This is a genomic window from Methylophilus sp. 5, from assembly GCF_000515275.1.
Classification (GTDB): domain Bacteria; phylum Pseudomonadota; class Gammaproteobacteria; order Burkholderiales; family Methylophilaceae; genus Methylophilus.
Genome location: NZ_KI911560.1, coordinates 1320128 through 1377798, shown reverse-complemented (window position 1 = coordinate 1377798; position 57671 = coordinate 1320128). Strand labels below are relative to the sequence as shown.

At 51.8% G+C, this 57671-nt stretch carries 56 protein-coding genes (2 of these 56 running past the window's edge); 26 read left to right on the top strand and 30 right to left on the bottom strand.

Annotation, left to right across the window (positions count from 1 at the left end):
* A protein-coding gene (locus METH5_RS0106490) for a PAS domain S-box protein (protein ID WP_029147743.1) crosses the window boundary here: on the top strand, positions 1-477 show its end. The gene continues 3222 nt to the left of window position 1, outside the view; the window shows 477 of its 3699 coding nt (coding positions 3223-3699); the start codon falls outside the window, past its left edge; it ends in the stop codon at positions 475-477.
* Positions 474-1472 carry an HD domain-containing phosphohydrolase gene (locus METH5_RS0106485; RefSeq protein WP_029147742.1) on the top strand — a complete coding sequence of 333 codons (999 nt, stop codon included), beginning with the start codon at positions 474-476 and terminating at the stop codon, positions 1470-1472. The genes METH5_RS0106490 and METH5_RS0106485 overlap by 4 nt, the downstream gene beginning before the upstream one ends.
* 45 nt (positions 1473-1517) lie before the next feature.
* Here the strand turns inward: METH5_RS0106485 and gatB are convergent, their stop codons facing one another.
* From gatB to gatC, 3 genes are read right to left on the bottom strand one after another with little or no spacing between them, the layout of a single operon-like run.
* A complete protein-coding gene (gene gatB, locus METH5_RS0106480; protein WP_029147741.1) occupies positions 1518-2963 on the bottom strand; it encodes an Asp-tRNA(Asn)/Glu-tRNA(Gln) amidotransferase subunit GatB in 1446 nt (481 codons plus the stop codon).
* The gene (gene gatA / locus METH5_RS0106475; RefSeq protein WP_029147740.1) at positions 2963-4447 is read right to left on the bottom strand and encodes an Asp-tRNA(Asn)/Glu-tRNA(Gln) amidotransferase subunit GatA; all 1485 of its coding nucleotides are present in this window, start codon (positions 4445-4447) and stop codon (positions 2963-2965) included. The genes gatB and gatA overlap by 1 nt, the downstream gene beginning before the upstream one ends.
* Before the next feature lie 51 nt (positions 4448-4498).
* On the bottom strand, positions 4499-4786 hold the full coding sequence (gatC, locus tag METH5_RS0106470) for an Asp-tRNA(Asn)/Glu-tRNA(Gln) amidotransferase subunit GatC (protein WP_029147739.1): 288 nt from the start codon (positions 4784-4786) through the stop codon (positions 4499-4501).
* 128 nt (positions 4787-4914) lie between these two features.
* Between gatC and METH5_RS0106465 the strand changes: the two genes are divergently transcribed.
* The 13 genes from METH5_RS0106465 to METH5_RS0106405 all read left to right on the top strand — a co-directional run bounded on the left by METH5_RS0106465 (position 4915) and on the right by METH5_RS0106405 (position 18498).
* Positions 4915-5958, top strand: a complete 1044-nt coding sequence (locus METH5_RS0106465) for a rod shape-determining protein (protein WP_029147738.1) — start codon at positions 4915-4917, stop codon at positions 5956-5958.
* Positions 5959-5987: 29 nt separating this feature from the next.
* A complete protein-coding gene (mreC, locus tag METH5_RS0106460) occupies positions 5988-7115 on the top strand; it encodes a rod shape-determining protein MreC (RefSeq protein ID WP_029147737.1) in 1128 nt (375 codons plus the stop codon).
* Positions 7112-7588, top strand: coding sequence for a rod shape-determining protein MreD (gene mreD / locus METH5_RS0106455; protein ID WP_029147736.1), 477 nt, complete (start codon positions 7112-7114; stop codon positions 7586-7588). Before mreC ends, mreD begins: the two co-directional genes overlap by 4 nt.
* Before the next feature lie 3 nt (positions 7589-7591).
* Positions 7592-9529 carry a penicillin-binding protein 2 gene (mrdA, locus tag METH5_RS0106450; RefSeq protein ID WP_029147735.1) on the top strand — a complete coding sequence of 646 codons (1938 nt, stop codon included), beginning with the start codon at positions 7592-7594 and terminating at the stop codon, positions 9527-9529.
* Positions 9522-10619 (top strand): rod shape-determining protein RodA, encoded by a 1098-nt coding sequence (gene rodA, locus METH5_RS0106445; RefSeq protein ID WP_029147734.1) that lies wholly within the window; start codon positions 9522-9524, stop codon positions 10617-10619. The genes mrdA and rodA overlap by 8 nt, the downstream gene beginning before the upstream one ends.
* A gap of 25 nt (positions 10620-10644) precedes the next feature.
* A complete protein-coding gene (locus METH5_RS0106440; RefSeq protein WP_029147733.1) occupies positions 10645-11649 on the top strand; it encodes a septal ring lytic transglycosylase RlpA family protein in 1005 nt (334 codons plus the stop codon).
* Between the two features lie 46 nt (positions 11650-11695).
* The gene (locus tag METH5_RS0106435) at positions 11696-12844 is read left to right on the top strand and encodes a D-alanyl-D-alanine carboxypeptidase family protein (protein WP_369758899.1); all 1149 of its coding nucleotides are present in this window, start codon (positions 11696-11698) and stop codon (positions 12842-12844) included.
* A 45-nt stretch (positions 12845-12889) separates the two neighbouring features.
* Positions 12890-13177, top strand: coding sequence for a YbeD family protein (locus tag METH5_RS0106430; RefSeq protein WP_029147731.1), 288 nt, complete (start codon positions 12890-12892; stop codon positions 13175-13177).
* Positions 13178-13192: 15 nt separating this feature from the next.
* Positions 13193-13807, top strand: a complete 615-nt coding sequence (lipB, locus tag METH5_RS0106425) for a lipoyl(octanoyl) transferase LipB (protein WP_029147730.1) — start codon at positions 13193-13195, stop codon at positions 13805-13807.
* The gene (lipA, locus tag METH5_RS0106420) at positions 13797-14789 is read left to right on the top strand and encodes a lipoyl synthase (RefSeq protein ID WP_029147729.1); all 993 of its coding nucleotides are present in this window, start codon (positions 13797-13799) and stop codon (positions 14787-14789) included. The genes lipB and lipA overlap by 11 nt, the downstream gene beginning before the upstream one ends.
* Positions 14790-14833: 44 nt before the next feature.
* Positions 14834-16144, top strand: a complete 1311-nt coding sequence (gshA, locus tag METH5_RS0106415; RefSeq protein ID WP_029147728.1) for a glutamate--cysteine ligase — start codon at positions 14834-14836, stop codon at positions 16142-16144.
* A gap of 17 nt (positions 16145-16161) precedes the next feature.
* Positions 16162-17112 carry a glutathione synthase gene (gene gshB, locus METH5_RS0106410; protein WP_029147727.1) on the top strand — a complete coding sequence of 317 codons (951 nt, stop codon included), beginning with the start codon at positions 16162-16164 and terminating at the stop codon, positions 17110-17112.
* Positions 17113-17223: 111 nt separating this feature from the next.
* Positions 17224-18498, top strand: coding sequence for a D-amino acid dehydrogenase (locus tag METH5_RS0106405; protein WP_029147726.1), 1275 nt, complete (start codon positions 17224-17226; stop codon positions 18496-18498).
* A gap of 93 nt (positions 18499-18591) precedes the next feature.
* Here METH5_RS0106405 and METH5_RS0106400 read toward each other — a convergent pair whose 3' ends face one another.
* On the bottom strand, positions 18592-19515 hold the full coding sequence (locus METH5_RS0106400; RefSeq protein ID WP_029147725.1) for a bestrophin family protein: 924 nt from the start codon (positions 19513-19515) through the stop codon (positions 18592-18594).
* Between the two features lie 163 nt (positions 19516-19678).
* Here METH5_RS0106400 and msrB point away from each other — a divergent pair, with 163 nt between their 5' ends.
* Positions 19679-20125: a peptide-methionine (R)-S-oxide reductase MsrB gene (gene msrB, locus METH5_RS0106395; protein WP_029147724.1), complete on the top strand. Its 447-nt coding sequence runs from the start codon at positions 19679-19681 to the stop codon at positions 20123-20125.
* Between the two features lie 59 nt (positions 20126-20184).
* Here the strand turns inward: msrB and METH5_RS0106390 are convergent, their stop codons facing one another.
* The 5 genes from METH5_RS0106390 to METH5_RS0106370 form a co-directional block, all read right to left on the bottom strand.
* Positions 20185-21174, bottom strand: a complete 990-nt coding sequence (locus tag METH5_RS0106390) for a catalase family peroxidase (RefSeq protein ID WP_029147723.1) — start codon at positions 21172-21174, stop codon at positions 20185-20187.
* Positions 21175-21291: 117 nt separating this feature from the next.
* Positions 21292-21744 (bottom strand): MarR family winged helix-turn-helix transcriptional regulator, encoded by a 453-nt coding sequence (locus METH5_RS0106385; RefSeq protein ID WP_029147722.1) that lies wholly within the window; start codon positions 21742-21744, stop codon positions 21292-21294.
* A gap of 266 nt (positions 21745-22010) precedes the next feature.
* Entirely contained in the window at positions 22011-24470 is a 2460-nt protein-coding gene (locus METH5_RS0106380) for an EAL domain-containing protein (protein ID WP_029147721.1), read from the bottom strand.
* Between the two features lie 11 nt (positions 24471-24481).
* The gene (locus tag METH5_RS0106375) at positions 24482-25054 is read right to left on the bottom strand and encodes a methylamine utilization protein (protein ID WP_029147720.1); all 573 of its coding nucleotides are present in this window, start codon (positions 25052-25054) and stop codon (positions 24482-24484) included.
* Between the two features lie 8 nt (positions 25055-25062).
* Positions 25063-25488 carry a group 1 truncated hemoglobin gene (locus METH5_RS0106370; RefSeq protein ID WP_029147719.1) on the bottom strand — a complete coding sequence of 142 codons (426 nt, stop codon included), beginning with the start codon at positions 25486-25488 and terminating at the stop codon, positions 25063-25065.
* A 190-nt stretch (positions 25489-25678) separates the two neighbouring features.
* On the opposite strand from METH5_RS0106370, the gene METH5_RS0106365 reads away from it, so the two are divergent.
* A complete protein-coding gene (locus METH5_RS0106365) occupies positions 25679-26521 on the top strand; it encodes a DUF3034 family protein (RefSeq protein WP_029147718.1) in 843 nt (280 codons plus the stop codon).
* Positions 26522-26593: 72 nt separating this feature from the next.
* Here the strand turns inward: METH5_RS0106365 and pqqA are convergent, their stop codons facing one another.
* From pqqA to METH5_RS0106325, 10 genes are all read right to left on the bottom strand, one after another.
* Entirely contained in the window at positions 26594-26665 is a 72-nt protein-coding gene (pqqA, locus tag METH5_RS15450) for a pyrroloquinoline quinone precursor peptide PqqA (protein WP_081624291.1), read from the bottom strand.
* Between the two features lie 140 nt (positions 26666-26805).
* Positions 26806-29022 (bottom strand): lipopolysaccharide kinase InaA family protein, encoded by a 2217-nt coding sequence (locus METH5_RS0106360; RefSeq protein ID WP_029147717.1) that lies wholly within the window; start codon positions 29020-29022, stop codon positions 26806-26808.
* A gap of 29 nt (positions 29023-29051) precedes the next feature.
* The gene (locus tag METH5_RS0106355) at positions 29052-31040 is read right to left on the bottom strand and encodes an LTA synthase family protein (protein WP_029147716.1); all 1989 of its coding nucleotides are present in this window, start codon (positions 31038-31040) and stop codon (positions 29052-29054) included.
* Between the two features lie 72 nt (positions 31041-31112).
* Positions 31113-31490 carry a hypothetical protein gene (locus METH5_RS0106350; RefSeq protein ID WP_029147715.1) on the bottom strand — a complete coding sequence of 126 codons (378 nt, stop codon included), beginning with the start codon at positions 31488-31490 and terminating at the stop codon, positions 31113-31115.
* 145 nt (positions 31491-31635) lie between these two features.
* Positions 31636-32010, bottom strand: coding sequence for a hypothetical protein (locus METH5_RS0106345; RefSeq protein ID WP_029147714.1), 375 nt, complete (start codon positions 32008-32010; stop codon positions 31636-31638).
* A 91-nt stretch (positions 32011-32101) separates the two neighbouring features.
* Entirely contained in the window at positions 32102-32668 is a 567-nt protein-coding gene (locus tag METH5_RS15885; protein WP_232410962.1) for a hypothetical protein, read from the bottom strand.
* A gap of 5 nt (positions 32669-32673) precedes the next feature.
* Positions 32674-33705: a hypothetical protein gene (locus METH5_RS15880; protein ID WP_232410961.1), complete on the bottom strand. Its 1032-nt coding sequence runs from the start codon at positions 33703-33705 to the stop codon at positions 32674-32676.
* A 2-nt stretch (positions 33706-33707) separates the two neighbouring features.
* Positions 33708-35030 carry an MFS transporter gene (locus tag METH5_RS0106335; RefSeq protein ID WP_029147713.1) on the bottom strand — a complete coding sequence of 441 codons (1323 nt, stop codon included), beginning with the start codon at positions 35028-35030 and terminating at the stop codon, positions 33708-33710.
* Positions 35027-37162, bottom strand: coding sequence for a bifunctional acyl-ACP--phospholipid O-acyltransferase/long-chain-fatty-acid--ACP ligase (aas, locus tag METH5_RS0106330; protein ID WP_029147712.1), 2136 nt, complete (start codon positions 37160-37162; stop codon positions 35027-35029). The genes METH5_RS0106335 and aas overlap by 4 nt, the downstream gene beginning before the upstream one ends.
* A 25-nt stretch (positions 37163-37187) precedes the next feature.
* Positions 37188-37493: a helix-turn-helix transcriptional regulator gene (locus METH5_RS0106325; RefSeq protein ID WP_029147711.1), complete on the bottom strand. Its 306-nt coding sequence runs from the start codon at positions 37491-37493 to the stop codon at positions 37188-37190.
* Between the two features lie 151 nt (positions 37494-37644).
* On the opposite strand from METH5_RS0106325, the gene METH5_RS14810 reads away from it, so the two are divergent.
* Complete coding sequence (locus tag METH5_RS14810) at positions 37645-38316, top strand: PEP-CTERM sorting domain-containing protein (protein WP_232410960.1); 672 nt, start codon at positions 37645-37647, stop codon at positions 38314-38316.
* Here METH5_RS14810 and METH5_RS0106315 read toward each other — a convergent pair.
* Both METH5_RS0106315 and hemC read right to left on the bottom strand, forming a co-directional pair.
* Positions 38299-39066 carry a uroporphyrinogen-III synthase gene (locus METH5_RS0106315; protein ID WP_029147710.1) on the bottom strand — a complete coding sequence of 256 codons (768 nt, stop codon included), beginning with the start codon at positions 39064-39066 and terminating at the stop codon, positions 38299-38301. The genes METH5_RS14810 and METH5_RS0106315 overlap by 18 nt on opposite strands.
* A complete protein-coding gene (hemC, locus tag METH5_RS0106310; protein WP_088177799.1) occupies positions 39063-40013 on the bottom strand; it encodes a hydroxymethylbilane synthase in 951 nt (316 codons plus the stop codon). The genes METH5_RS0106315 and hemC overlap by 4 nt, the downstream gene beginning before the upstream one ends.
* A 187-nt stretch (positions 40014-40200) precedes the next feature.
* Between hemC and METH5_RS0106305 the strand changes: the two genes are divergently transcribed.
* On the top strand, positions 40201-40869 hold the full coding sequence (locus METH5_RS0106305) for a hypothetical protein (RefSeq protein WP_029147708.1): 669 nt from the start codon (positions 40201-40203) through the stop codon (positions 40867-40869).
* Between the two features lie 18 nt (positions 40870-40887).
* Here the strand turns inward: METH5_RS0106305 and METH5_RS0106300 are convergent, their stop codons facing one another.
* Together METH5_RS0106300 and METH5_RS0106295 are read right to left on the bottom strand one after the other, a co-directional pair.
* Complete coding sequence (locus METH5_RS0106300) at positions 40888-41634, bottom strand: LytTR family DNA-binding domain-containing protein (protein WP_029147707.1); 747 nt, start codon at positions 41632-41634, stop codon at positions 40888-40890.
* A complete protein-coding gene (locus METH5_RS0106295; RefSeq protein ID WP_029147706.1) occupies positions 41627-42646 on the bottom strand; it encodes a sensor histidine kinase in 1020 nt (339 codons plus the stop codon). Before METH5_RS0106295 ends, METH5_RS0106300 begins: the two co-directional genes overlap by 8 nt.
* Before the next feature lie 104 nt (positions 42647-42750).
* Here METH5_RS0106295 and argH point away from each other — a divergent pair, with 104 nt between their 5' ends.
* The gene (argH, locus tag METH5_RS0106290; RefSeq protein WP_036307674.1) at positions 42751-44169 is read left to right on the top strand and encodes an argininosuccinate lyase; all 1419 of its coding nucleotides are present in this window, start codon (positions 42751-42753) and stop codon (positions 44167-44169) included.
* Complete coding sequence (locus METH5_RS0106285) at positions 44169-44879, top strand: hypothetical protein (protein ID WP_232410959.1); 711 nt, start codon at positions 44169-44171, stop codon at positions 44877-44879. Before argH ends, METH5_RS0106285 begins: the two co-directional genes overlap by 1 nt.
* Before the next feature lie 802 nt (positions 44880-45681).
* Here the strand turns inward: METH5_RS0106285 and hemW are convergent.
* Entirely contained in the window at positions 45682-46893 is a 1212-nt protein-coding gene (gene hemW, locus METH5_RS0106280) for a radical SAM family heme chaperone HemW (protein WP_029147703.1), read from the bottom strand.
* A 198-nt stretch (positions 46894-47091) separates the two neighbouring features.
* Here hemW and METH5_RS0106275 point away from each other — a divergent pair, with 198 nt between their 5' ends.
* Complete coding sequence (locus METH5_RS0106275; protein WP_029147702.1) at positions 47092-47718, top strand: PEP-CTERM sorting domain-containing protein; 627 nt, start codon at positions 47092-47094, stop codon at positions 47716-47718.
* A 77-nt stretch (positions 47719-47795) separates the two neighbouring features.
* Here METH5_RS0106275 and recQ read toward each other — a convergent pair whose 3' ends face one another.
* From recQ to METH5_RS0106245, 6 genes are read right to left on the bottom strand one after another with little or no spacing between them, the layout of a single operon-like run.
* Positions 47796-49616, bottom strand: a complete 1821-nt coding sequence (recQ, locus tag METH5_RS0106270) for a DNA helicase RecQ (protein WP_029147701.1) — start codon at positions 49614-49616, stop codon at positions 47796-47798.
* A gap of 20 nt (positions 49617-49636) precedes the next feature.
* Positions 49637-49852 carry a hypothetical protein gene (locus tag METH5_RS0106265; RefSeq protein ID WP_029147700.1) on the bottom strand — a complete coding sequence of 72 codons (216 nt, stop codon included), beginning with the start codon at positions 49850-49852 and terminating at the stop codon, positions 49637-49639.
* The gene (rdgB, locus tag METH5_RS0106260; RefSeq protein WP_029147699.1) at positions 49853-50473 is read right to left on the bottom strand and encodes an RdgB/HAM1 family non-canonical purine NTP pyrophosphatase; all 621 of its coding nucleotides are present in this window, start codon (positions 50471-50473) and stop codon (positions 49853-49855) included.
* Between the two features lie 2 nt (positions 50474-50475).
* A complete protein-coding gene (gene rph / locus METH5_RS0106255; RefSeq protein WP_036307670.1) occupies positions 50476-51198 on the bottom strand; it encodes a ribonuclease PH in 723 nt (240 codons plus the stop codon).
* Between the two features lie 16 nt (positions 51199-51214).
* Positions 51215-52132 carry a PP2C family serine/threonine-protein phosphatase gene (locus METH5_RS0106250; RefSeq protein WP_029147697.1) on the bottom strand — a complete coding sequence of 306 codons (918 nt, stop codon included), beginning with the start codon at positions 52130-52132 and terminating at the stop codon, positions 51215-51217.
* Positions 52129-53064: a serine/threonine-protein kinase gene (locus METH5_RS0106245; protein ID WP_029147696.1), complete on the bottom strand. Its 936-nt coding sequence runs from the start codon at positions 53062-53064 to the stop codon at positions 52129-52131. Before METH5_RS0106245 ends, METH5_RS0106250 begins: the two co-directional genes overlap by 4 nt.
* A gap of 193 nt (positions 53065-53257) precedes the next feature.
* Between METH5_RS0106245 and METH5_RS0106240 the strand changes: the two genes are divergently transcribed.
* The 4 genes from METH5_RS0106240 to METH5_RS0106220 form a co-directional block, all read left to right on the top strand.
* Positions 53258-54148 carry a YicC/YloC family endoribonuclease gene (locus METH5_RS0106240; RefSeq protein ID WP_036307666.1) on the top strand — a complete coding sequence of 297 codons (891 nt, stop codon included), beginning with the start codon at positions 53258-53260 and terminating at the stop codon, positions 54146-54148.
* Positions 54149-54321: 173 nt separating this feature from the next.
* Complete coding sequence (locus METH5_RS0106230; protein ID WP_029147694.1) at positions 54322-55815, top strand: circularly permuted type 2 ATP-grasp protein; 1494 nt, start codon at positions 54322-54324, stop codon at positions 55813-55815.
* Positions 55809-56753 (top strand): alpha-E domain-containing protein, encoded by a 945-nt coding sequence (locus METH5_RS0106225; protein WP_029147693.1) that lies wholly within the window; start codon positions 55809-55811, stop codon positions 56751-56753. Before METH5_RS0106230 ends, METH5_RS0106225 begins: the two co-directional genes overlap by 7 nt.
* An 87-nt stretch (positions 56754-56840) precedes the next feature.
* Positions 56841-57671: the 5' portion of a transglutaminase family protein gene (locus METH5_RS0106220; protein WP_029147692.1), read on the top strand. Its footprint extends 9 nt past the window's final position; the window shows 831 of its 840 coding nt (coding positions 1-831); it begins with the start codon at positions 56841-56843; its stop codon lies off the right edge, out of view.

Sequence of the window (57671 nt, the reverse complement as noted above, 5' to 3'; positions counted from 1 at the left end):
ACGCAAGCGATCGCCGCCAAAGACCTCGCTGCAGTCAAACAAATGGCCCATGCCAATAAAGGCGTGAGCGCCAACCTCGCACTGCCGCATCTGCAAGAGAGTTACCACGCGCTGGAGCAACTCACTGCAGATGCTTGGCCACACTGCACCGCACTGGTGGCAGAGTTGCACACACACCTACAATCACTGCATACCGCTATCGCGCCGCTGCTAGCACCCCACACTGTAGCCACAGCTAATAGCGAAGCATCGCTGCCTGCAGGGCAACTGCTGGAGTGGCTGAATGCACTGCGTACACGGGTAGCCATGAACGAACTGGATGATGCATTGGCCAGCCAGATTGTGCAGCATGCCCCCGCTGAGTGGCGCCAGGCAATGCACAACATTGCCCAGTTGCTAAATGACTTTGACTTTGAACAAGCAACGGTACATATTGATCGGCTACTGGCAATCCAGACCAAGGAGGCCTTTTCATGACGGACCACACACTGAAACAAGCAAAAATTTTGATTGTGGATGATGAACCGCTCAACCTAAAAGTGCTAAAACAGGTGCTACAGGACGACTACCGGCTAAGCTTTGCCAAAAACGGCATGGACGCGTTAGAGTTAGTCAAAAAAGAAAAACCGGGCCTGATTTTGCTGGACGTGATGATGCCAGGCATGACCGGATTTGAAGTCTGCCGCCAGTTAAAAACTGACCGGGAAACACACACTATTCCGGTGATTTTTGTCACGGCCCTGGCAGAAGAGGCTGACGAGTCAGAAGGCTTTGCAGCGGGCGGCGTGGATTACATCAACAAACCGATTTCACCCGCGCTGGTACGCGCGCGGGTTAAAACACACTTATCGCTGGTGCATATCGATGAGCTTAAACGTACACACCTGGAACTGATCCAGCGCCTGGGCCGTGCAGCAGAATTTAAAGACAATGAAACCGGCATGCATGTCATGCGTATGAGCCACGTCTCTGGCAGACTGGCATTGCAAATGGGCATGGACCCGCATTTTTCTGAGCAATTGATTCATGCCGCCCCCATGCACGACATAGGCAAAATTGGTATTCCAGACTATGTGTTGCTTAAACCGGGCAAGCTCAATGACGAAGAGCTGACATTGATGCGAAAACACCCCGAAATGGGGGCCAAAATACTGGATAACTCGACTTCTCCGCTGATCAAGCTGGCTCACTCGGTAGCGCTCTACCACCATGAAAAATGGGATGGTAGCGGTTATCCATTTGGCTTAACAGGCGAAGACATTCCGCTAGAAGCGCGCATTGTGGCAGTCGCCGACGTATTTGATGCCCTGCTGAACAAGCGTCCCTACAAAGAGGCGTGGCCAGTAGAAGATGCCGTGGCAGAAATTGAGGCCAATCGTGGCAAGCACTTTGACCCGGCAGTGGTCGACGCCATGCTGCAATGCCTGCCAGATTTGATCGCCATTAATAACAACTGGCTTGAAGAAGAGTAAAGGCCAGTGAATATCATCCTGCCACATAGCAGCAGGATGACACACTTAATCCAGTTTGGCTTTGAGCAGCTCGTTCACTTGTGCCGGGTTGGCTTTGCCCTTAGAGGCTTTCATACATTGGCCCACCAATGCATTAAAAGCTTTCTCTTTACCGGCTTTGTATTCATCGACCATGGCCTGATTAGCAGCCAACACGTCGTTAATAATCGCTTCAATCGCGCCAGTGTCAGACACCTGCTTGAGGCCTTTAGCCTCAATAATGGCATCGACTTCACCTTCGCCTGCCCACAGCCCCTCAAATACTTGCTTGGCTGCATTGTTAGAGATGGTGTTATCAGCAATTCGCTTCAATAAAGCCGCCAACTGCACCGCAGACAGCGGACTATCGGCAACGGTTTTTTCTTCGGCATTGAGCTTGGCGGATAATGCGCCCATGATCCAGTTCGCTGCCTGCTTAGGCTCTGCGCCTGACTCAACAGCGGCCACAAAATAATTAGCTAAACTGCGTGATGCCGTCAGCGCGTTTGCATCGTAACTAGAGAGTTGATACTCACTGATAAAGCGGGCCTGCAAGGTTTGCGGCAACTCCGGCATCAGCGCTTTTACCCGCGCTTTGTCAGCCTCGGTCACTTCCAATGGCAACAAGTCGGGGTCAGGGAAGTAGCGATAATCGTTAGCCTCTTCCTTGCTACGCATGGCGCGTGTTTCGCCCGTATCCGGGTTAAACAGCACGGTGGCTTGCTGAATAGTGCCACCGTCTTCCAGCGTTTCAATCTGCCACTGTGTTTCGTACTCAATCGCCTGCTGCATGAACTTAAACGAGTTGAGGTTTTTGATTTCACGGCGCGTGCCCAACTTTTCAGTGCCTTTGGGGCGCACAGACACGTTCACATCACAGCGAAAACTGCCTTCTTGCATGTTGCCGTCACAGATTCCAATCCACTGCACTAGCTCATGCAGTTTTTTGGCATACGCCACCGCTTCAGCGGCGCTACGCATGTCAGGCTCAGTCACGATTTCCAGCAATGGCGTCCCGGCGCGGTTCAGGTCAATCCCCGACATGCCTTCAACAGCGCCGTGTACAGATTTACCTGCATCTTCTTCTAGATGCGCACGCGTGATATTGATCACTTTTTCGTAAGCTTCGGTATTTTTAGTCGCAGGCACCTGAATGGTGATTTTGCCTTTACCAACCACCGGCAACTCAAACTGGCTGATCTGGTAGCCTTTGGGCAAATCAGGATAAAAGTAATTCTTGCGCGAAAACACGCTGCGCGGGGCCATTTCAGCATCAATCGCCAAACCAAACTTGATGGCACATTCGACGGCTTCTTTATTGAGCACAGGCAAGACACCCGGCAAAGCGATGCTCACTTCACAGGCCTGCGTATTGGGCTCAGCACCATAGGTAGTCGAAGCGCCGCTAAACTGTTTGGACTTAGTTTGTAACTGAGTATGAGTTTCCAACCCGATGACGACTTCCCACTGCATTATGCGATTCCTTCAGGCATTTGCGTATGCCAATCCGTGACTTGTTGATAAGCGTGGCCGATCTCCAGCATGCGCGCCTCATCAAAATAATTACCGATAATCTGTAAACCTACTGGTAATGGCTTGCCTTCTGCACTGGCTGCAAAACCGGCTGGAATACTCATGCCTGGCAACCCCGCCAAATTGACCGCAATGGTGTACAGATCTTCGAGGTACATAGCAACCGGGTCGCTGGTCTTCTCCCCGGATTTAAAGGCTGTCGAAGGCGCAGCAGGCCCCATGATCACATCACAGTGCTTGAATGCCTCAACAAAATCCTGCGCAATCAGGCGGCGGATTTGCTGTGCTTTGAGGTAATAAGCGTCGTAATAACCAGCGCTCAATACATAAGTACCAATCAAAATACGGCGTTTGACCTCGGCACCAAAGCCTTCAGCACGCGACTTCATGTACATTTCCAGCAGGTCGTTGTATTCGGCCGCGCGGTGGCCATAACGCACGCCGTCAAAGCGTGACAGGTTGCTTGAGGCCTCAGCAGGGGCCAGCACGTAATACACGGGAATAGACAAGTTATTGTTAGGCAAACTGACGTCTACAATCTCTGCACCCAGTTTTTTGTATTCAGCAATCGCCGTTTCAATCACCTTGGCCACGTCTGCACTCAGGCCTTCTGCAAAGTATTCTTTAGGCAAGCCGATACGCAGGCCTTTAAGTGGCTGGTCACCAGTCACATTCGCCAGGCCACGCGTGTAATCTTCTTTTTCGCGATTGACACTGGTGGAATCACGCGCGTCAAAGCCGGCCATGACGTTGAGCATCAAGGCACAGTCTTCTGCTGACTTAGCCATCGGGCCCGCCTGATCGAGTGAGGAAGCAAATGCAATCATGCCGTAACGTGACACCAGGCCATAGGTAGGTTTAAGGCCGGTAAAGCCACAGAGCGACGCTGGCTGGCGAATAGAACCGCCGGTATCGGTGCCCGTCGCTGCCGCGCACAAGCGGGCCGCAACCGCTGCGGCAGAACCACCTGAACTACCGCCTGGCACACGGTCGAAATCCCACGGGTTTTTCACGCCACCAAAATAGCTGGTTTCGTTAGATGAACCCATGGCGAATTCGTCCATATTGGTTTTACCCAAATTGACTGCACCGGCGGCATCAAACTGGCTGATGACATGCGCGTCATACGGAGAAATAAACGTCTCCAGCATTTTGGAGCTACAGGTCGTGCGCCAGCCTTTGGCACAAAAAATATCTTTTTGCGCGAGCGGAATACCCGTTAATGGCCCGAAGTCACCGGCGGCAATGCGAGCATCAGCCGCCTTGGCCTGCGCCAGGGTTTTTTCTTCATCCATGGTGACATAGGCATTGATGGCCGGATTGAACTGCGCCATGCGCTGCAAATAGGTTTGCGTCAACTCGACACTGGAAACTTGTTTGCTGACCAATTGCTGGCCCAGCTGTTTAAGACTGCTGTTAATCATAGCGGCTGTATCTAATAGTTAAAAACGCGTAAGGTTGCGTAGAAAATGTACTTATTCAATCACTTTAGGCACCAGGTACAGGCCATCCTGCGTGGCCGGGGCAATCGATTGAAACAGTTCGCGCTGGTTGGTTTGGGTGACCACGTCTTCACGCAGACGTTGCGTCACATCTTGCGAGTGCGACATAGGAACGATCCCCGTGGTGTCGACCGCCTGCATTTGCTCGATCAAACCGAGGATGCCGGAAAGTTTGTTCAGGGTTTCTTGCGCTTCACTGTCACTGACCTCAATACGGGCTAAGTGAGCGATACGCTTGATATCATCTAGATTCAGTGCCATGTCGGGTTAATTGTCTGTAAGATTTTGAAAGCACATCTTAATTTCATGTGCGTTTTGCGCTATTATACCTTGATTTTATGCCGCACTCAGCGCGCAGCTCTAAAGTCGGAAACTTCACAGGATAAAACATGTTCGGTTCAATCAACAGCTACTTCTCCAATGACCTTGCCATTGACCTTGGCACCGCCAACACCCTGATCTACGTGCGTGGTAAGGGCGTAGTACTGGATGAACCATCGGTGGTGGCGATTCGTACCGAAGGTGGCCCCAACGGTAAAAAGGTACTTCTGGCAGTGGGTTCAGATGCAAAAAGCATGCTGGGTCGCGCACCGGCCAACATTCAGGCGATTCGCCCGATGAAAGACGGCGTGATTGCCGACTTCACCATCACCGAGCAAATGCTCAAGTTTTTTATCCGTAAAGTACACGAATCACGCTGGTTTTCACCTAGCCCACGCATCATCATCTGTGTGCCGGTTGGCTCAACGCAAGTTGAACGCCGCGCCATTAAAGAGTCTGCCGAGCGTGCAGGCGCCAAGCAGGTATTTTTGATTGAAGAACCGATGGCAGCAGCCATTGGTGCGGACATGCCAGTGGCCGAAGCAACCGGCTCTATGGTGGTAGATATTGGCGGCGGCACCACTGAAGTCGGCGTGATTTCACTTGGCGGCATTGTGTATGCCAAATCTGAACGCGTGGGCGGTGACAAGTTTGACCAGGCGATTATTGACTACATCCGCCGTAACTACGGCATGCAGATTTCAGAGCCAACCGCTGAAGCGATCAAAAAAAGAATCGGCTCTGCCTTCCCGGGCTCTGAAGTGCTCGAAATGGAAGTCACTGGCCGCAACCTGGCAGAAGGCTTGCCACGTAAATTCACCATTTCCAGCAACGAAATCCTCGAAGCCCTGACTGAGCCACTGAACTCTATCGTCGGCGCAGTGAAATCCGCCCTGGAGCAAACACCACCAGAACTGGGGGCCGACATTGCTGAAAAAGGTATGGTACTGACTGGCGGCGGCGCCTTGCTACGTGATCTGGATCGCCTGCTGGTGGAAGAAACCGGCCTGCCGGTCATTGTGGCTGAAGACCCGCTGACCTGCGTCGCACGCGGTTGCGGTCGCGCACTGGAAGAAATGGACAAACTGGGCAACGTTTTTGCTAGCGAATAATTCGGGGCAACGATGGCGCGCACCCGATTATGCTAAAAGGCATACACCAACAGCTTGACCCGCAGGAGTCCCCGGCTTTTTTTATCCAGGGACCAAAGCCCTTTTCACGCCTGATGTTTTTTTGCACGCTGTCATTGGTGATGATGGCGGTAGATGCGCGCTTTGACTATTTGAGCCAGGTCAGACAATGGTTCAGCACTGCTTTGCATCCGCTAGAGGTGCTGGCCAGCGCGCCCAATGAGTGGGGGCGCAATATCAACACCTACTTCACCTCGCACAACCAGCTTATTCAAGATAACTTTACGCTCAAGCAGCAGTCGCTGATAGACAATGCGGCGCTGCAACGCCTAGCCACTGTCGACGCCGAAAATGCACATTTGCGCACGCTGCTGGCTGGCGATGCGCCCATCATTCCACAAGCCACACTGGGCGAGGTGCTGCACATGGGGCGTGACCCGTTCAGCAACATCATCACCCTTAACCGCGGTAGCCGCCACCACATTACACCTGGCCAAGCCGTGGTTGATGAACAAGGCGTGGTTGGCCAAATTACACGTGTGTATACGTTTACCAGCGAAGTGACGCTGATTACCGACAAAAAACTGTCGATTCCGATTCAGATTGAACGCAACCAGTTGCGCGCGATTGCATTTGGCGAAGGCAAACGCAACACACTGGATATTCCCTACTTGCCAACCAGTGTCGATATTAAAGTCGGCGACAAGCTGGTCACCTCGGGTATTGATGGCGTTTATCCGGCGGGCCTGGCGGTAGCCGTGGTCACACAAATCAAACAAAGCCAGGACTCGCCGTTTGCAAAAATCATCAGCCGCCCGATTGCAGGCGTCAATAATCATAAGCACGTGCTGATTCTTAAAGTGCCTGAGTCGCCAGCCATTAATCAATCCAGCGAAAACAGGCAGGTGCTACCGCGCAATAACGCGCAGCACCTGGATCAGTCTGTGGTTGAGGTGTTGCAAAAAAACAATGCAGCGGTTGACCCACACCCGGCCACCGAAACGCCAGTGCTGGACGCACCAAGCTCTGAGCCGGGAGCAGCGACGCCCGCCGTCACCCCAGGCCCAGAAACCGGCACCCCCACTGGCAATACGACCCAGGGCAACACACTCGCGCCTGCAGCACCGGAGCACCCATGAAACCGGTTAAATTCGGCACTTTTCTGTTCACCATGCTCATCGGGCTAATCTTTCAGCTCTATCCATGGTCTAACGCCGGTATCATTATTCGCCCTGACTTTTTACTGGTCATCATGATTTACTGGGTGCTGCAAGCGCCCTATCACTGCAACATCGGCTGGGTCTGGTTTGCCGGGCTATTGGTCGACTTATCCACTGGCAGCCTGCTGGGCCAACACGCCCTGACCTTTGCCATCACCGCCTTTCTCGGCCTGATTTACCAGCGGCGCCTGGTGCTATTTAACCGCTGGCAACTCTACTTGTACGTGATCTTTCTGTTTGGCGTACAACGCGGGCTGATTTTACTGCTTAAGCTGTTTGCTGGTGGCGAGCTGCCAGACTGGACCTATGGCCTGCCCGTGTTGTCCGACCTGATTCTGTGGCAGTGCATGATTATCTGGTTTGGCGAACTGACCCGCCCGAAAAAGTTATAAGCAATGGGGTATAGCACCGAACTCAAAAACCATCAAAACGAACAGCACAAGTTCCGGGTTCGTCTGGTTTTTCTGATATTACTGGTTCTCAGCGCCTTTTCTGCGCTGCTTGGTCGTTTCTATTTTTTGCAGGTTTTCCGCTACGATTATTATCAAACGCTGGCGGAAAACAACCGCATTTCAATTGTGCCGATCACGCCTAACCGCGGCCTGATTTCAGACCGCAACGGCATTATTCTGGCGCATAACTTTTTTGTCTACACGCTAGAAATCACCCCGTCTAAAACCGACGGCCTGCAAGACACCATTACCGAACTGGGCTCCCTCGTCGAGATTTCTGCCACCGATTTAAAACGCTTTAAAAAGTTGCGCGCGCAAAGCCATACTTTTGAAAGTATCCCGATTCGCACCCACCTAAATGAATACGAAGCCGCCAAATTTGCCGTTAATCGCTTCCGCTTTCCTGGCGTTGAACTCAAGTCACGGCTGTTCCGCCATTATCCCTATGGCACATTGGGCACGCATGGTATTGGCTATATTAGCCGCATCAATGAAAACGACCTCAAGCAGTTAAAAGAGAGCAACCAGCTCTCTAATTACAAAGGCACCGAGCACATCGGCAAAGCCGGGGTAGAACAAGCTTACGAAGCAGACTTGCATGGCGTGACCGGCTTTCAGCAGGTAGAAATTGATGCCGATGGCCGCGCGGTGCGTGTGCTCTCGAGCGCATCGCCCACCTCAGGCAACAATATTGTGCTGTCTATGGACGCCAAAATGCAGGAGATTGCCGAGCATGAGTTTGCCGGACGCCGCGGCGCATTGGTGGCAATCCAGCCGAAAACCGGCGAAGTCTTGTCTATGGTGAGCATGCCGTCATTTGATGCCAACCTGTTTGTCGATGGCATTGATTTTGACAACTGGAATCTGCTGAATAACTCGCTAGACAAACCCCTGATTAACCGTGCCCTAAAGGGTATTTACCCGCCCGGCTCGACTTTCAAGCCGTTTGTGGCAATGGCGGGGCTAGAGTCAGGTAAACGTCAGCCGCCATTTGCCATTAGCGACCCTGGTTATTTCACGCTGCCCAACAGCCGCCATCGTTACCGTGACTGGAAACCATCAGGCCATGGCGCGGTGGATATGCGCAGAGCCATCACGGTTTCTTGCGACACCTTTTTTTATGGCTTGGCAGTGGAGCTAGGCATTGAGCGCCTGACCGACTTTGTCCGCCATTTTGGCTTTGGTGAAAAAACCAATATCGACATTCAAGGTGAATTGTCTGGTTTGTTGCCCACGCCGGCCTGGAAGCAAAGGCGCTATAAGCAACCCTGGTATATGGGTGAAACCGTCATCGTTGGCATTGGTCAGGGCTATACGCTGGTCACACCCATGCAGTTGGCCTATGCCACCGCCACCCTGGCCAACAACGGCAAAGCGATTCGCCCGCATTTGGTCAACGCGATAGTCAACAGCAAAACCAACCAGGTGAACATGCTGCCGCATACGCTTGCCGACCAGCTCAATCTGAACCCGCAAAATCTGGAGATTGTGAAGCTGGGCATGATGGACGTCACCCGCCCGGGCGGCACGGCCGCTGCAGTGGGTGCGAATGCCGGCTATGACATCGCCGCCAAAACCGGCACCGCGCAAGTGGTCGGCATTAAGCAAAACGAGAAATACAACGAAAAATTGATTGCTGAACGCCACCGCGACCATGCCTGGTTTATCGCCTACGCCCCGGCTGAAGACCCCAAAATTGCCGTGGCCGTGATTGTTGAAAACGGCAGCCATGGCGGCTCAACAGCGGGCCCAATTGCACGCAAGGTGATGGATTACTATTTGCTGGGCAAAGTACCGGTTGACCCGGCAGCAGCGGCACAAGCGGCTGCAGAAGCCACCGTCGTCAACGCGCCAGAAGTCGAGGAGGAACCTCATGATTAGACAATGGATAGGCCATTTTATACGCCATATCGACTCCATTTTGCTCGCCACCGTGCTCATGGTGCTGGTGGTGGCGCTGATGGTGCTTTATAGCGCCTCGGGCCAGTCGCTGCTCAAGGTCAATGCACAGCTCATCAATATTGTGGTCATGCTAGGCGTGATGTTTCTGGTCGCAAACACACAGCCACAACATATAGAACGCATTGCACTGCCCGCTTACCTGTTGGGGCTGGCCTTGCTGATTGCGGTCGCACTGGTCGGCGACATCAGCCACGGCGCACGGCGCTGGCTAAATCTGGGCGTGACCAAAATCCAACCGTCAGAGCTGATGAAACTGGCAGTGCCTATCATGCTGTCATGGTACTTCTCCAAACGCGAAACCATGCTGCGCACAGCCGACTACATTGTCGCTGGCGTGATTTTGCTCACCCCGGTGTTGCTAATTGCCAAACAGCCCGACCTGGGCACCGCCACCCTGGTGTTTGCATCAGGCTTTTATGTCATCTTTTTGGCAGGCCTGAGCTGGAAGTTTATTTTTGGCAGCGTGGTGGCATTCGGTGCCGCCCTGCCCATTTTGTGGTCTATGCTGCATGATTATCAGCGCCGCCGGGTAGAGATTCTGATTGACCCGAGCCAGGATCCACTAGGCGCCGGTTACCATATTATTCAGGCAACCATTGCGATTGGCTCTGGCGGCACGACCGGCAAAGGCTGGCTCAATGGCACGCAATCACAGCTGGATTTCGTGCCCGAAAGAACCACCGACTTTATTTTTGCCGTGTTTGCCGAAGAGTTTGGCCTGGTGGGCTGCAGCCTGTTATTACTGTTGTTCACCATCATTATCGGCCGCGCCTTCATCATCGCGTCACAAGCCAAAAGTACTTTTTCACGCTTGCTGGCTGGCAGCATCGCCGCCACCTTTTTCACTTACTGCTTTGTGAATATGGGCATGGTAAGCGGCATTTTACCTGTGGTCGGCATTCCATTACCGCTGGTCAGTTACGGCGGCACCTCACTACTCACCCTGGGCCTGAGCCTGGGCTTGCTGATGAGCGTTCAATCGCACAAACGCCTGGTCGCCACCGACTAGGCACGCAAATAGGTTAAGGATCAGGATGTTTTTTCACTTGCAACGGCTATGCATCATCACGCTGACGACCTGGCTGGTCGCTTGTAGCAGCAGCATGCCGCCGCGGCAAACTGCCCCCGCCGTGCCGCCTGCGACTAGGCCTGCTGCCAGCGCGCCATCATCGCCATCTGTGAATAATCCACCGGTCAATGGCTCGGTGATTGGCGGCCCCAAGGTCATTAATATTGACCCTAAACCGGAAACCACCGGCAATCCAACTGACGGCATAGACCCGAACACACCGCTCGAAACCACGGTGACCCCCAAGCTGGAGCCCATTGTCAAAGGCACCACCAAACCTTATATCGTCAATGGTGAAACCATGACGCCGATGTCTGACATCAGCACGCCATTCACACAAACCGGGCATGCGTCATGGTATGGCAAAAAGTTTCATGGCCGCAAAACGGCCAGCGGCGAACCCTATGACATGTTCAAATTAACCGCTGCGCACAGAACCCTGCCGATTCCCAGCTATGTGCGCATCACCAATCTGAGTAATGGCAAAACGCTGATGGCGCGCGTGAATGACCGGGGCCCTTTTGGCCGCGACCGCATTATTGACCTCTCTTATGCAGCAGCCAAACAACTGGATATTATTCGCCACGGCTCGGCCCAGGTGCAGATTTCGCTGATTGACCCTAGTCAGCCAACGCCGTCGCAACCGGCTGCGGCACAGCCAGTGAGCAGCAATGTCACCCCCTTGCCACCCCCCGCAGTGACCACCGTCACCACCAGCCCGGTGACCACACTGGAAACCAGTGGTATCTATCTGCAAGTAGGCGCTTTTGGCCAGGAAGAAAATGCAGACCGTCTGCAACAGCGTATTTTCAGCGCCCTGCCCGAAACACAATCCCTGCTCAACAAAGTGTATAATGGAAAAATGTTCCAGATTGTGCTGGGGCCTTATCCAGATCACGCATTAGCAGCGCAGGCCGCCAGTCAGATGCGTGACAAATTGCAGTTACCTGCACTGATATTTTCGCGGTAGCATTTTCCCGGCAACCGTTTTTACTCATTAAGATTTTTCTCGTTAAATGATGACCATGTGGCGCTCTTGTATTGCTGTTTTGCTTTCTATTCCATTATTGACCGTGGCGGCAGAAGCCATCACTGGCAACGTACCGACACCAACTTTGGCGGCCAAAGCCTTTGTGCTGCGTGATGCCAATACCGGCAGCCTGTTAGCCGCAAACAACCCGGACATGCCGGTTGAACCTGCGTCTTTGACTAAAGTGATGACAGCTTACCTGACGTTTGAAGCGGTCAAGCAAAAACGGTTGGCATTGACACAAACGTTGCCAGTCAGCCAAAAGGCCTGGAAGGTCGAAGGCTCTAAAATGTTTATCGACACCACCATGACCGTTACGGTGGATGAGTTATTGCATGGCCTGATCATTCAGTCAGGCAATGATGCCGCGATTACGCTGGCAGAGGGCATTGCCGGTAGTGAAGAGCTGTTTGCCTCGCTAATGAATAAAAAAGCGGCCGCACTGGGCATGAAAAATAGCCACTTTGTGAATGCCACAGGCCTGCCAGACCCAACCCATACGACCACGGCACGCGATTTATCAGTATTGGCCAATGCCTTGATTCGCGACTATCCACAGGATTATGCCCGCCTGTATTCGCAAAAGTCTTATACCTATAACAACATTACGCAGCCTAACCGCAACCGTTTGTTGTTTATTGACCCAAGCGTGGATGGCATGAAAACCGGCCACACTGAATCTGCCGGTTATTGCCTGATCTCCTCTGCCAAACGCAGTGACTTCCGCTTGATTTCTGTCGTGCTCGGCACCACCTCTGATAATGTGCGTGCCGCTGAAAGCCAAAAATTACTTAATTTTGGTTTCCAGTTTTATGAGTCCAAGCTGATTTATGCAGCAAGCAAAGCCATCACGCGCCAAAAAGTCTGGAAAGGCACCGAAAGCGAAGTTGACTTAACCGTGGCCCGACCAGTGTATTTAACCTTACCGCAAGGCGAATATGCCAATATGAAGGCGAATCTGCGTATTGCAAAACCACTACAAGCGCCATTAAAAGCGCAGCAAACAGTGGGTGCTGTCGATTTCAGCCTGGGTGGCAAAGTCGTGCATAGCGTGCCGCTGGTAACCGTGCATGCCGTTGAAGCCAGTAATATTTTCTCACGCATGATCGACCAGGTCCGCCTGTATTTACAGTAATCAGTCCTTGCAGTAATAAAGCGTAGCAAAAAGGTAGGTGACCCCATGACCCAGCAAGAACCAACGCCGGCAGCGGAAGAAACCCTGATTGAGTTTCCCACCCACTTTCCGATCAAAGTCATGGGCGAAACCCATGACGACTTTACGCTGGAAATCACCCGCGTCATCCAGACACATCTGCCAGACTTTGATGCCAGTTTGATTGAGATGCGCAGTAGCAGCAATGGCAAATATTTAAGCCTGACCTGTCTGGTGTATGTTGTCTCCAAACCTCAACTGGACGATATTTATCGTAGCCTGACCGCGCACCCGATGGTCAAGGTCACGTTGTAACCTCCTCGTACATCCATGCCTGCCCTGCAAATCCGTCAGCTGGGTTTAACTGATTATGCGGCCACGCTGGCTGACATGCAGGCATTCACCGCGCAGCGCAGCCAAGACACCCCAGACCAATTATGGGTGACTGAACATCCGCCGGTGTATACCCTGGGCCTCAACCGCCGCGGCGTACGCCTGCCGCAAAACAATATCCCGGTGGTCAATGTAGACCGTGGCGGCAAAATCACTTATCACGGACCCGGGCAATTAATCATTTACTGCCTGATTGATCTCGCACGCAGCCACTTGAATGTGCGGCAACTCGTCTCCATCTTGGAAAACAGCCTGATAGATTTTTTGGCTGCACACCAGATTGTCGCTGAAGCGCGTGCAGATGCGCCCGGCGTCTATGTCGCGGGTCAAAAAATCGCCTCGCTGGGTTTACGCCTCAAAAACCAGTGCTGCTATCATGGCCTGAGTTTAAATATAGAAATGAATCTACAACCGTTTGCCGACATTGACCCTTGTGGTTATGCTGGCATGCAAATGACGCAAACCCGGGACTTAAATATCGCGCTGACCATGACAGACATTGCAGCGGATTTAACCCAACGATTGAAAGAGAAACTGACGCATGTCAGATAATTCCAACCAAGAACATCCGGCAAGCGTGCGCCCGGCCAAAAAGGTGGCAGGCGTCAAAGAAATAGACGCCGCCAAAACGGCGCGCATCCCGATTAAAATCGTGCCGCAACCTATGCTGCGCAAGCCGGAATGGATACGCATGAAAGTGCCCGATTCGGCACGCTTTCAGGAAATCAAACAGGTGCTGCGCGACAACAACCTGCACACCGTGTGTGAAGAAGCCAGTTGCCCCAATATTGGTGAGTGCTTTAGTGGTGGCACAGCCACCTTTATGATTTTGGGTGACATTTGCACCCGTCGTTGCCCATTTTGCGATGTCGCGCACGGCAAACCGCTACCACCAGACCAAAATGAGCCAGAAAACCTGGCGCGCACCATCGCGCAGATGAAACTGCGCTATGTGGTGGTAACCTCGGTAGACCGCGACGACCTGCCAGATGGTGGTGCGCAGCACTTTGTTGATTGTATTCGTGCCATTCGCGCACACTCGCCACAGATTAAAATCGAGATTTTAGTGCCCGACTTTCGTGGCCGCCTGGATGTGTCGCTTAAAATTTTGCGCGAAGCGCCACCAGATGTGATGAACCACAACCTGGAAACCGTGCCACGCCTTTACAAACAGGCACGCCCTGGGTCTGATTATCAGCACTCACTCGATCTGCTCAAACAATTTAGCCAAATGTACCCGCACGTGCCGACCAAGTCTGGCCTGATGCTGGGCCTGGGCGAAACCGACGAAGAGATTATTGAAGTGATGCGCGACTTGCGTGCGCACAACGTCAGCATGCTCACCTTGGGGCAATATCTGCAACCCAGCGTGCATCATTTACCCGTGTTGCGCTATGTCACGCCGCAAACTTTCGACTGGTTTAAACAGCAAGCCGACAGCCTGGGCTTTGACAACGCGGCCAGCGGCCCCATGGTACGCAGCAGCTACCATGCAGACCAGCAAGCGCACGCCGTGATCGAACAAGCATCATAAGCAGAGCCGTTATCCGGCCAACAATAACAAACACAGGAGCAACCATGGTTCCACACTTAACAACGGCTTTGAGCGGCCCACTCTATACGCTAGAAAAACGCGTGTTGCAGGCGATGCCAGACATTGAGCATTGGTTTCGTAGCAAATGGCAGGAGATTCCTGCCCCGTTTTATGCCAGCGTAGACCTGCGTAATGCCGGTTTTAAAATTGCGCCGGTCGATACCAACCTGTTCCCTGGTGGCTTTAACAACCTCAATCCAGAATTTTTAAGCCTGGCGGTGCAAGCGGCACAAGTCGCGGTTGAAAAAATTTGCCCTGACGCACGTCGTTTATTGCTGATTCCAGAAAACCATACCCGCAACACCTACTATTTGCGCAACGTGGTTGAGCTATGCAACATTCTAAAAGCCGCCGGCATGGAAGTACGCATCGGCAGCCTGTCAGCAGACATCACCGAGATTACCCGGCTTGAAACCCATGACGGCCTGCCGTTAATTCTGGAGCCACTGGTGCGCGTGAAAAACCGCCTGCAACTCAAAGCAGCTACTTTTGAAGGTGTGGATTACCCGGCTTTTGATAGCTGTGCCATTTTGCTCAATAACGATTTGTCCGGTGGTGTGCCTGACATGCTGCAAAATCTCGAACAAAACCTGATTCCACCACTGCACGCAGGCTGGTTTACCCGCCGCAAATCGCAGCATTTTGCTGCCTATGACAAAGTGGTTGATGAGTTCTCGCAACTGCTTGAGATCGACCCCTGGTTGCTAAACCCGTACTTTGACACCGCCAGCGGCATTGATTTTCATGCTCGCGTCGGTGAAGATTTACTGGCTGACAAAGTCGATGCTATTCTAAAGAAAATCCAAGCCAAATATGACGAATACGGCATCACACATGCCCCGTTTGCCATCGTCAAAGCCGATGCCGGCACCTACGGCATGGGTATTATGAGCGTTAAATCGGCAGACGAAGTACGTGACCTAAACCGCAAAGCGCGCAATAAAATGTCAGTGATTAAAGAAGGCATGCAAGTGTCTGAAGTGATGATTCAAGAAGGCGTGTATACCTTTGAGAATATTAACGATGCTGTGGCCGAACCCGTGGTTTACATGATGGATCACTTCGTGATTGGTGGTTTTTACCGCGTACACACCGACCGTGGCGTCGATGAAAACCTTAATGCGCCTGGCATGCATTTTGTGCCGCTCGCATTTGAAAAGCCCTGTACCCTGCCCGACTGTGCTGGCGCCCCCGATGCGCCGCCTAACCGCTTTTATGCTTATGGCGTGGTCGCACGACTGGCCTTGTTAGCCGCAGGTATGGAGCTACAGGAAAACGATCCGCTTAACGCATAATTCACCCGAGGCGCACGATGAAACTGCTGTTTATTCTTGACCCGCTGGCATCCCTCAAAAGCTATAAAGATACCAGCCTCGCCATCATGCGCGCCGCGCAAGCACGCGGCCACGTGCTCTATGTGTGTGAGCAGCATGACTGGCATAGTCAGCAACAAGTGGTCAAGGTAGATGCACAAACCTTTGTGTTTAATGCAGATGGCAGTTGGCTAACCGGCGACAAAACCACGCAAGCACCGCACAGTTTTGACGCTGTGCTCATGCGCAAAGACCCGCCGTTTGATAACGAATATCTCTACAGCACCTATTTGCTGGAGCTGGCGCAACAACAAGGCGCACGCATCATTAACGACCCGGCGGCCATTCGTGGCTGGAACGAAAAACTATCGGTCGCCCGCTTCGCGCAATTTGCACCGCCATTTATCGTCACCAGCAAACAAGAAAAAATACTGGCATTTTTGGCCGAGCATGACGACATCATCGTCAAACCACTCGATGGCATGGGCGGTAGCGGCATTTTCAGGTTACGTAAAGAGGATCCCAATATTTACGCCATCCTCGAAACGCTGACCCAATTTGAAACACAAACTATCATGGTGCAACGCTATATTCCCGAGATTACCAAAGGCGACAAACGCATCCTGATCATCAACGGCCAGCCATTACCGTATGCGCTTGCCCGCATCCCAAAAACCGGCGAAACCCGCGGCAACCTCGCCGCTGGTGGCAAAGGGGTTGCGCAACCGTTAAGCGCACGCGATCAAGAAATTGCTCAAAGCGTGGGTGCAACCCTCAAACAACACGGCCTGTTTTTAGTCGGCCTGGATGTGATTGGTGATTATTTAACCGAAGTGAATGTCACCAGCCCCACCGGCATGGTAGAAATTGCTGCGCAATCTGCCACGTGGGAGCAGCCTTGCAACCCAGCGATGGTGATGGTGCAAGCGCTAGAATCTCTCGCCTCTTAACACACGACTTACACGAGTATTCCGCACAGACGACTTTCAAGTTTGGTAATATGATTCCAGTGCTTTATTTGCCCAAGTGATCTTGTCAGCGGCAGTCGTAGGAGTGTTTTCATGCGTGTGTTAGTGCTGGGTTCTGGTGTAATTGGTGTCACAAGCGCTTACTACCTGGCATTAAAAGGGTTTGAAGTCACCGTGATCGACCGTCAGCCAAGCGTCGGCCTCGAAACCAGCTTTGCCAATGCCGGCCAGATCTCCCCTGGCTATGCGGCGCCCTGGGCTGGGCCGGATGTGCCTCTCAAAGCACTCAAATGGCTGCTGCAACGCCACGCCCCCCTCAGTATCAAGCCCGACTTCAGCCTATGGCAGTTGCAATGGATCGCGCAGTTTTTAAGCAACTGCTCAACCGAGCGCTATGACCTCAATAAATCACGCATGGTGCGCTTGGCGGAATATAGCCGCGACTGCCTGCGCACGTTGCGCACCAACACCGGGATTCACTACGAAGAACGCAGCCGCGGCACCCTGCAAGTGTTTCGCACCCAAAAACAACTCGCCGCTGAGGCCAAAGATATCGCCGTGCTCAGCCGCATGGGCGTGCCTTTTCAGCATTTGGACCCTGACGGCTGCACACATATCGAGCCTGCACTGGTACACGTCAAAGATCAGTTGCTGGGTGGCTTGTATTTGCCCGGTGACGAAACCGGCGACTGCCAGTTATTTACCAAACGACTGGCGGCAAAGGCACAGGCACTTGGCGTGCAATTTAGGCAAAGCGCAACCATCCGGCGCCTGATCACGCAGCAAAATCAATTACAAGGCGTGGAAATCAACACCGATGCTGGTAGCGAAACTCTGGCTGCAGACCACTATGTGATTGCCCTAGGCAGCTACTCGCGCCAACTCGCGCAAACCTTGGGGCTGAATGTGCCAGTCTACCCGGTGAAAGGCTATTCATTAACTGTCCCTATCGTGAATAGCGATGCAGCGCCCGTGTCCACCGTCATGGATGAAACCTACAAAGTCGCCATTACGCGCTTTGACCAACGCATTCGCGTCGGCGGCATGGCAGAGCTGGCAGGGTTTGATTTAAGACTTAACCCACGGCGCCGCGAAACCCTGGCCATGGTATTAAACGGATTATTTCCGCATGCAGGAGAGGTGTCACAAGCTGAATTCTGGACTGGCTTGCGCCCAATGACACCAGATGGCACGCCCATCATCGGCCAGGCAGGTAGCATGCATACGAATGTCTGGCTGAACACCGGCCACGGCACCTTGGGCTGGACCATGGCCTGCGGCTCAGGCCAGGTGCTGGCGGATCTGATAGCGCACGACAAACCGGCCATAGAGACACAGAGCTTAAGCGCTACCCGCTATCACTCTTGAGTTTAGAATAGCGCCGACTCTACGCTTCGCCACTTGAGTAAAGAGGACCCCGGCGCGTTGCTTAAGTGCTTAGAGTCGCTCTAGTCATATCGGCTACATCAACACAAACTCTTTTGCGACAGGCGGCGCTGGCAGTGTTTCATCCCCAAGCGCCTCTCTGAGTTCTAACTCAATCATCTCCGTGAGCGCATTAATCGGTAATGCATTGGCAATCGGTGCGAATGGCTCCTCCAGTTCGTTGCCTAAAGCATCCAGCCCAAACAGCGTGTAAGCCGCCAATGCGGTGACAAATGGCGTTGCCCAGCCCAGTGTGTTGGCAAAACAAAACGGCATCAAAAAGCAAAAGGTGTAAGCCGTGCGATGCAACAGCAAAGTGTAGCCAAACGGAATCGGCGTATTTTGAATGCGCTCACAGGCGGCCTGGGTAAACGCCAGCTTCTGAATTAACTCTTCCAGCAAGTTAAATTGAATGGGCTGAATGCACCCCTCACGCAAAGCGTCAATCAAGATCCGCTCCATGGCGCGCAAAATAACTTCCGGCGGGTTTTTGCTCTGGCTGAATGCACTGGCCTGCGCCGGTGGCAAGCGCTTGATGATTTTGGGCAATTGATCACCTGGCCGCAGTTGCATCAGCAAGGCATGGGCGTAAGCAATGTTATATTCCAGCAATTGCTTGCGGGCAACACTGATGCTGCCATCCGGCTCATCCAGAATCTGGCTCAGGCGGCTTAAGTTTCTGGCGGTGAGCATAAACTCACCCCAAATCTTTCTCGCCTCCCACCAGCGCTCATAACAGGCGTTGTTTCTAAAAGCGAGAAAAATAGACAAGGTAATGCCCAGCAACGCAAATGGACCGCCATCAAGCTTGGGCAGCCAGTCCGGCCTGAAGGTATACACAGACACCACGGCGGCAGACAAGGTCGCCACGAATATCAGCAACGGCATGATTCTGAGCACAATCGAGCCTTTGATGATAAAAAACAGTTCAAACAAATGGGGTCTGGGTCTAACGATCAAGGGAAGTCTCCTGCCTGGCGAAGCATTGCGATAATGATATACTCGATAGTCTGTAGTCTACCTGCCAGTGGTGCGGGAGCATGTTTGAAAAAGACATGGGAAACCACTGGTTAAGCATTTCTTGTCGTCTGTGCCGTGCATCACAAGCTAATGGATAAACATCATGTTGAAATGGAAAGATATTCTTAAACTGGCCAGAGAAGGTAACCTGGCACCTGATCATAAACTGCAAAAATCGATACGTGCCTGGCGCGAGATTCTGGATGATGAGGTGTTCGCTATTACCCGCCTCAGTGCCACCGAGCGGCCGTTTTCTTCTGAAATGTGTGTCGCCTTTACGCCAGGGCGCTATGCCTGCTCCTGCTGCACGCAAGTGCTGTTTGATTCCGGGCAAAAATTTGATTCTGCTTCTGGCTGGCCGTCGTTTGACCAACCCCTGGCGACGAATGCGATTGCTTATTTTGCCGATGAGAGCCACGACATGCAGCGCATTGAGGTGAAATGTAATGTGTGTGACGCGCACCTGGGGCATGTGTTCCCGGATGGCAAAACAGAGAGTGGGCTACGCTATTGTATTAATGGCAAAGCGATTACGTTTGTGGCCAACTAACAGCCCCTTAAAAAATGCGCGGCCTTTAACCCCGGCCGCGCATGATTCATGCTAATCATTTAATGCGCTAAGCGTCTGCCAAAACTCACCGCATAAGCAGTTGGTCGCGCCAGCAAGATAGGGTCCTGACTCGGCGCAATACCATCGGTCAGTTGCAACGGGTTAAACATAATCGGCTTTTCTGCTGCTTTGCTGTCTGCCACCGATTTATTCAGCGTGAGCGTACCCAGCTCTACCGTTTTGCGGCTATCAGGCCACACCACTGTCGCATTATTCACTGCGTCAGTCGGCTCAGCCAATTGCAGCAATAATTTATACTGCACTCCTTTTGCCTGCACGCGCTCAACAATGTCTGTCATCAGGTAATCTGGTGCCGCTTTGTCAGCCGCCGCCTGATCCAAATACTGTGCACCAGCCACCGGCACAATCTGGTAGCGCCCATACACAGCCTTACCCGCTGCATTGGTAAACTGAAACGCATTCACGCCAAAAAACGGCTGTGTAGCAAAACTCACAGGGGCCGGTTTGGGCGTGGTGACAAATTTAAGTGCGGCCGGATGTGCGCCTAGAAATTGTTCAACCGGACTAGGTTTGGCCGTACTCGCTTGTGAATCACGTACCGCATTTAACAAACCCAAAAAGTCCTCAGGGGTGGCTGCCGGAAACCCATTCACCGAAATACTCACAATGTCAGTGGCTGTGCCATCCGGCAATTGAAAGCGAATCGCGATGCCTTTAGGGAAAGCATTGCCATTGGCGTCGGGGATATTAGGCACGCCGGTCGCATCAGAAAAACGCACCAGCACCGGCGATGCTTTCTGAAAATGCGCGGCCTGACTGATTGCGGCTGCCTGGGCAGTCGGTGTAAAGGTGCCCTCGACCATCACGCCTTTGGCATGGTTGGCACGAAACCCTGCATGCGGGCCGCCAGACAGCGTGGTTAAGGTATCAACCAGTTGCTCAGTAACGGGTTTTTCATCGGCCAGTACTGGATTAGCGACGGCAAACGTGGCTGCAAACAACACGCTGAGGATTGCGTTTATTTTCATTTTCATTCCCTTTCACTCAAATTTAAAAACGACTATTAAAAAAGATCACACAAAATTAAATAGCGCACTACTTAAATATTAAAAAAATGAACACCCGCTTTTTAACTTGCCCGGGGCTTAGGCAACATGCTGAACCAAATGATTACGCAAGCTATTCAGGCGCTCGCGTAATTCACCAAGCTCTTGCAGCGAACACCCCATCGCACATAGCATATCATCCATAATGCCTGCCGCTTGCTGGCGCAACTGCCACCCTTGTTCGGTCAGGCAAATAATCACCTGGCGCTCATCCTGGCTGGAGCGTATCCGTTGCACCAGCGCAGCGATTTCCAACCGCTTTAATAAAGGCGTTAAGGTGGCAGAATCTAAAAACAGCTGCTCGCCAATATCACTCACCGTACGCTGATCGCCCTCCCACAATACCAGCATGACCAGATACTGTGAATAAGTGAGATCCAGCTTTTTTAACAGCGGCCGGTAAACCTTGTTAATCGCCAGTGATAGCGAATATACCGAAAAGCATAACTGCTCTTGCAATACCGGTGTTTTATTTTTCACGACCTCATTCATACTCTCGATTATAAATAGCACGCTATTTAATAGCAACATATTTAAGACTTATTTGTAAAAATAATTGATCATATAATGAACAATAAAATTGGCTTTTTTATGCATTCTGATCTGGCTCATCTCAATCTCCTATGGGGTTAGGTGACCATCATAAGCGCGATATTTTGTGAAATAAAGTTGAATGTTTTGATCACACCCATCAATAAAACTGATCACCAAATAAAAAGCCTCACCATAAAGTGAGGCTTGTGCATCAACAACACGACCTAACCGAGATTATCCAGCTTGAAAGGATCTTGTGCCTGCGGGTCGATGTCTAGCGGATTAATCGCGTATGACAGCTCATCGCCAATATCAATGTCGATCTCGTTTTGCCCTTCCCAGCGCTCCAGCCAGATAGAAAAATCTTTTTCCGGCATCGGCTTACCAATAAAGTAGCCCTGACCTTCATTGCACCCCAAACGGGCCAATTGGTTCAGCACGACCTCATTCTCGATGCCCTCAGCCACCACAATCAGGCCCATATTGTGCGCCAGGTCTATGGTCGATTTCACAATACTGGCGTCACTGCTATTTTTGTCCATAAACATGACAAATGATCGGTCAATTTTGAGCTCTTGTACCGGCAATTGACGCAAATAGGCCAGCGATGAGTAGCCCGTACCGAAATCATCAATCGACAGATGCAGCCCCATGGCAGCCAGTTTTTTCACCACCACTTCGGCACGTTCAGGGTCCTGCATCAAACTGCCTTCGGTAATTTCCAGCTTCAGCGCTTTGGCATCCAGGCCATGTGATGACAGTAAATGGCCAATCTGCTCTGGCAACTCCATATTGTTGAGGTCGCGCGTAGATAAGTTAACCGCCAGCGTAATGTGTAAGCCTTGCTTTTTAAAACCGGCCAATACCTGGCAGGCGCGCAGCAGCATCCAGTTTGTGATGTCACTGATGACGCCAGTTTGCTCGGCAAACGGGATAAACTGGTCTGGGAAAATCATGCCTTTTTCAGGATGTACCCAACGGATCAGGGCTTCGCCACCCAATGCGCGACGCGTCGTCACATCAATCTTGGGCTGGATATATAGCAATAACTGGTCGTGCTGGATGGCCTCTTTTAAATCCGAAATCAGGGTCAAGGTTTCTGACTGGTCAATTTCCAGCGCCGTGTTATAGACAATCCACGGCGATTTTTTGGCCCTAGATTCCTGCAAGGCGGTTTCAGCATGATTGAGCAACGACTCCTCATCCAGCCCGTGATCCGGGTACAAGGCAATGCCAATGCCGGTGCGCACATCAATCGCCTGCCCCTGCACACTCACGGGCCGCTCAAACACCTGCTGAATTTTGTCGGCATAGCGCGTGGCTTTGGCCTGGTCTGTGTGCTGCAATAGCACGGCAAATTCATCCGCATCCAGGCGCGCCACCATATCCTGCTCGCCCAGCACATTTTGCTTTAATACCTGACCCACGTGGCGCAACAAGTCATCACCAAAATCACGCCCCAAGGTTTGATTAATCGGTTTGAAGCGGTGGATATTAATCAGGATGACACTCATTTTTTGCTGGCTGTCAGCATGTGTCATGATGGCTTGGTGCACGCCCTGATTAAACGCCAGGCGGTTAGAAAGACCAGTCAATTCATCGTTAAATGCCAGCCGCTGGATACGCAATGAGCGTTGCAACACCGCCTCGCGCATGCTGTTAAGCGCCTTGGCCAAATGGCCGACTTCATCGGTGCTATCAACCTGGATTTCTTTTTCGTAGTCGCCAATGGCAATATTATCGGCGTCTTTGACCAATGCCGCGATCGGCTCTGTGGTTTTGCGCGACACATACCAAATGAGCACTGCAAAAATCAGCACGCCAATAAAGGTTAAAACAATCATCACCTTGAACAGTGTGTTCAAATCCTGTGTGAATGGCTCAACCGAGCCTTGCAACACTACCAATAAGGCATCGTCTTTGGTTTCGTGCAGCGAACGGATTTTTAAATGATAGGCCTGGCCATTGAGGTCAACCCGGTGCAATGACAGCTTTTGGCGATAAATATCAGCCACTGTTTTTACCAGCAAATTAGAGAGCTGGCTGGTTGAGGTGCCGCTCACCAGCTGCCAGTCGCGTTGACGCGTTTTTTGCACGAAAGTGACATCGAGGTGTGTCAACTGCTTGATCTGGCTAGCTAGCCGACCATCGACTGCAAACCCCATCACAATCCAGCCTATGGTCTCAGGTGCTTTCACCGGCACCGTAATCAACTGGTACGGCTTGCCTTCAACAATATCAAACTTGAGTGTGCCACTTTGGTTCTCCAGCAGCGCCTGTCTGGCATCTTCTTTGGCATTTGACCCAAACAGCGTTTGTTCATTATCCGTGGTGCCTATCACCAAATCGTCATTGTTGCTGATGTAGTAAGCAATTTGGGCATGAATACGCCCCTGATAGCTTTCCAATGCTGACTCTATCGTGCCGGCATCATTAGTGGCTATCGCCTCCCTAAACGCAAAATCGGCCGCCAGCACCTGTGTTGCCTGCTTCAAGCTTTGAGTATTGTGCTGCAGCAAGCTCACAAACACGCGCTCACCCACATTGATCTGCTCTTCAGCCAGCGCATTGGCGTGTTTCACCAACGCATATTTAAGCGGAATCAGCCCGGCCAATTGAATAGCAACCACCACCGTCAGAAAGGTGAAGGCGATACGTGAGCGTATATGTTTAAACTTGATCATGCAGGGAAATTTTACGGGAGGGCGATTTTAATCTCGGTCGCACCCTCTATTTTCAGTTTTTGTTCTGCAGCGGGCTTGGTTTGCCCCGGCAGCCACGCTTGATAGCTATATTGACCATCGTTTAATTTGAGCACCGCTTTGCCATTGTCATCAGTTTTGGCAAAAAAAGGCGTATCTACAATATAGATGTACCCTACCATAGAATCATGAATGTTGCACCCCAGCGTCACAACACCAGCCTGGTCAAACAATACCGGGTCAGTCGGGACACCAGAATACAGCTTTAACTCAAATTTTTTGGCGGGCGAGAACGAATAGACATGATGCCTGACCGTATCCTCATTGGGAAAGTTGATTCTGGTGCCGGTTTGCACAATCGTCACCCTGGGATTAAACATCTTGTTTTTCTGTACAATTTTGCCACCTGCACCAGCAGGCAACACAGTGGTCTTGCCATCATAAAGAGCGACCACAGCCTCCGCCACCGGTTTACCTGCAGCATCGGTGACCATGATTTTGACTTCGGCGGCGTCACTCCAGCGACTCAGACACACTACTGCAAGCATGATAAGAAAACGCTTCATATTCACTCCTAATTAGCCACTACATCACGCTTCATGGGCGCGAGGATGCGCAGCAATTCATTTTTTTCTTTGGTGCCCACCCCATTGATATCCATGCGCTCACGCATCACTTCCACCATGCGCTCAAATTCGGCAGTGGTGATATTGGCATCAGCATGCGATTTTTTCATGGTTTCGCCCTCATACACACAATCGCCGCCTGTTTTCACACACAAAAAATTTGTCAGGCTTTCTTTCAGCGTTTTCATTTTCACGCCTTCAAACGATCGATTGGTTTCTGGGTCTTTACTCACAATATCCAGCGTCTGGTTAGAAATTCTGGTGAGCATAGGCAGGCCACCGATACGTTGGTACAGGCTTGCCTCAGGCTTAGGCTGCGCCACGCACCCCGCAACAGTCACCACAGTAACTATCATCATCACAAAAAAACGCATTACATTCTCTCAATACTTTGGGCCAATACTCACATATTAACGCGCGCGCAGTCGGCGCCAAACGATAATAAACACTGGCTTATCAACGTTGTTTCGACAATTACATTTATTGCAATAATTACATAATGCGATAATCAAAATTAAAGAAGTCAGCCCCATGCACGCGCCTTATTCACTTTTAACACACTTCATGCAAGCCGCCGCACTCATCTGTGCAACATCACTCACCGCCCACGCCGGTGACCGCCTGTTAGCCACGGGTGGCGTGACCCAAATTGAAGGCGCAGCCGGTGGCGGATTAATGCCATGGGCGGTAATTAGCGGCTATGGCACCGACAAACAGATCGGCGGCTCAATGTTTTACACCCATGCCGAAACCAGAGGCGACTTTACACTCAACACCACCGGTGTTGCGCTGGGGCTTTTCAATCGTGTCGAGGTCAGTGGCAGTCAGGCACGTTTTGGCCTGGGTGATACCGTGCCCGGAGCACAGATTCGCCTGAATACGCTGGGGGTAAAAGTGCGTGTATTGGGTGACGCGGTTTACGAACAAGACAGCTGGCTGCCGCAAATATCGGTCGGCGCGCAGTATAAATATAACGAAAACTTTAATGCTGTGCCCAAGGCGCTTGGCGCCAAAGACCGCAGCGGTGTTGATTACTACATTGCCGCCAGTAAGCTGTTTTTAGGCGCCATCAATGGTTACAACCTGTTACTCAACGCCAATCTGCATGCAACCAAGGCCAACCAGTTTGGCCTGCTCGGCTTTGGCGGTGACAAGCACGACAGTTATCGTGTTTACCCGGCAGTGTCTGCCGCCGTCATGCTCTCGGACAACTGGCTTATTGGTAGTGAAATACGCTACAAGCCGGATAACCTGTCTGTTTACCAGGAAAATAGCGCGCAGGATATTTTTATGACCTGGTTCCCACATCGCAACGTTTCAATCACCGGTGCTTACATCGACTTGGGGCGCATTGCCAACAAGGACAACCAGACCGGCTGGTATTTGTCTGGCCAGATCAATTACTAAACTAACCGAAAATGTGCGGTGCAGAAAATAAAAACGGGCGCTAAAGCGCCCGTTTATGCCATTAAGAACAAATTATTTGTTCATAACGTACATAGTTACTTCAAAACCGAAACGCATTTCGGTAGCAGCTGGTTTAGTCCACATAGTCATTTCTCCTTGATCTTAAATTCGTTTTAGCGATTGCTATCAACGTGTGACCATATTAAAACTGCTAGGCGCCGTTGTCGTGATTAAACTACGCAACATGCATTCATGATTTTCATGAGTATGGCCTGATACAGCCTTTAAGCGAAACGGGATTTGATATAGCGCAATAGCTTGCGCATGCCTTTACGGCCAATGGTTTTTTTCAGTGACACTTTAAAATCATACAAATAAAACGGCCACAAAAATTGCCAGCCCAGGCGTCGCCCAGTCATGCCCAGGTACATTTGCAAAAACTGCTTGCGGCCCTCCCAATGCAGTTTATGCAAGGCACGCGTTAAGTCAGCCAGGCGCTGCTTGATCATGGTTGCAGTGGCTGTCGCCTGCAAACGCGCAGTGTCTATCAGCACAAAGCGCAATTCATCTGCGTGCTTTTGCACCAGAATATTACCACCAGAGAAATCACGGAAATAAATACCTGAGTTATGCATATGCAAACAGAAACGGGCAAAGGCGTGATACAAGGTGTCGGCAGCAATGCCTTCAAAATGGCTGTCACCGTTTTTAAACGCCAAAAAGGCTTTTGAAATGGCGAACTGGTGCGGCACAAAAGCACACATATAAAAATTGCGGCGCAATGTAGGATCATTGGCATGCTCAATGTAGGCAAGCGGCATTGCGGTGCTAACCCCGCGCCGTAACAACTCCATGGCGCCATTCCAGCTACGCTTGGCCTTGCTCGGCTTATACCTATCTAGCCAGGTTTTGTGCCAGTACATGCGCACCGGTTTTTTAACGGTGACCTGTTGCGCGGCATCGCGCGGATCCGGCAGTGACCAGATGGCATTTCTGGCATGACGCAAAGCATTCTCTTTAGCTGGCGGCAGTAAGGTTTCTGGATGCCAGGCCTGCCATAACTGTTGTGCTTGCTCGGCATTGGCGGCCAAGATCATGCCGCGCCAATCACCCTCTTCAATCGGGAAATACTGCTGACCGGCGATATGCGCGTGAATCACGGTGCCGCTTAATACGGGGCGTGGCGTGCGCAAGACAATCTGTTCAGCTTGTGGCCACACCAGGTATAACGGCGACTCGGTGAGCATTTGTTTACCCTGCGCTGGTTCACCATCGCGGTTAAATAGTTGCGCTTGCTGCAAACTATGCGGTGAATAAATCTGGTCCAATAAGGCAGATTGACCATTCACGGTCCAGGCAATATGCACAGTTTGCCCATGCTGTTGCAAATGGTGGATTTCCAGGCCGTTGCCGGTGCTGACTGGCGCAATATATTGCGCCCCATTGAGCCAATGGCTGACGGTTTTAAAGGCAGCAAAACTCGGGTTTTGCCGATAATTCGCACACTCGCCATCTGCTGATTTGTAATAAGCCACTCGCTCCAGTGCAGGATAATCAGCATCCATCAGGCCATCATCAATCAAGCCCTCGCGGTGGCAAATAAACGCACCCCAGTTGGCGTGCCTCAGGGCACCCGAGGCAGCCAGCAATGTGAAATAGCGCGTCACATAATCAGCCTGCTTCTGCGCACCATCCGGCAAACGGCGCTTGATGCGGAAAATAGCCCAAAACGCGACCGGCGACACCAGCGTTGGTACGCCCATATCATCACCGATTTTTTGTAGCAACTTGGCTTTTTTAATCAGGTTAAATTTGAGGCAACGCGTCCACTTATGCCTCAACATACGAAAATCTGCCAACTCAGGCTCGATCACCCGCTCCACAAACAGGTTATTACTATGCACATCGGGCAATCGACGGTCTTCGCCCAGCGTTTTCAGCAGGCTGATGTTATACAGGGGCTCAAAGTCCTGAATATTCGGGCCAACCACCACCACCTGATACTCTCTGGCCAGGTCATAGGCAATTTGCCAGGCAAGCATAAAGCCCGGCATGTCGTAACCAGCCCACTTTTTGCGATTAACCGTATTGCCAATTTCCAGCGCGGCAATGCCTGTCGCGTAGCCTTGCAGCAACTCACCGATAAACTGCTTCCAGCGTGCCTGCACCTCATGGCTGCGCATATTTTTGGCTGCCTCATAAGGCTGCACGGCATGTAAAGTGACTGAGAAACCAGCAGCCAATAATCGTCGTAAAAAACGTTCCTGAAACGGCCGTGCATCATCATCACTCATGTCCAGCCGCACCCGCTTAACGCCGATTGCCTGCAACTGCTCCAGCACATAGCTGTCTGTCGCCGGGTCTGCATTACTGGCAACGCACAGGCCGGTGAAGTCATCAGGAATGGTATGGTTAATCGCTGGTAAATGACTGTTTTTGAGCCAGAAGCGGCCAGAAGCGATGTATTTCAGGCCATCAATCATGACCTGGCGCGTGAGCATGGAGGGTTGTGTCTTCTTCAAAACGAGCTCTACTCTGGCAAGCGATAACGTTGTTCTTGATACAACAGCGCAGGCAACAGGCTATTCGCCAGTGCTCGCTCTGCGAAGGCGGTCCCGTCGGCAGGGGCGGCCGTATTTTGCAACTGCTTGCTGGCAAGATCGTAGCGACCAAATGCTGGCGGCTTACCTTCACGCAACACCACAACTGCATTTTCTGCGGCCTCTGGCCCCAGCTGCTGCATCCAGCCAAAGTTATAGTTGTACTGCATTAAAGCGCGGCCACGGTAGTAAGCACTCACATTAGACAAGTCATGACCCGTCATCGGGTGCTGCGCCTCTATACCCATGAGTGACAACACCGTCACTGGCAAGTCAATCTGGCTGGCAATCACATCGACTGTTTTAGGCTGGACTGCACCGCCTAAAATCAGGGCCGGGATATGAAAATGCTCGATAGGCACCAGCGAATCACCGCGTACGCGGATATCGTGGTCGGCCACGATCAAGAATACGGTATCGTTCCAGTAAGGGCTGGCTTTGGCTTTTTTAAAGAACTCACCAATCGCGTAATCGGCATATTTCACGGCATTGTTGTCAGTCGCCTTGGGTTGCTCATAGAGCTTAATCCGGCCATCCGGGTAGTCAAACGGCGCATGGTTAGAAGAGCTGAAAGCCAGGGTAAAGAATGGTTTGCCACTGGCATGGTGCGCCATCAGTTGCTCATGGGTTTTATTCAGCAGGTCTTCATCCGAGGCACCCCAGCTGGCGACAAATACCGGATTTTGAAAGTCGGGCTGGTCCGTGATTTGCTGAAAACCATTGCCCATGAAAAAGCTGCGCATATTGTCAAAATGCGCTTCACCACCATAAATAAACTCGGTCAAATAACCTCGCTTAGATAGCAACGATGCCAATGTAAAAAAGTTCTTCTGGCTTAAATCCAGTTTGACAGTGCTGTCAGAGGGCGTCGGTTGAAAGCCAGTGACAACTGCCTCAATACCACGCACCGAGCGGGTGCCGGTCGCATACAAGTGTGTGAACCAGATACCATCTGCTTTGAGTTTTTCCAGATTTGGCGTCACCGGCTTGCCACCCAGTGACTCCACAAAACCTGCGCCCAAGCTCTCTTGCAGCAAAATCACCAGGTTCAATGGTTTGTCGCGTTTAACGCCAGGCACCAGTGTCGTCAGCGTTGGAATATCAGTGTCTTGTGCGCCGGTTAAGGCAAAGACTTGTTCGCGCGGCATCTTGCCATAAATCGCACTCGACTTTGCTTCGTGTTGCAAACTATAAGCCGCGTAAAAGACCGAATAAGTCGAGTTCAAAATGAGGCTGTTGACCATGCTGTCTTGCGTAATTGCAAACAGCGCCGGGTTGGCGGGGCGGTGCGTCAGCGTTGAACGAATACCAAGCACGGTCAATACCAACAGCAGTGGCCACACCAGCCACACGGCGGGTCCAGACCATTTTACCTGCGCTTTGCGCCATGGCTTGAGCAGTTTGCGCACCAGTGCAAAGGCAATCACCGTCATCACCAAGCCAAACAACAGCTCCAGCTTAAAGCCCTGCCACAGCATGCCAAATACCTCGTGCGGATATTTTAGATATTCGACAAAAATACGGTTAGGCCGCACATCATATTCGAGAATAAAGCCAGGCGTGGCGGCTTCGAGAAACACCAACAGCACCAATGACAGCAACACCCACCAGAACGTAAATCCACGCCATACTTTGAACAACTTAGGGAGCGCTAATATCGGCGATAACAAGACAGGAATCAGTGCCAGCAAGCCTAACTGAATTACATCAACACGCACACCTTGCAGTAAAATTTGGCACAGCTCACCCGTGGCCTGCACGCGCTCCCACTTCCAGGCCACCAGGCCTAAACGCGAGAGGGAAAGCAGCAGCAATCCGCTGATAAACATGACAATGAGCGGTGCATAAGGGCCAAACCAATGTCCAATGGCCCATAATTTTGAAGTGGAACGTGGCTTGCCGAAGTAACTTGATTGCATGGTTGCTTAATCAGATTGATTCAAGCGTGTGATTATAACGGGTTATTCGCGATTGTTAGCGCAAGGCCAAAGCTACTCAGGCAAAACAGACTTTTTGCGCAAGTCTAGATACACCACTGACAGCAAGCCTACCGGAATCACAAACCCCACCAGTAATGGCACTAAATCGACCAGCATATCGACAATACCCGTCTGGCTGGTGAACAAACTCCAGGCTTTTGCCAGTAACGGAATCACCGTAAACAACAAGGTGGGGATTAAGAACCAGATCGTACTGCTCGCGCCGCGTTTAGCCAGCCGTGCACAGAGATAAGACACCACGGCAACAATCACCGCCGCCCCAGCGCCCCACACGGCACCGGCCACGATGGTAATCCAGGTGCCAACCTGATAGAGCAATAAACAAATGATGGCAGTGAGAATGAGTTTTCGATTAAAGGCGATTTTCATGCGCTTACTCTTTGTGATTGATTGAACACATTAAACAATGTTTTATGTGATTTAAAAATAGCAGCATGAATCTATTTAAAGCACAACGTAACCGTTAGACATCCATAGAGGCTGCCATTGGCAACCCCAACTAACCATCATGGCTTTAATTCGTTGTTGCTGGCGGTGCCGCTTCAGGCACAGTCGGCTGCACAGGGTTGCCTTGCGTCGTGCCCGCTTTGTCATCCTTGTTTCTTAGCAGTTTGTTTCTATGCTTTTTTTCAGGCCGCTCGCCCAACCCTTTGTCTGTCCGTTTATTTTGTTCTTGCACCTGAGGGCTGTGCGCATTACCCAAATTGCTCTCATCGTGAGGCACGCCGTCCTGATGTACGCCCGTTGGGCCTTTGTCAGTCGATCGCTGTTGCCGTTGTACTTGCGGACTATCCGAAGTGCCCAAGGTGGCCGCATCGTCCCGGCTAGAAGCTGCATTAGCAGCCAGCGCTGTCATCGAAAATAATAAAGTAATTAATAGTTTATTCATTTTTCATCCTTAAATAAAAAGGTCAATACATGACGGTTGTTGGTCTTTTTATTTAAGAATGTTTTTTGAATGCTGCTTATCAGCGCTTCTCTTATTTTGCTGTAGGAAGTGACCGCCTGATCAACTGCCAAAGTAATTTAATCAAGACCCAACCGAACCCCACACCTCCAATTAAAAATAAGATGGCCGGTAGCGGGACGATTGAGGGCATTGCTGGCTTACGCACCAATCCTTGCTTCAAGTTCTCAGGTAACGGATTCGGCGTCACCGGGATAATTTGCCACTGGCTTCTATCCGCCGGGGCCTGTTGCAGGTATTGCGCAAAGCTATATACCGGCGCCAGGCCATACGCCCGGCTGGAAGGGATTTGCGGGATGCGCACAAAATAGATCGCTTCCAGCTGTGTGGTCATGGCTTGCATGGTGCCTGAAGTTAATGTTGACTGATCGCCAGTACGTGCAATATTGAGCAGGTCATTGCCTATTGCATCAAAGGCGACAGCTGGGAATAGCCGGGTCATTTCGGTATTGAGGTAATCATAAATAGCACGGCCTTTTTGCAAGCTGCGCTCAGTGGCGGCCACATACCAGTAAGCAGCGCTGGCTTTGAGCAGGCTTTCGACACCACGCACCGGCACTTGCCAACCCAGGTTGCGCAAAGCGTCTATGCTGATGCCTGCACAGTTTTCACGGGCGTGCTCATAGACAAAGTCATTGCGGTAAAAGTGCTGGAAAACGCGATTGTTGAGGGCCTGAATTTGCTGGGAATCTCTGGCTGGCTAAACACCGCTACCAGCATATACGAAGGACGATAAAAGGATTGCCCGCTATTGAGGTCGCCCATATATTTATCAAACGGCGTCACCCCGGCAATAATGCCTTTTTCACTGTTGCTGGCCAGGTTGTAATAATTATTCACCAGCCACGTATCATAAGCGCCATCAGCCCCCACCCGCCCGGTGGCCAATGCAAAATGCCCGCCATGCGCCTCATCGTCATCGCCTTGTGCGCCGTTGAGCAAAATGCCTAACGCCGCTTTGCCGGACGACTGTTGTGCTGCACCGGGCGACTTCTCCCATAACAAACGGCTTTGATGCGGACTGCGGGCGCCGCCATTGGCAAACTGCACCAGTGACTGCAGACTCTCACCTGCTTGCAAAGGCTGTGTGCTCGCCATTAAATCGAGCTTAAACCGCTGCGGCCAGACGGTGCGGGCCACCAGTGTTTGGCCATCCAATTCGCCGCGCACAGAAAGCGGGCCCTGGCTAATAAAGTGGCTGGTCTCGGCATTCCAGTAGGCGCGATTAGTGGCGATTTTAGGTACTAAATTAAACTGGAGGCGCTCACCCTCGGCCGTGGTCACCGCTGTTGCATCTGCATTCAGCGTGAGGCGTGACCAATGCTGGCTGGCACCCGTCCACACTAACGCTGGTAACGCCAGTGGATTTAATGCCAGCACATCGTCGGCGCCGCGTTTATTCGCGTGGTAACTTGAAACAGACAAGCCAGCCTGCGGCAGCGCAAAAGTGTCGTTACGAAAATACCATAACCCTTGTGGCAATGCCTGGCATTGCTGGCAACTACCATTCACGGTTTGAAATTGGTCTTGTGCATATAAACCCAGCCTATCGCTACCAGGTTCGCTACAGGCCAACGACGAGATCAGGCCTAACCCCACACCCACGATACGACGCATGATTACCCTCTCAACCCGGCAAGATAATCACGCACGCTGTGCCAATATTCCGGTTGGCGAAAACACAGATAAATAGCCACCAGCACATTGACTGCCGCTGTAATGGCAAACAATTGCGGAATGCTGACACCCATGCCAAACAGCAACACCGAAAATCCGGCCGACAGCACCATAAACAAGGCATTCATAATATTGTTGGCCGCAATTACGCGTGACTGATACCCGGCCTCGGCGCGGCTTTGCAGCAATACATACAATGGCACGATATACAGGCCGCCACTCACCCCCAGCAAGGCCACATCGAGCAACATACGCGCATAATCAACGCCGCCCAGCGTATGCAAACTTAAGACTGGATTAGCCAATAACTGTTGCTGGATACTACTGGTGGTCGTGGCGAAATCCCAGGCAAATAAGGACATCCCTGCCGCCCCCAACATGACCAGGCCCAGTTCCTGTTTGCCTTTGGACAGTTTTTCACACCAGATCGAGCCCACGCCCACACCAACCGAGAAAATTGACAACAGGCTGATAAAATCGCGCTCGCTACCCTGCAACACATTTTTCGCCAGGTTAGGAAACTGCGCCAGCAAGGTCGCACCAAAAAACCAGAACCACGAGATCGCCACAATTGCCACCCACAAGGTCTGCTGTGCCCAGAATGTGCGCACATTCTTGATGGTTTCAGTGATCGGGTTCCAGTTAATTTTCATCTCTGGCACCGGCGCGCGTGACAATGGAATACCACGGCTCAGGTGATAGCCTGAAATAGCCACCAGCAATACACTCAAGCTGGTAAACAAAGCATGTTGCTCTAAACTACCCAACCAGGCACCCAGCACCTGCCCCAGCAAAATAGCCACAAAACTACCCATTTCAACCAGCCCGTTACCCGCGGTCAGCTCATTAGGCTGTAAATGCTGCGGCAAATAAGAGTACTTTACCGGGCCAAACAAGGTGGAATGCACGCCCATTAAAAACAATGCCAGCGCCAGCATTAACAAACTGCGACTTAAAAAGCCAATGCTGGCAAACAGCATGATGCAAATCTCCAGCACCTTCACCAGCCGGATAATCTGCGATTTTTCATACTTGTCTGCCAATTGTCCGGCCGAAGCCGAAAACAGAAAAAACGGCAAAATAAACAGGCCAGGCAGCAAGGTCGCCAATGTTGCGCCGTCCAGCGTGGTCAGGCTGGCAGTGTTAAACGCCACTTGTGTAATGAGGGCAGTTTTAAACACATTGTCATTAAAAGCGCCTAACCCTTGTGTCCAAAAAAAAGGGCCGAAGCGTTGCTGACTCAGTAAGTTGAAAGGGTTACTCATGCTGCTTGCTCCGCCATTTGCTTCAATGTCACATAATCTGTTTTGCCCGTGCCCAGCACAGGGATCTGCTCAACCACGACCAATTTACGCGCAATGGCGATTTCAGGCGCACCGAGGTTTTTGGCCACAATCTGCAAGTCTTCGCGTTTGAGTTTGGCATCGGTGGTAAATAACACGATGCTTTCACCGCGACTAGCATCGGGCACGGTCGTCGCGGCGTGTTGCTGCTCTGGCGCTGCCGTGTTGGCAATTTTTTCGACCACCTCAAGCGAGACCATTTCACCAGCCACTTTGGCAAAGCGCTTCACGCGGCCTTTGATGTGAATAAAGCCTTCTGTATCCACTGCAACCACATCACCCGTCTCATACCAGCCCTCTTGCGGCGCGACCAGCACCCCCGGGTTTTCGTACAAATAATAGCCCTGCATGATGTTGTCGCCCTTCACCGAGAGCAGGCCGCCGTTTTCAATGCCGGGGATGGGCGCAAGCTTATACTCAATGCCTGGAAAAAACTGGCCGACACTGCCATTGCGGTTAGCCATCGGCGTGTTGGCGGCAACCACCGGCGCGCACTCAGTCGTGCCGTAACCTTCTAAAATACGGATACCAAATTTTTCGTGATAAATTTTGCGTACTTCTTCGTTGAGCTTTTCTGCCCCGGCAAACACCACGCGCAATTTATAAAAATCATACGGGTGCGCATACTTGGCGTAATTGCCCAAAAACGTGCTGGTGGAGAAAAACACCGTGCAGCCTTTGTCGTAAATCACTTCCGGGATCAATTTGTATTGCAGCGGTGATGGAAACAGCAGCAGCGGGATGCCGTTTAATAAAGGCAATAATGCACCAGTAAAGCCAAACGCATGAAACAGCGGCAAGGCCATCATGAACTTATCTGCCGGGCTAAAATCCAGCGTTGCCAGAATCTGGTGCGTGTTGGCCAAAATACTTTTATGGCTGTGCACCACGCCTTTGGGCTTGCCTTCCGAGCCAGAGGTAAACAATATCACCGCGGTATCTTCCGCCGTGGCGGACTCCATGGCCGCACGTGGGTAATGCAGCGCATAGCCCATCAACCAGGCGCGGTCCAGCATGCCAAACTGGCCACGCAAGTCTTCCAAGTAAACGATATTCAAATCGCTCATTTGCGCGATCGTGTCTTCCAGCTTGGCCGTTGCAATAAATTTGCGCGAACTGATCACGGTGCGAATATTAGCGGCCACACAGGCATTGCGCATGCCATCTGCCCCGGCGGTATAGTTCAGCATGGCCGGGATTCTTCTAAAAGCCGTCATACCCAGTACCAGCGCCATGGTGTTGGTAATATTAGGCATCAACACGCCGACCGCCTCATTAGGCGCACTGACTTTACTGGCAATTCGCCCCAACGCCAGGCTGCGCTTAAGCATCTCCTGATAGGTATCTTCTACCTGATTGAGGTCTTCGATAATGCGGGTTTTGGCGCCATATTTGTCCATGGTATCGACAAAGGCCTCAAACAGCGTTTTGCTTTGCTGTGTTTTAAACAGCATGTGCTGCATGATATTGCGCATGGCTTCGCCTGCAATGCGACGGCGTTGCTTGGCGCTCAACGGCGCATGATGCCCGTGCTGCTCAATGCGGATCTCAGTCGTGGGCAGAATTTTCAGGGTCACGCGCGGCAATAATTTACGCGGATGTGCATCAGATAACCGGCCAAAATAAGACTGAGCGGCGCCTTCAACCCGCACCGGCAAAATTTTGACCCCGGTTTTAGCCGCCACAAATCCAGGGCCGTCATACACCTTCATCAAGGCGCCGGTCAGGGTAATGCGCCCTTCAGGGAAAATCACCACGTTTTCACCTGCGTTTAAGCGCTGTACCACTTTTTTCATGGCCAGCGGGCTAGCTGGGTCAACAGACAAATGCGGCGTCAGCTTTAACCACCAGCGAAAAAAAATATTTTTTAGCACGCCGGTATGTACGACAAAGGTCGCGCGCTTGGGTAAAAACAAGCCTAACAGCAAGCCATCCAGAAAAGACTCATGATTGGCAATAATCAACAGCTTGTCTTCCTGCGGTACATTCTCCAGCCCGGTCACGCGCACACGAAACAACAGACGACACACCGCCCTTAATACACTCACCAGCATTGTTTGCTCCCCATTAAATTCTTTTTTATATTTCGTCTTTGATGTAATCAAGCACATTTTGTAGCGCTTGCTGCATCAATGATTTATTGACCCAAAAATAGACCTCGCGGCCGATTTTCTCGCTCTGCAGCGCACCGCCGCGCTCCAACACTTTTAAATGATGTGTCACTGCGGTGCGACTCAGTTGCGAACTCTCAACGACTTGCAAAATCGTCAGCCGCTCGTTTTTTTCGAACGATAGCAAAATCCGTTGCCGGTGGGCATCACCCAGCGCAACGAAGAGCTCTGAAATAGCGTTCCAGGGTTCTGGAACTTGGATCACTGTTTTCATATAACTATATAATTAGTTATTTAGTTTGTTTTGTCAAGCACCATCATACAAGACAATCATGCGCATGGATTAGTCTGTGCTTCATCAAAGCATCATCCAACGCCAATGCCTGCCCCGCTACACTGCAATGCCTTATGTCGAGGAGTGTGAGATGTTACGCCTGTCAGTATTATCCTGTTTGCTGGCCTGTATGCCGCTAGCTAGTCACGCCAGTGCACAAATCAGTCTGGCAAACACGAACTGCTCCGGGGATATGGCGCTGTCATCAGGCAGCGGCATATCATTAAGCTGTACAGGCAACTTAAGCCTGGATGGCGGCTGGCTGAAATCTGACAGCCAAATATCACTATTTGCAAGTGGTGACCTGACACTCAATAACCTTAGTCTCTACGCGCCGGAAATCACTTTATCGAACTTGACCGGCAGCCTGACAATAGGCAGCAACGTGCTCTTCGACATCACGCACACGCTAGCACTCACCAGCGGTGCCACCCCTATAGACAGATGGTTGCCGCGTCCGGTGATTGAATGGCAGTCATTTGATATAGGCTTGAATTCAGGCGCCGTCATCAGCGTGAGTAACAGCACGAGTGCTACTCAGCAAACCATCGCTCACAGGCCAGCGCTGGCAGGTAGCCTAGTACTCACACCCGCACAAAGTCAGATGTTCATCCATGAATCGCGGATCACTTTGATCAACAGCGCAGGCATCAATGTTTCTGCGGTGCCGGAACCTGATAGCTATATGATGATACTGGCGGGCTTAGGGCTTAGGGCTGATGGCTTGCAGGCGCAAGTCAAAAAATTAGCCAGCGCAGGCTGAAAGATGTGTTTGCAGTAGGCTGAGCATAGCGGCATCGCCCGACTGATCAGCGCTAAAGGCAGTCAAACCTGATGCACGCGCCTGCTCGGCAATGCGTGCATGATTAACAAATAAAGGTGTCACTTTTAACCAGTCAGCCTCACCCGCCAGTGCCAGCAAAAAGCGCAAGGCCTCGGTGCTGGTAACGACAATGCCGTCTAAGTGACCTTGGGCATAGGCCTGCTGCAACAACTGGGCATTATTTTGCGGATTCACGCGGCGATAGCATTCACCGAACACCACCTCTGCGCCACGCTGCTTTAAGGTGTCGGCTAACACTTCACGCCCACCCACGCCACGTACAATCAGCACGCGCTGCTCTTGCATGTGTTGCAATGCAGGTAGCGCCAGCAAGGCTTCACTATCAAAGCGTTCACGCGGCGTCAGCACTTCTGCGATGCCGTAGCCTTGCAAGCTGGCGGCGGTCGTTGGGCCTATCGCGGCAAATTTAAGCGCGGGCGAAATACCCGCCTGCTGCAACAACGGCATGCCATATTGCACGGCATTGGTGCTGATAAACACGGCCCAATCAAACTGGCTAAGCGGCGTGACCGCTACATGAAAATCGATTAAGTCCTCCAGACCTTTGATATCCAGCAACGGAAAGGAAATCACCGCGCCGCCTGCAGCCGTGATCGCCGCAGTCAGCTTGGTGGCTTGCTCGGGTGGCCGCGTGACCGCGATATGCACCCCGGCCAAGGACAAGGTCATTTCACCCCATCCAAGGTCGCCAGAATTTTATCGGCACCACGTGCCACCAGCTTCAGCGCCAATTGCTGGCCTAGTTTTTCTGCCTCAGCCGCATGGCCGGTGACGGTTTCCTTGAGCATCTGCTTGCCATCGACGCTGGCGACAAAACCTTGCATGGTGATGGTGTCACCTTGTTTGGTGGCGTAGGCGCCCAGCGGCACCGTGCAACTCCCTGCGAGCGCACGGCTGAATCCTCGTTCAGCTTCCACGCACAATTGAGTATCCACATGATTCAACGGCGCCAGCACTGCCATCAGGTCACTGCGGTCAACATTGATTTCGATGCCCAATGCTCCCTGACCCACGGCCGGAATACTCTCTGCCGGACTAATAAAACTTTTGATACGATCACCCAAATCCAAGCGAATGAGCCCAGCTGCCGCCAGGATAATCGCAGCATATTGGCCTTCATCCAGTTTGCGCAAACGGGTTTGCACATTGCCGCGCAATGATTCGATTTTTAAATGCGGAAAGCGCGCCTGTATCTGGCTTTGGCGACGCAAGCTGGAGGTGCCAACCACACTGCCTTCTGGCAACGCTTCCAGACTGGCATAGTCGTTAGAAACAAAGGCATCGCGCGGGTCTTCGCGCTCACCGGTCGCGGTCAACACAAAGCCGTCTGGCAAATGCATAGGCACATCTTTCATACTATGCACGGCTAAATCGGCACGGCCATCCGCCAAGGCGTTTTCAAGCTCTTTAACAAACAAGCCCTTGCCGCCTATGCGTGACAGCGGTGAATCCAAAATTTGATCGCCCGTGGTGGTCATGCCTAAAATGCTGACCTCGCATTGCGGATACAGCGCTTGTAATCTGGCTTGAATATGCTTGGCTTGCCACATAGCGAGAGCACTCTCGCGTGAAGCAATCACCAGCGTGGCAGGTGGGTTTAGTGTACTCACAACGATGTTACCTATGATGAATTTAGCAGTGTATTTTAACACGTCATCGCCAGACTTCTGCGGGTATCCCATGGTGTGTTCAGATGAACCTTTTGCTCCACAAGGCCGTCGGATTCAGTTATGCTGACACCTGCATAGCAACCCGAAGTGGCTAGAAAAGTCGCTATTCAACGATAAATATGGAGGACTATCCATGCAATACCAACTCGAAATTTTCATCTCTTCCCTTAATCAGTTCTGGGTCGAATTGGTCCATTTTGTACCCAAATTGCTCGCTGCCATGGTGATTTTATTTTTTGGCTGGCTGGTGGCCAAGGCGGTCAGATTAGGCGTGAAACGCATTCTTGAGATTTCGCATTTTGACACTTTTGCACAAAAATCCGGCCTCGAAGCCTTTATGCGTAGCGCCAATTACAAAGTCACGCTGAGTGGCATCATCAGCCAGGTTGTGTATTGGCTGGTCATTTTGCTGTTTGTCATCACTGGCGCTAATTCGCTGGGCCTCACCGAGGTTGCCTCGTTGCTTAAAGAGCTGGCCAGCTACTTACCCCATATTATTGTCGCGATTCTGGTGGTGATTTTTGGCACGCTGTTTGCACGCTTTATTAACCGGCTGGTGTTTGCCTGGTTGCATAGCATCAAGTTTGAACAAGCACTCATTATCAGCACCTCGGCTGAATACTGCATCCAGATTCTGGCGATTTTTATTGCGCTGGAGCAACTTGGCATCGGCATGCAACTGATCCACTCGCTGTTTGTGATTGTATTTGGTGCCGTATTTTTGGCGCTGGCCATTGCCTTTGGCTTGGGCGGCCGAGATTGGGCGGCCAAAGTGATTGATCAGGCACAAAAGAGAAAATAGTGAAGATTAAGGTCGCCGCTAGGCGGCCTTAATCACATGCTGGTGGCGCCGGCTCACGACTAATGTGTCCGCGACCCCTTTGATTAGCACCACCCACACCGTTTCTCCGGCCTCTTCGCCCTCAGTCACCCGTTGCTTTTCAAAACCGCTAATCGCCGTGCGCGCCACCAACGCGTTGCGGTGAATGCGCACAAACTGGGCGGCATACGTTTGTTCAAGTTGGTTGAGTGAGGTTTCCAGCAAATAGCTTTTGTCGCGTGTGCGCACCGTCACGTACTTCAACTCGGCACGAAAATACAACACGTCTGCCAGCGCAATCAGTAACACCTTGCCGCGCTCTTGAATGCTCAGATGATCATGCGTTTGTTGCAAGCTTTGTAATGCCTGCGATTGCATTTGCTGCAAAGGCCTGGCCTTGGCTAACGCCGCCGCCAACCGCTCACTGCGAATCGGTTTAAGCAAATAATCAATGGCGTTCAGCTCAAACGCCTGTACCGCATAATGATCATACGCAGTAGTAAAAATCAGCTTGGGTGGTTGTGGCAAGCCGCGCAAATGCTGCGCCAACTCAATGCCATCCATTACAGGCATGCGGATATCCACCAGCACAATATCCACTGCAGCATCTTGCAGCAACCGCAGCGCCTCCACGCCATTGGCCGCTTCACCGGCCACATCATAACCACCCACGTCGCCGACCAAATCGCGCAAACGCTGTCTGGCCAATGGCTCGTCATCTACAATGAGCAAACGCTGGTTAGCCATGCACAACCTCGGACAGCGGACGCGTTGGAATCACGATTTCTACGATGTAACGCTGGTCGGCCTCATATTGCCGCAATTGCGCCTCCAGGTCGTAGTGCAGTCGCAAACGCTCACGGATATTTTTAAGTGCCATTTTATTGCCGCCAGACTTGTCACTGCGTGGCGGCAGCGGATTGCTGATACGCAACAACAAACTCTTGCCGCTAATGTTGATTTCAATCACCACCACCCCGCCCTGCGATTGCGGCTCTATCCCGTGATATACGGCGTTTTCCAGCAAGGGTTGCAGAATCAGTGGCGGAATCATCATCTCGGCAGGAATATCAGCCAATTGCCAGTCACATTGCAGCCGCTCGTCTAAGCGTAGTTTTTCGATATTCAGGTATTGCTGGCACAGGGCAATTTCTTGTGACAACGGCACCAGATCGCGGTTATCCGCCATCAATACGCGAAACAATTCGGCCATATCTTCCAGCGCCGTTTCAGCCCGTTGCGGCTGGCTGCGAATCAGTGACAAGGCGGCATTCAGGCTATTAAATAAAAAGTGGGGACGGATACGTGCCTGCAAGGCCTGCAAACGTGCCTCGGCAATCGCAGGCGAATAAGCACGTTGCAATAAGTCTAAATAATACAAACACACCAGCACATCGGCCACGCACAACAGCATTACCTGCCAATATTGTGCGGCGCTCAATGGCGCAATCCAGCGCTGGTAACCATAGCTGGATAATGCAGTGATGCCAATCGCCAGCAAAAACAGGGCGGCCAAGGCTTGTCGGTAAGGCCAGCGGCTAATCATAGGGTAAGCAAGGGTGAGTGCGCCCATCACCAGCAACAGGGGGGGCAACCACTGGCTGCCAATGCGCGCCAGGTCACTAGCCCACAATGCTGCATTCCAGCCAGACTGGCCGTCATAGACAGTGAGCAAGGCTAGCAAACACAGATGCAGCAGCAACACACGTAAGTGTATGCCCAGATTGCGAAAATTGGGGATGCGGCTACTTTTACGCACGGCGTGATGTTCGTTTATAATGTCGTGCCAGCATCATAAGTATTAAGTGCCACTGGCGCAAGCACGCGCTGTGCGTCCTAATTTCTGGCAGAAAGAATTTTGTTTTGACAACGTCCAACCCCAATACACAGTCATCTTTGCACCAAAAAGACCAAGCCTGGTCTGGCCGCTTTAACGAGCCAGTGGCCGAGCTGGTCAAACGCTACACAGCGTCCGTCGATTTCGACAAGCGCCTGGCCACATTCGACATTCAAGGCTCGATTGCGCACGCCACCATGCTGGGCGCACAAGGCATTATTTCGGCGCAAGATGTAGCAGACATCAAACGTGGCTTGAGTGAGATTCTGGCCGAGATTGATGCCGGCCAGTTTGAATGGCTGCTGGACCTGGAAGATGTGCACCTGAACATTGAAAGACGCCTGACCGAAAAAATCGGCGACGCCGGTAAACGTTTGCATACTGGCCGCTCACGCAACGACCAGGTAGCCACCGATGTGCGCCTGTGGTTGCGCAGCGTGGTCGATGACAGCATTGCAGGCATCCGCGCGCTGCAAACCTCGCTGCTCGATTTAGCCGAGCAACATGCCGCCACCATCATGCCAGGCTTTACCCATTTGCAAGTGGCACAACCTGTGACCTTTGGTCATCACCTGATGGCCTATTTTGAAATGCTCAACCGCGATGCCGAGCGCTTTGCCGATGCGCGCAAGCGTATCAACCGCTTGCCATTAGGCGCCGCCGCACTGGCAGGCACCAGCTACCCAATCAAACGCGAACTGGTCGCTGAGTTATTAGGCTTTGACAGCGTGTGCCAAAACTCGCTCGATGCCGTGTCTGACCGTGATTTTGCCATTGAATTTAATGCAGCGGCCTCATTGCTCATGATGCACTTGTCGCGCTTTTCTGAAGAGTTGATTTTATGGATGAGCCCGCGCTTCGGCTTTATTGATATTGCTGACCGTTTCTGTACCGGTTCCTCCATCATGCCACAAAAGAAAAACCCTGACGTCCCAGAGCTGGTGCGTGGCAAAACCGGCCGTGTTTATGGGCATTTAATCGGCCTGCTCACTTTAATGAAAGGCCAGCCACTGGCCTATAACAAAGACAACCAGGAAGACAAAGAGCCCTTGTTCGACGTCGCCGACACCTTGCTGGTGACCTTGCAGATTTACGCCGATATGCTGCGCGGCATTACGGTGAAAGCCGACAATATGCGCCAGGCCGCACTCGAAGGCTTTGCTACCGCGACTGACCTCGCCGACTACCTGGTGAAAAAAGGCATGCCGTTCCGTGATGCCCACGAAGTGGTCGCTCACGCCGTGAAAGCCGGTGTGGAATCAGGCCGTGACCTGGCCGAGTTCAGCCTGGCTGAACTGCAAGCCTTTAGTAACACCATCAGCGACGACGTCTTTGAAGTGCTCACACTAGAAGGCTCCGTCGCCAGCCGCAACCACACCGGCGGCACCGCGCCAGAACAAGTGCGCCGCGCCATCGCCCAAGCCAGGCAACAATTAGGCAGCTGATGACCCACAGCCACCATCAACCGAGTAAGTGCAAATCATACCCGGTGATGATGGGGCTGCTATTAGCCTTCAGCCTATTGGCGAGCCAGCCAACACATGCAGCGCTTGGCATCGCCAACCCCAAACACGAACAAGCCATGTTGTGGCCGCTATTGCCCGGCGAAAGCGTCAACAGCCTGGCCGCCAAACTCTACCCGCAAAGTCCGGTGCTGCAACAACGCTTTGTGCAGCAATCCATTACCTTAAGCCGCAGTCGCGGCATTTTGTTGCGCCCAGATGAACGCAGTGACACCGCACAACTCATCGCTGTGCCCAATGCACAAACCCTACATACCCTCACGCACCGGATTAAAAAAGCCGATGAAGTCGATACTGAGGCTTTTGTCACACCGGGCCTGGTGATGAGTGTGCAACTTACGCAAGAAGCACAGCAAACATCTTCAAGCTGGCATTTGCCTGCATTGAGTCTGCCAAAAGAAGTCTCGTTAAAAGGATATTCTTTTTCTGTGGGGCATTTGACGGGACGGATTGCCGCCTTAAAGACCCATGTATTTGAGACTTATGAGGCTAATGCTCGGGCAATTGCGAGGACGCCAGTGAGGAAGCTTTATCAGGCACCACAGTTAGCGGTAATTGTAGCGAGTGCGATTTTGTTGCTGGTGTTGAGTTTGGTTTGGGGTGTTTTGGAAGAGCAGCGGGATAAGCGGTAAGTCTTTTGTAGCCTACTCAAATGAGTGTCACTCTTAATTGCTGGATAGCTGGATTAATGAATCATTTATTTCGCCTTTAGGCGACCGTTCTTTCTTATGCTTGTCCATAAGAAAGAAGGCAAAGAACAAGACACCCTAGCTTCCGCTTATTTCCTGCGTTGCTCATCAGCATGGGCGGCCAACGAAACTCGCCCTAGCGGCTTGCAAACAACGCAAGCCACCGCGGAACTCAAACAGCCGCTGGCCGAATACTCCCACGCTGATTGCGCTACTCGGCGCGTCAGATAGGGGCCCGTTAACCCCACCACGCTGGGAATTCAGTAGAGCCTGTTAAATTCAGGGCGCTAGATAATTTTGTACTTCAAAGCTGAAACTCCCAATCATTGGGTTTTTCTCGATAATCGGCGCGGTAGGCAATGCAAAGAATCTCACCAAAGGGCAAGCGTGTGGTTTTATGGGCCCCTATCTGCCGCGCCGAGTAGCGCAGCCAAAACAAGGAAAAAGGGAGCGACTGTTCGAGTCCCGCAGCAGCTCACGTATTTTGTGAGCTGCCAGGTCGAGTTTCGTGACCGCTTGTTTTGGAGAGCAACGCAGGAAATAAGCGGAAGCTAGGGTGCATTTCTTTTGGTTACTTGTTCTTTGGGCAAGCAAAGAAAAGTAACTCGCTGTAAAAGCGAAAAGAAACATCACAAACAACCACAACCGCGTGGACATCAATACTCACCCTACGACTACCAATTAAAGAACAACCTTTTATTGCAATCACACCACGCCAGAATGACAACAAAAGAAGAGCTCACCCCTATTCCGGCAAAAACATCCCCAATAACTCATTCAAAAACCGCTGCCCCTGCAACGTCGGTGCAATCACGCCCCCCTCCTGCTGCAACAATCCCTTTTGTTGCGCTTCCAGCAACTGTGCCTGAATAGCGCGTAATGGCAATCCCGTACGCTGCTGAAATAACTCAGCCTCCACACCATTCACCAAGCGCAACGCATTCATCATAAATTCAAACGCCAAATCTTCACGGCCAATCACCCACTCGCTATCCACCGCCTGCCCTTGTGGTGCAGCTTCCAAGTAGCGCTTCGGGTGCTTATGCCGACTCTGGCGAATAATCTTGTCGTGAAAGCTCAATTTAGAATGTGCGCCAGCACCAATGCCCAAATAATCGCCAAACGTCCAGTAATTGAGGTTATGCACACACTGCTGGCCCGGCTGGGCAAAGCCTGAGGTTTCATAGTGCTGGTAGCCATGGCTGCCGAGCACCTTTTCGATTTCTTCCTGCATGGTGGCGCTGGTATCGTCATCCGGCAAACTCGGTGGCGTGCGGTGAAATGGCGTGTTGGGTTCCAGCGTCAGGTGATAAAACGACAAATGCGCCGGTTTAATCTGGCAGGCAGTTTCGGCATCTTTCAATGCGTCTTCCAGCGTTTGCTCCGGCAATGCATACATCACATCCAGATTCACCTTATCAAAGGTATTCAACGCCAATTCAGCCGCAGCAAACGCCTGCTCACGGTCATGAATACGCCCCAGGGCTTTTAGATAATTTGGCTGAAAACTCTGAATACCCAGTGAAACCCTGTTCACGCCTGCATCGCGGTAACCCTTAAAGTTGGCGACATCTACCGTGCCAGGGTTAGCCTCAAGCGTTACCTCCGCACCATATTCTAACGGCGTCAGCATGCGCACATGGCTCAGAATTTTATCAATCGCTTCAGCTGAAAAAATGCTCGGCGTGCCGCCGCCAAAGAAAATACTGCGAATTTTGCGCCCCCACACCAGCGGCGTGGCTTGTTCCAAGTCAGCAATCAGTGCATCCACATACGCCGCCTCTGGAATCTCCTGCCGCGACTCATGCGAGTTAAAGTCACAATATGGACATTTGCGCACGCACCAGGGAATATGGATATATAGCGAAAGCGGCGGCGGATTGGTGAGGCCACTTAATGTGATTTCACCTTGTAAGGGCGCGTCTTTGAGACTATTGGCGGGATAAATCGGGATCATGCCGACATTTTACTCGCAAAGAAGACTTGAAAGATTGAGGATCACGTCAAGCCAACCACATCATGAGGTTCATAATCACCCAAATTGACTATTGACGAAACTTTTTAAAATGAATTAACTTAATACCCTTGTCAAAATTCTCAATATTTATAAAAGAAGTTGGCAACACGATTATTAAAAGACCATCAGGAGGGAATTATGAGTATCAGGTTTAGCGTTTTAAAACTATCAGCGGCGCTCGCATTATCCTTAATCACCACAGGCGCATATGCAGCAAGTTATAGCTTCAATTACGAGGCACTGGCCTCTAACCAGTTTCAAGCTGTATCCGGCGATTTTGGCTCTAATATCAATATAGGTGATAGCGTCACTTTTACACTCACAACCTCGGCAGGGAATGTTTTTTCTGCCAGCATGGGTGACTCTATGTTTGCAATTCTAGGGTTAGATTCGGTTGATGGCGGAGTGCGCTATTCAGACTATTCCTGGCGCTTTTTGCAACAAGGCACAGAAGTGGGTAACGGATCTAGCTTAAACGAAAGCACCAGTTCAATACACATGGGGCCGCTTGCCTCCATTAATTTTAATGGCTTGTTTGATACCTATGTCTGGACAGCTACATTAAACTCATCGACAACAGGAACTAATATTGCGACAGATATCGGTTACAACGCCGCACCTATGCCTCTGTATGGTGGTACATGGCAATACGGTATCACTTCTGCCCAATTTATTGCTGCAACAGTCCCTGAACCAGAAAGCTACGCTTTATTTTTGGCAGGGCTCGCATGTTTTGGGCTATTTGCAAGACAAAAGAAAAGCTAAGCTTTTGAGCACCTAAGGGCAGAATACTGAGGGCGCAGCCATTCAGGTGCGCCCTTAATACATCGCGATCACACCGATCACTCTTCCAACACCTGCAAAAACGCATCCCCATATTTCTGCAGTTTTGCTTGCCCGATGCCGCTAATCTGCCCCATTGCATCCAGGGTTTGAGGTTTGCGGTTATGAATTTCCAACAGTGTACTATCGTGAAAAATCACATACGGTGGTACGCCCTGCTCTCTTGCCAGTTCCAGTCGTTTGGCTTTCAGTGCTTGCCAGAGCGGATCATCATTAGCACCCTCAAACGCTTCTTTGGCACGGGCGCTGCGTTCGGCTTTGCTCATGCGCTTTTCTGGTTCAGCGTCGCGACGTAGCCAGACTTCTTGCTCACCTTTGAGCACTGGCCTTGCAGCTTCGGTGAGTTTTAAGCCGCCATATGCGGCCATGTCGGCTTCGAGCATGCCAGCGGCGATCAATTGGCGATACACACCGCTCCATTGTGCTTGATTGAGGGTTTTACCAATGCCAAAGGTGCTGACTTTGTCGTGGCCAAAGCGCTCAACTTGCGGGGTGCCTTTGCCAGTGAGTACATCTATTAAATGGCCGACGCCGAATCGTTGACCAGTACGAAATACGCAGGAAAGTGCCATTTGTGCGACTTGGGTGGCTTGCCAGGTTTCCACCGGGTGCAGGCAATTATCGCATTGCTCGCAGGCGCCTGGATGACTTTCGCCAAAGTAGCGCAAGATGGTTTGGTGGCGGCAAGCAGTGGATTCGCAGTAGCCGAGCAAGGCATCTAGTTTTAAGCGCTCTAGGCGTTTGCGTTCAGCGGAGGCCTCACCGCCGTCTAGCATTTGCCGCATGGAGACGACATCGCCCATGCCGTAGACCATCCAGGCATTGGCTGGCTGGCCATCACGCCCGGCTCTACCCGTCTCCTGGTAATAGCCTTCCATGCTTTTTGGTAAGTCTAAGTGAGCGACAAAACGCACGTTGGGTTTGTCTATGCCCATGCCAAATGCAATGGTCGCGACCATGACGATACCCTCTTCACGCAGAAAGCGCCGCTGGTGATGCTCGCGTAATTGCGCTGGCAACCCTGCATGGTAAGGCAAGGCCGACCAACCTTTTTCAACCAGCCAGGCCGCGGTATCTTCGACTTTTTTGCGCGACAGGCAATAGATAATGCCAGCATCGTTGGCGTGCTCACGCTCAAGAAAAGTGAGTAATTGCTGACGACCGTTCTGTTTAATGCCGACGTGGTAACGAATGTTTGGCCGGTCGAAGCTGGAGACAAACTGGGCAGCGTTTTCGAGGTTAAGCTGACTGACAATTTCGGCCCGCGTCGGCGCATCCGCCGTGGCCGTGAGCGCGATACGTGGCACGTCAGGAAAACGCTCATGCAGCACGGTGAGCTGGCGGTATTCAGGCCTGAAATCATGTCCCCATTGCGAGACGCAATGCGCCTCGTCGATGGCAAACAGGGCCAGGCCAACATGTTGCTGCACTTCATCGAGCAGGCTTAAAAAACTGCTAACCATGAGCCGCTCGGGGGCGACGTATAGTAGCTTGATTTCGCCGCTAACCACCTGGCGTGTGATGCGGCTGTTGTCTTCTGCGCTTAAACTGGAGTTTAAAAAGGCGGCATTGACGCCTAGTTGTTGCAAAGCTTCAACCTGGTCTTGCATGAGGGCGATTAAAGGCGAAACGACAATGGCCAGGCCTTCCCGTGCCAGTGCCGGTATCTGGTAGCACAACGATTTGCCGCCACCGGTGGGCATCAGCACCAGCGCATCTTGCCCGCCAATCACATGCTCGACGATGGCTTGCTGCTGGTGACGAAACTGCGAATAACCGAAGACGTCTTGAAGGATGTGTTGGGGCGAGGCACTAGCCATGCTTGAAGAGCCTGACTAGCCTAGGGTTTGTTGTATGGATTGAATAAGGTATCGACGAGTGCGTGCAGCGCTTGGCGCATCTGCGCTTCGCTGACTTCCATCAGCAAGCCATCTTCAAGGGCATCCTGCGCGATCTGTTTGAGTTCATCAAAATTTTCGGACATGACTTTGACCTTTTCGGTGCAGGAAACCACCGAACCATCGTCACGCACCCATTTTGGCCACTCATTTGTCATCTATTTACTCATCTCTAACGCTTGCAGCAATTTTACCAGCGCTAGCCCGCGATGGCTCATTTTGCTTTTTACTTCTAGTGGCAATTCGGCCACGGTTTTGCGCGTTGCCAGATCCATAAACAGCGGGTCGTAGCCAAAACCGTCACTGCCGCGAAACTCGCGCAAAATTTCACCTTGCCATGCGCCATCGGCAATCATGGGCTGCGGGTCTTGCGGTGAACGCACCAAAACCAGCACGCTATAAAAATAGGCACGGCGGTCACTCTCACGTGACATTACTGTGAGTAATTTATCGTTGTTACGTTCATCTTGCGTGAGCAGGCTGTTGGCTGGTTGCGGCCCGGCATAACGTGCCGAAAGCACGCCCGGCGCACCTTGCAAAGCATGCACACATAAACCTGAATCATCAGCCAGTGCCGGCAAACCAGTATGCTGGCTGGCATGGCGCGCTTTGGCCAGGGCGTTTTCAATAAAGGTGCCGTAGGGCTCGGGGCACTCCGGCACACTAAATTCGGCTTGCGAGATGACCTCGATATTAAGCGGCGCCAGCACATGCGCAATTTCGCGGATTTTGCCTTTATTGCCAGAGGCAATCACCAGTTTATTCAACGGCAACGCCATGTTTAGCCTTGTGCCAATGCCTGTTGCTGCAGTTTGGATAACTCAACAATGCCTTTGGCAGCTAAATCCAGCATCTGGTTCATGCTGTCGCGGCTAAACGGCTCACCTTCGGCCGTACCCTGAATTTCAACAAAGCCGCCATTGCCAGTCATCACCACGTTCATATCAGTATCGCAATCTGAGTCTTCGATGTAATCCAAATCGAGTACAGGCGTGCTTTGGTAGACGCCCACCGAAATCGCACCCACAGAGTCCTTGATCGGGGTCTCCGTCAGCAGGCCTTTTTGCAGCAAGGTCGATACAGCATCAACCATGGCCACATAGGCGCCGGTAATGCTGGCGGTGCGGGTGCCGCCATCGGCCTGGATCACGTCACAGTCAAAATGGATGGTGCGCTCGCCCAGTTTTTGCAGGTCAATCACCGCGCGCAGGCTGCGGCCAATCAGGCGCTGAATTTCTTGTGTGCGGCCAGTCTGTTTGCCGCGCGCCGCTTCACGGTCCATGCGAGAGCCTGTGGATCGTGGCAGCATGCCGTATTCAGCCGTGACCCAGCCCTGGCCTTTGCCCTTTAAAAATCCAGGCACTTTTTCTTCTACGCTGGCAGTACACAGCACATGCGTATCACCAAACTTTACTAGCACAGAGCCTTCGGCGTGCTTGGTGTAATGGCGAATAATTTCAATGGCACGCAATTGGTCGTTAGCGCGCTGGCTAGGTCTGATCATGGTTTACAACTTTCTATTATTTAACATGTTGCCGGGTTCTGCCCAGCGCTTCCTGTATTTCGGCAATGGCCTTTTCAATTTCGTCATCGGTCAGGTCCAGCGCATATTGGCTGGGCGGTGCCGTGGTTTCGTTCATCATAGTAGTGGTCACGTCAACCGGCAAATCCAGTGTCGAAATGGTCAGCGGGCTGGTCACACGCTGCCCCCACTGCAGGGCAATGGCGCTCATATTATCGCCAACGGTGATACTTGCAGCATCCGCATCATCTAACAACCTGCTGACGCCATCGTTAATATCTGCGGCCAGCATATGCTGTGCCATGCCAATGTCTGACACCGTGTTCCACACGCCATCCGAGCACAGCATAATCACATCGCCTTCACGTAGCGCAATCGGCGCCGCCAGCTCCACTTTGGGCGCGCGTTCGCCACCAACGCAATTATAAATTTTATTGCGGTGCGGATGATGATCTATGTCATCCACTGTGATTTTGCCTTCACGCAACAAAGACTGCACCACCGAGTGGTCTTCGGTTTGATGTTCCACCAGGCCGTTGCGATATAAATACAAGCGAGAGTCACCCACATGCGCACAAAACAATTTATTGTGCTGAATCAGTGCAACCACAATGGTGGTACGTGGTGACTCGAGCAAGCGCTTTTGCAAACGCACATTTTCAATCACGTCATGTGCCTGGGCAATTTGCTCGCGCAAAAATTGCGCAGGCTGCGTAATTAAAGGCTGAGATTCGCGCTGAAAGGCCTCGATCATGGTTTTTACCGCGATTTCTGCCGCGACATCACCATGCTGATGACCTCCCATGCCGTCGGCCAACACCATAAAAATGGCGTGTCGATGGTAAGAATATGCCAGCCTGTCCTGATTATATGGCCGCGGCCCCTGGCGGCTACCTTGTGCAATGGTGAATTTCATAGCGGTTTGGTCAGTACCTTGATGATTTTATCCACCAGCGACCCACGCGGATCTTCTACCACGCGGATGCCGATCATTTTTTTCTGTAATGAGAACACGCTTTGCGGCCGCGACAAATAATCCAGCTGCATGCATTCATCAATAATTGTCAGTAATTTTTCAGAGTATATCTGTTTACCGAGCTCTGTTGCAGGCACCAGCGCATCGTCTTTCAGCCGTACATTAGCCGCCACCGGCGAAGCGCGCTGCAAGCAGGCGTACATACTAGCGCCTATGCTGTAAATATCACTCCATGGGCCCAGGTGCTTGCGGTCTATATATTGCTCTGGCGGCGCGAAGCCCGGCGTGTAAGTCGGCGCCAGCGTCACCTCCGACAAGGCCTGGCGGGCCGATCCGAAGTCCAGCAGCACAGGTGAGCCATCAAGGCGGATATAAATATTGGCCGGTTTAATATCAAGATGCAGCAATTTGCGCGTATGCACCTCACGCAAACCATTGAGCAACTCGACAAACATGCGGATCAAAAAGCTTTCGGGCACTGGCTGCGACAACGCCATGATGTAGTCTTGCAGCGACTTGCCGCGCTCGTATTTCATCACCATGTAAACCGTGTTATTGGCACGAAAGAAGTTTTTAACGCGCACAATATTTTTATGCTCGATATTGGCCAGCGCCAGCCCTTCTTCAAAAAAGCACTTCATGCCATGTTTGTAGGCGGCTTCGTTTTTGCCATTGGAGCGAATATGCGTGTGTTCGTCACGCTCTGCCAGTGTCACCGGCATATATTCTTTAATAGCAACCGTGTTTTTTTGCGGGTCTTGCGCCAGATAGACGAAGCTAAACCCGCCCAGACTCAACACCCGGGTAATGGTGTAGTCATGCAGCGCAGTGCCGACCGGCAAGGCAAAATCAAATTTATTAGAGAGCTTCACTAACGCTTTAACGTCACAATCATGGCTTTTATTAAGGGAAACACCGCATTCTGGCGCAGTAACGGGCAGTAATCGCCCTGTACTAGCAGCCAAATATGGCGTGTTTCTTTTTGTCTGTGTGCTATTTTCGCATATCAATAGCGCATTTGATACAATCGCCCAGTTTGCCCGAGGACACCAAGGTACTACGAAAATGACTGCAAAAAAAACCACTCACAATCAACCCATTTTAAGCATGACCGGCTTTGCTGCGAGCGAAGCCCGGTTTTCTGGCGGCTTGCTGCTGATTGAGCTACGGGCGGTTAATCATCGCTATCTGGAGCTCAATGTCAAAATCGAAGACAGCTTGCGCCAGTTTGAAGCACAGATTCGCGAGCAACTGCAAACCCGGCTTGGCCGCGGCAAAATTGAGTGCCGGATGAGCCTCAAAAGTGACGCAGCAGCGACCACGCTCGCACTCAACCCGGCCATGGTGACGCAGATTGCACAAACGCTAAAAGATTTGCAACAACACTTTCCACAATCACAAGCCATCAACCTGGTTGATGTATTTAAACTACCAGGCGTCCTGCAAACTGAAGCGGCAGATGCCGAGGCCATGGCACAAAGTGTACAAAGCGGGTTGTCGCAGGGCATTGATGAGTTGATTGCTGCGCGAGCGCGCGAGGGCGAAAAGCTCAAGCAAGTGTTGCTAGACCGCCTGCAAGGCGTGCGTGAGCAAATCAGCATTGTTAAACCACTGTTGCCCGCGCTGGTGAGCCAGTATCAGGAAAAACTGACCGCCAAGCTGCGCGAAGCGATGCAGGCAGATGACGACCGCGTGCGCCAGGAAATCGTGCTGTATGCACAGCGCATTGATGTAGATGAAGAATTGGCACGCCTGCAATCACACATTGTTGAAATGGACCGTATTCTCACTGCTGGCGGCGCCATGGGTAAAAAGTTGGACTTTTTGATGCAGGAAATGAACCGTGAAGCCAATACACTGGGCTCAAAATCAGTCGCGATTGAAACTACACAAGTCTCTATGCAACTGAAAGTACTGATAGAGCAAATGCGCGAGCAAATTCAAAACATTGAATAAACAGCTCGCGCTGCACCAAAATCGTGATTCAAAAACGCACCGCTATGGTGCGTTTTGTTTTTGTAACAACACCGTTAAAACTTCAACCATATGATTTAAAACAGTATTTATTGCTGGCACACGGCTTGCTCTTATTTAATTGATTTTTACAAGTAAGGCAAAGGTCCAGCATCATGACGCAATCCGCCAAAAAGTTTTTTGATGAAATGCAGGGCTATGGGGGCAATGTCCGGGCCATCTACCAAGCGTATAACCGCTGGTTAAGTGATGTACCCACACAACAGCTGGCAGCCAAGCGCGCCGAAGCTGAAGTGTTGTTTCGCCGCGTGGGTATTACCTTTAACGTCTATGGTGAAGAAGATGGTGCCGAGCGCCTGATTCCATTTGATGTGATTCCACGCATGATTTCAGCCAGTGAATGGGCGCATTTGGCCAAAGGCGCGGTACAACGTGTGCGCGCACTCAATATGTTTTTGCATGATATTTATCATGAGCAGGAAATCATCAAAGCTGGCATTGTGCCGCACAGCATTTTAACCAACTCGCAATACCGGCCAGAAATGGTGGGCGTGACGGTGCCTAACCAGGTCTACGCGCATGTGGCAGGCATCGACCTGGTGCGCACCAGTGAATCGCAGTTTTATGTGCTGGAAGATAATTTGCGCACACCATCAGGCGTGTCTTACATGCTGGAAGACCGCAAAATGATGATGCGGCTGTTCCCGGATTTATTTAAAAAATATCCGATTGCGCCGGTCGAACATTACCCGCATGTGTTGCTCAATAATTTGCGCTCGGTGGCACAAACCGGTGTCACTGACCCGACCGTGGTGTTACTTTCACCCGGTGCTTATAACAGCGCCTACTTTGAACATGCCTTCCTCGCCCAGCAAATGGGTATCGAGCTGGTGGAAGGCCAGGATTTGTTTGTCCGCAATAACGCCGTCTACATGCGCACCACGCAAGGCCCGCAAAGGGTGGACGTGATTTACCGCCGCATCGACGACGACTTCCTTGACCCTCTGGTGTTCAAGCCCGACTCCCTGTTGGGCGTGCCAGGTCTGCTCTCCGTCTACCGCAATGGTGGCGTCACGTTAGCCAACGCCGTAGGCACCGGCGTAGCTGATGATAAGGCGACGTATGTTTACGTGCCGGAGATGATTAAGTTCTATCTGGGTGAATCTCCCATCCTGCAGAACGTGCCTACGTATCAACTCAGCAAGGAAGATGATCTAGCCTACGTGCTGGATCATCTGCCCGAGCTGGTCGTAAAAGAGGTGCAAGGCTCCGGCGGCTACGGCATGCTGGTGGGCCCGACTGCCAGCAAGCAGGAAATCGAAGAGTTCAGGTTACGCATCGTTTCCAAGCCATCTAATTATATTGCGCAACCAACACTGGCACTGTCTACCTGCCCGACGCTGGTCGAACAAGGCATTGCGCCGCGGCATGTTGATTTACGCCCGTTTGTGCTGTCTGGCAAAACGGTCAGCGTGGTGCCAGGCGGCTTGTCGCGCGTGGCCCTCAAAGAGGGCTCATTGGTGGTCAACTCCTCACAAGGCGGCGGCACCAAAGATACCTGGGTACTGGAACGCGATGACATCAGTGTAGAAACTTCGCAGTCGCAAATGGCTGCCCAACAAGTGAATCAAGAGGCCGTGATATGTTAAGTCGTACCGCAGAGCATTTATATTGGATGGCACGTTATATTGAGCGCACCGAAAACGTGGCACGCGTGCTGGATGTGACATACAACATGTCGCTACTGCCTTCTGACAGCAGCAATGAAGAAGAGCTGTGGGATACGGTGCTGGAAATTGCCGGGATTCGCGATATTTACGACAGCACCTACAAAGAACTCAATGCCAGCAATGTGATTAAACACCTGGTGATGGACAGCAATAATCCGTCGAGTATTTACAGCTCGCTGCGCGGGGCACGTGAAAACGCGCGTGCGGTACGCGTGGCCATGACCACCGAAACCTGGGAAAACATGAACACCTTGTGGCTGGAGTTTGGCCAATATATTAAACAAGACCTGACGCAAACGGGGTTAAGTGAGTTTTGCGAATGGGTCAAAAGTCGCTCGCATTTGTTCCGCGGCGTCTGCTTTGGCACCATGTTGCGCGATGAAGCGTTTAGCTTTGTGCGCCTGGGCACGTTTATGGAGCGCGCTGACAATACCGCGCGCCTGCTTGATGTGAAATATGAGTTCTTAATCCCGATGCAAGAAGCCAATGATGGCGCGGTGGATTACTACGAGTGGAGCGCAGTATTGCGCTCAGTCTCTGCTTTTCAGGCTTACCAAAAGGTTTACCGGGATGCGATTGAGCCGATGAAAGTCTCAGAGTTACTGATTTTGCGCGAAGACATGCCACGCTCATTGCATGCCTGCTACGCTGAAATCATGCCGATTCTGCGCCAGGTGGCCGGTAGCCGCCAAACCGAGGCCGAACGCCTGGCCGGGCAAATGCATGCCAAACTGCACTATGGTCGCATGCTGGATATTGTAAAAGATGGCGTGCACCACTTTTTGGATGAGTTTATTCTGGCCAACCGCAAGCTGGGTGAAGAAATCCAGCGCAACTTTTTAAATGCCACGGCCTGATATGTCTCACTAGATTGCCATGCACCTTTATGTGCGCAGACTGTTCGAGGGCAGCGCTGCGCTTTTTACTTTTATAAAGACAAGCACATGTTGCTCAAGATCGAACATCAGACACAGTACGTGTATAGCGAGATGGTGCAATACACCATTCAGCAGTTGCGCCTGACGCCGCGCGACGGTCTTGGGCAGCGCGTGATTGACTGGCAGATCAAGGTCAACGGACAACTCACAGCATTTGAAGATGCCTTTGGTAATTTGGCACACACCCTGGTGATCGACCAGCCGCATCAGGCCCTGTTAATCTCAGTGTCGGGTGAGGTAGACACCGGCGTGGCGACAACCGCACCAGAGCAAACACTGCCGATGGCGGTTTATTTGCGTGATACGCCGTTAACGCAGGCGGACACCGCCATGGCTGCCTTTGCGCGCCCATTTGCCGGTGCGCCACTGACAGACATGATGCAGGCCTTGCGGGCACAGATGCAGTACATTCCGGGGGCGACGCAGGTCGATACGCCTGCGGCCACGGCCTTTAGGTTAGGCAAAGGCGTTTGTCAGGATCATGCCCACGCGTTTATTGGCTGCTGCCATCAACTTGGCTTACCTGCGCGCTATGTCAGCGGCTACCTGTTTACCGAAAACGGCAATCTGATGCAAACCCATGCCTGGGTTGATGTCTGGCAGCAAGATCAATGGCTGGGCCTGGATGTATCAAATGGTACCTTGGTCAACGAGGCGCATGTCAGGCTGGCTGTAGGCCTAGACTACCGTAGCGCCAGCCCGGTCACCGGCTCGCGTATCGGTGGCGGCATAGAAGGCATGGCGAGCATGGTTAACGTCAACCAGCACACCGGTCTGACGGACAAACAGCGTGAACAGCATAGGCAACAACTGCAAACGCAGGCGCAGGCCGCGCAA

Excerpts from the sequence above, each read along its gene's own strand:
- METH5_RS0106440 (WP_029147733.1), top strand. The coding sequence starts at position 10,645 with ATGTTTTTTCACTTGCAACGGCTATGCATCATCACGCTGACGACCTGG.
- recQ (WP_029147701.1), bottom strand. The coding sequence starts at position 49,616 with ATGGCTAGTGCCTCGCCCCAACACATCCTTCAAGACGTCTTCGGTTAT.
- METH5_RS0106345 (WP_029147714.1), bottom strand. The coding sequence starts at position 32,010 with ATGAATAAACTATTAATTACTTTATTATTTTCGATGACAGCGCTGGCT.
- METH5_RS0106335 (WP_029147713.1), bottom strand. The coding sequence starts at position 35,030 with ATGAGTAACCCTTTCAACTTACTGAGTCAGCAACGCTTCGGCCCTTTT.
- gshB (WP_029147727.1), top strand. The coding sequence starts at position 16,162 with ATGAAACTGCTGTTTATTCTTGACCCGCTGGCATCCCTCAAAAGCTAT.
- rodA (WP_029147734.1), top strand. The coding sequence starts at position 9,522 with ATGATTAGACAATGGATAGGCCATTTTATACGCCATATCGACTCCATT.
- METH5_RS0106355 (WP_029147716.1), bottom strand. The coding sequence starts at position 31,040 with ATGCAATCAAGTTACTTCGGCAAGCCACGTTCCACTTCAAAATTATGG.
- METH5_RS15880 (WP_232410961.1), bottom strand. The coding sequence starts at position 33,705 with ATGCGTCGTATCGTGGGTGTGGGGTTAGGCCTGATCTCGTCGTTGGCC.
- gatA (WP_029147740.1), bottom strand. The coding sequence starts at position 4,447 with ATGATTAACAGCAGTCTTAAACAGCTGGGCCAGCAATTGGTCAGCAAA.
- METH5_RS0106485 (WP_029147742.1), top strand. The coding sequence starts at position 474 with ATGACGGACCACACACTGAAACAAGCAAAAATTTTGATTGTGGATGAT.
- METH5_RS14810 (WP_232410960.1), top strand. The coding sequence starts at position 37,645 with ATGTTACGCCTGTCAGTATTATCCTGTTTGCTGGCCTGTATGCCGCTA.
- METH5_RS0106240 (WP_036307666.1), top strand. The coding sequence starts at position 53,258 with ATGACTGCAAAAAAAACCACTCACAATCAACCCATTTTAAGCATGACC.
- METH5_RS0106275 (WP_029147702.1), top strand. The coding sequence starts at position 47,092 with ATGAGTATCAGGTTTAGCGTTTTAAAACTATCAGCGGCGCTCGCATTA.
- METH5_RS0106385 (WP_029147722.1), bottom strand. The coding sequence starts at position 21,744 with ATGAATGAGGTCGTGAAAAATAAAACACCGGTATTGCAAGAGCAGTTA.
- lipB (WP_029147730.1), top strand. The coding sequence starts at position 13,193 with ATGCCTGCCCTGCAAATCCGTCAGCTGGGTTTAACTGATTATGCGGCC.
- METH5_RS0106300 (WP_029147707.1), bottom strand. The coding sequence starts at position 41,634 with ATGGCTAACCAGCGTTTGCTCATTGTAGATGACGAGCCATTGGCCAGA.
- METH5_RS0106325 (WP_029147711.1), bottom strand. The coding sequence starts at position 37,493 with ATGAAAACAGTGATCCAAGTTCCAGAACCCTGGAACGCTATTTCAGAG.
- METH5_RS0106365 (WP_029147718.1), top strand. The coding sequence starts at position 25,679 with ATGCAAGCCGCCGCACTCATCTGTGCAACATCACTCACCGCCCACGCC.
- METH5_RS0106305 (WP_029147708.1), top strand. The coding sequence starts at position 40,201 with ATGCAATACCAACTCGAAATTTTCATCTCTTCCCTTAATCAGTTCTGG.
- msrB (WP_029147724.1), top strand. The coding sequence starts at position 19,679 with ATGTTGAAATGGAAAGATATTCTTAAACTGGCCAGAGAAGGTAACCTG.
- lipA (WP_029147729.1), top strand. The coding sequence starts at position 13,797 with ATGTCAGATAATTCCAACCAAGAACATCCGGCAAGCGTGCGCCCGGCC.
- METH5_RS0106430 (WP_029147731.1), top strand. The coding sequence starts at position 12,890 with ATGACCCAGCAAGAACCAACGCCGGCAGCGGAAGAAACCCTGATTGAG.
- METH5_RS0106230 (WP_029147694.1), top strand. The coding sequence starts at position 54,322 with ATGACGCAATCCGCCAAAAAGTTTTTTGATGAAATGCAGGGCTATGGG.
- mreD (WP_029147736.1), top strand. The coding sequence starts at position 7,112 with ATGAAACCGGTTAAATTCGGCACTTTTCTGTTCACCATGCTCATCGGG.
- gatB (WP_029147741.1), bottom strand. The coding sequence starts at position 2,963 with ATGCAGTGGGAAGTCGTCATCGGGTTGGAAACTCATACTCAGTTACAA.
- METH5_RS0106380 (WP_029147721.1), bottom strand. The coding sequence starts at position 24,470 with ATGATCAAGTTTAAACATATACGCTCACGTATCGCCTTCACCTTTCTG.
- METH5_RS0106225 (WP_029147693.1), top strand. The coding sequence starts at position 55,809 with ATGTTAAGTCGTACCGCAGAGCATTTATATTGGATGGCACGTTATATT.
- METH5_RS0106405 (WP_029147726.1), top strand. The coding sequence starts at position 17,224 with ATGCGTGTGTTAGTGCTGGGTTCTGGTGTAATTGGTGTCACAAGCGCT.
- METH5_RS0106285 (WP_232410959.1), top strand. The coding sequence starts at position 44,169 with ATGACCCACAGCCACCATCAACCGAGTAAGTGCAAATCATACCCGGTG.
- gshA (WP_029147728.1), top strand. The coding sequence starts at position 14,834 with ATGGTTCCACACTTAACAACGGCTTTGAGCGGCCCACTCTATACGCTA.
- mrdA (WP_029147735.1), top strand. The coding sequence starts at position 7,592 with ATGGGGTATAGCACCGAACTCAAAAACCATCAAAACGAACAGCACAAG.
- gatC (WP_029147739.1), bottom strand. The coding sequence starts at position 4,786 with ATGGCACTGAATCTAGATGATATCAAGCGTATCGCTCACTTAGCCCGT.
- METH5_RS0106265 (WP_029147700.1), bottom strand. The coding sequence starts at position 49,852 with ATGACAAATGAGTGGCCAAAATGGGTGCGTGACGATGGTTCGGTGGTT.
- rdgB (WP_029147699.1), bottom strand. The coding sequence starts at position 50,473 with ATGGCGTTGCCGTTGAATAAACTGGTGATTGCCTCTGGCAATAAAGGC.
- mreC (WP_029147737.1), top strand. The coding sequence starts at position 5,988 with ATGCTAAAAGGCATACACCAACAGCTTGACCCGCAGGAGTCCCCGGCT.
- METH5_RS0106315 (WP_029147710.1), bottom strand. The coding sequence starts at position 39,066 with ATGACCTTGTCCTTGGCCGGGGTGCATATCGCGGTCACGCGGCCACCC.
- METH5_RS0106375 (WP_029147720.1), bottom strand. The coding sequence starts at position 25,054 with ATGAAGCGTTTTCTTATCATGCTTGCAGTAGTGTGTCTGAGTCGCTGG.
- METH5_RS0106370 (WP_029147719.1), bottom strand. The coding sequence starts at position 25,488 with ATGCGTTTTTTTGTGATGATGATAGTTACTGTGGTGACTGTTGCGGGG.
- METH5_RS0106360 (WP_029147717.1), bottom strand. The coding sequence starts at position 29,022 with ATGCTCACGCGCCAGGTCATGATTGATGGCCTGAAATACATCGCTTCT.
- METH5_RS0106250 (WP_029147697.1), bottom strand. The coding sequence starts at position 52,132 with ATGAAATTCACCATTGCACAAGGTAGCCGCCAGGGGCCGCGGCCATAT.
- METH5_RS0106390 (WP_029147723.1), bottom strand. The coding sequence starts at position 21,174 with ATGAAAATAAACGCAATCCTCAGCGTGTTGTTTGCAGCCACGTTTGCC.
- hemW (WP_029147703.1), bottom strand. The coding sequence starts at position 46,893 with ATGATCCCGATTTATCCCGCCAATAGTCTCAAAGACGCGCCCTTACAA.
- METH5_RS0106465 (WP_029147738.1), top strand. The coding sequence starts at position 4,915 with ATGTTCGGTTCAATCAACAGCTACTTCTCCAATGACCTTGCCATTGAC.
- METH5_RS0106350 (WP_029147715.1), bottom strand. The coding sequence starts at position 31,490 with ATGAAAATCGCCTTTAATCGAAAACTCATTCTCACTGCCATCATTTGT.
- aas (WP_029147712.1), bottom strand. The coding sequence starts at position 37,162 with ATGCTGGTGAGTGTATTAAGGGCGGTGTGTCGTCTGTTGTTTCGTGTG.
- rph (WP_036307670.1), bottom strand. The coding sequence starts at position 51,198 with ATGATCAGACCTAGCCAGCGCGCTAACGACCAATTGCGTGCCATTGAA.
- METH5_RS0106435 (WP_369758899.1), top strand. The coding sequence starts at position 11,696 with ATGATGACCATGTGGCGCTCTTGTATTGCTGTTTTGCTTTCTATTCCA.